General features: G+C 69.4%; 50 protein-coding genes (1 of these 50 cut by a window edge). 27 read left to right on the top strand and 23 right to left on the bottom strand.

The annotated features are described in order from the left end of the window. Window positions 1-40: 40 nt before the first annotated feature. Together WBA97_RS02445 and WBA97_RS02440 are read right to left on the bottom strand one after the other, a co-directional pair. The gene (locus tag WBA97_RS02445; protein WP_424228984.1) at window positions 41-820 is read right to left on the bottom strand and encodes an ABC transporter permease; all 780 of its coding nucleotides are present in this window, start codon (window positions 818-820) and stop codon (window positions 41-43) included. Then, window positions 813-1781, bottom strand: coding sequence for an ATP-binding cassette domain-containing protein (locus tag WBA97_RS02440; protein WP_424228983.1), 969 nt, complete (start codon window positions 1779-1781; stop codon window positions 813-815). Before WBA97_RS02440 ends, WBA97_RS02445 begins: the two co-directional genes overlap by 8 nt. A gap of 110 nt (window positions 1782-1891) precedes the next feature. On the opposite strand from WBA97_RS02440, the gene WBA97_RS02435 reads away from it, so the two are divergent. The 11 genes from WBA97_RS02435 to WBA97_RS02385 all read left to right on the top strand — a co-directional run bounded on the left by WBA97_RS02435 (window position 1892) and on the right by WBA97_RS02385 (window position 9436). Further along, the gene (locus WBA97_RS02435) at window positions 1892-2650 is read left to right on the top strand and encodes a TetR/AcrR family transcriptional regulator (protein ID WP_424228982.1); all 759 of its coding nucleotides are present in this window, start codon (window positions 1892-1894) and stop codon (window positions 2648-2650) included. 220 nt (window positions 2651-2870) lie between these two features. Further along, complete coding sequence (locus WBA97_RS02430) at window positions 2871-3524, top strand: DUF998 domain-containing protein (protein WP_424228981.1); 654 nt, start codon at window positions 2871-2873, stop codon at window positions 3522-3524. Between the two features lie 10 nt (window positions 3525-3534). Further along, window positions 3535-4176, top strand: a complete 642-nt coding sequence (locus tag WBA97_RS02425; protein WP_424228980.1) for a LysE family translocator — start codon at window positions 3535-3537, stop codon at window positions 4174-4176. 98 nt (window positions 4177-4274) lie between these two features. Further along, window positions 4275-4676 (top strand): DUF6319 family protein, encoded by a 402-nt coding sequence (locus WBA97_RS02420; protein WP_424228979.1) that lies wholly within the window; start codon window positions 4275-4277, stop codon window positions 4674-4676. A 139-nt stretch (window positions 4677-4815) separates the two neighbouring features. Next, the gene (locus WBA97_RS02415) at window positions 4816-5232 is read left to right on the top strand and encodes a hypothetical protein (protein WP_424228978.1); all 417 of its coding nucleotides are present in this window, start codon (window positions 4816-4818) and stop codon (window positions 5230-5232) included. A 3-nt stretch (window positions 5233-5235) separates the two neighbouring features. Then, complete coding sequence (locus WBA97_RS02410) at window positions 5236-5883, top strand: DUF3558 domain-containing protein (protein ID WP_424228977.1); 648 nt, start codon at window positions 5236-5238, stop codon at window positions 5881-5883. A gap of 102 nt (window positions 5884-5985) precedes the next feature. After that, window positions 5986-6408 carry a hypothetical protein gene (locus WBA97_RS02405; protein ID WP_424228976.1) on the top strand — a complete coding sequence of 141 codons (423 nt, stop codon included), beginning with the start codon at window positions 5986-5988 and terminating at the stop codon, window positions 6406-6408. A gap of 53 nt (window positions 6409-6461) precedes the next feature. Beyond that, window positions 6462-7067 carry a DUF3558 domain-containing protein gene (locus tag WBA97_RS02400; protein WP_424228989.1) on the top strand — a complete coding sequence of 202 codons (606 nt, stop codon included), beginning with the start codon at window positions 6462-6464 and terminating at the stop codon, window positions 7065-7067. Between the two features lie 100 nt (window positions 7068-7167). Then, on the top strand, window positions 7168-7584 hold the full coding sequence (locus tag WBA97_RS02395; RefSeq protein ID WP_424228975.1) for a hypothetical protein: 417 nt from the start codon (window positions 7168-7170) through the stop codon (window positions 7582-7584). Window positions 7585-7586: 2 nt separating this feature from the next. Further along, a complete protein-coding gene (locus WBA97_RS02390) occupies window positions 7587-8231 on the top strand; it encodes a DUF3558 domain-containing protein (protein ID WP_424228974.1) in 645 nt (214 codons plus the stop codon). Continuing rightward, on the top strand, window positions 8228-9436 hold the full coding sequence (locus WBA97_RS02385; protein ID WP_424228973.1) for a hypothetical protein: 1209 nt from the start codon (window positions 8228-8230) through the stop codon (window positions 9434-9436). Before WBA97_RS02390 ends, WBA97_RS02385 begins: the two co-directional genes overlap by 4 nt. Here the strand turns inward: WBA97_RS02385 and WBA97_RS02380 are convergent. After that, window positions 9433-10011: a DUF1361 domain-containing protein gene (locus tag WBA97_RS02380; RefSeq protein WP_424228972.1), complete on the bottom strand. Its 579-nt coding sequence runs from the start codon at window positions 10009-10011 to the stop codon at window positions 9433-9435. The two genes, WBA97_RS02385 and WBA97_RS02380, sit on opposite strands and share 4 nt — an antisense overlap. 41 nt (window positions 10012-10052) lie before the next feature. Between WBA97_RS02380 and mgrA the strand changes: the two genes are divergently transcribed. Then, window positions 10053-11096, top strand: coding sequence for an L-glyceraldehyde 3-phosphate reductase (mgrA, locus tag WBA97_RS02375; RefSeq protein WP_424228971.1), 1044 nt, complete (start codon window positions 10053-10055; stop codon window positions 11094-11096). A 1-nt stretch (window position 11097) separates the two neighbouring features. Here mgrA and WBA97_RS02370 read toward each other — a convergent pair whose 3' ends face one another. The 12 genes from WBA97_RS02370 to WBA97_RS02315 all read right to left on the bottom strand — a co-directional run bounded on the left by WBA97_RS02370 (window position 11098) and on the right by WBA97_RS02315 (window position 23443). Continuing rightward, entirely contained in the window at window positions 11098-12078 is a 981-nt protein-coding gene (locus WBA97_RS02370; protein WP_424228970.1) for an o-succinylbenzoate synthase, read from the bottom strand. A 12-nt stretch (window positions 12079-12090) separates the two neighbouring features. Continuing rightward, window positions 12091-12570, bottom strand: coding sequence for a gluconokinase (locus tag WBA97_RS02365; protein ID WP_424228969.1), 480 nt, complete (start codon window positions 12568-12570; stop codon window positions 12091-12093). A 12-nt stretch (window positions 12571-12582) separates the two neighbouring features. Continuing rightward, window positions 12583-13347 carry a hypothetical protein gene (locus tag WBA97_RS02360; RefSeq protein WP_424228968.1) on the bottom strand — a complete coding sequence of 255 codons (765 nt, stop codon included), beginning with the start codon at window positions 13345-13347 and terminating at the stop codon, window positions 12583-12585. A 40-nt stretch (window positions 13348-13387) separates the two neighbouring features. Continuing rightward, window positions 13388-14344, bottom strand: a complete 957-nt coding sequence (locus tag WBA97_RS02355) for a hypothetical protein (protein ID WP_424228967.1) — start codon at window positions 14342-14344, stop codon at window positions 13388-13390. Next, complete coding sequence (locus WBA97_RS02350) at window positions 14337-14654, bottom strand: hypothetical protein (RefSeq protein ID WP_424228966.1); 318 nt, start codon at window positions 14652-14654, stop codon at window positions 14337-14339. The genes WBA97_RS02355 and WBA97_RS02350 overlap by 8 nt, the downstream gene beginning before the upstream one ends. Window positions 14655-14666: 12 nt before the next feature. Then, window positions 14667-15143 carry a YbaB/EbfC family nucleoid-associated protein gene (locus tag WBA97_RS02345; RefSeq protein WP_424228965.1) on the bottom strand — a complete coding sequence of 159 codons (477 nt, stop codon included), beginning with the start codon at window positions 15141-15143 and terminating at the stop codon, window positions 14667-14669. Between the two features lie 151 nt (window positions 15144-15294). Beyond that, window positions 15295-17769 (bottom strand): LamG-like jellyroll fold domain-containing protein, encoded by a 2475-nt coding sequence (locus WBA97_RS02340; protein ID WP_424228964.1) that lies wholly within the window; start codon window positions 17767-17769, stop codon window positions 15295-15297. 11 nt (window positions 17770-17780) lie between these two features. Then, window positions 17781-18776: an ABC transporter permease gene (locus WBA97_RS02335; protein WP_424228988.1), complete on the bottom strand. Its 996-nt coding sequence runs from the start codon at window positions 18774-18776 to the stop codon at window positions 17781-17783. Continuing rightward, window positions 18776-19744 (bottom strand): ABC transporter permease, encoded by a 969-nt coding sequence (locus tag WBA97_RS02330; protein ID WP_424228963.1) that lies wholly within the window; start codon window positions 19742-19744, stop codon window positions 18776-18778. The genes WBA97_RS02335 and WBA97_RS02330 overlap by 1 nt, the downstream gene beginning before the upstream one ends. Beyond that, window positions 19737-21257, bottom strand: coding sequence for a sugar ABC transporter ATP-binding protein (locus WBA97_RS02325; protein ID WP_424228962.1), 1521 nt, complete (start codon window positions 21255-21257; stop codon window positions 19737-19739). The genes WBA97_RS02330 and WBA97_RS02325 overlap by 8 nt, the downstream gene beginning before the upstream one ends. Next, entirely contained in the window at window positions 21257-22336 is a 1080-nt protein-coding gene (locus WBA97_RS02320; RefSeq protein WP_424228961.1) for an ABC transporter substrate-binding protein, read from the bottom strand. The genes WBA97_RS02325 and WBA97_RS02320 overlap by 1 nt, the downstream gene beginning before the upstream one ends. 324 nt (window positions 22337-22660) lie before the next feature. After that, window positions 22661-23443, bottom strand: a complete 783-nt coding sequence (locus tag WBA97_RS02315) for a DeoR/GlpR family DNA-binding transcription regulator (protein ID WP_424228960.1) — start codon at window positions 23441-23443, stop codon at window positions 22661-22663. A gap of 187 nt (window positions 23444-23630) precedes the next feature. Here WBA97_RS02315 and WBA97_RS02310 point away from each other — a divergent pair, with 187 nt between their 5' ends. Then, on the top strand, window positions 23631-25700 hold the full coding sequence (locus WBA97_RS02310) for a PQQ-dependent sugar dehydrogenase (protein WP_424228959.1): 2070 nt from the start codon (window positions 23631-23633) through the stop codon (window positions 25698-25700). 5 nt (window positions 25701-25705) lie between these two features. Next, window positions 25706-26629 carry a LamG-like jellyroll fold domain-containing protein gene (locus tag WBA97_RS02305; protein WP_424228958.1) on the top strand — a complete coding sequence of 308 codons (924 nt, stop codon included), beginning with the start codon at window positions 25706-25708 and terminating at the stop codon, window positions 26627-26629. Window positions 26630-26842: 213 nt separating this feature from the next. Here the strand turns inward: WBA97_RS02305 and WBA97_RS02300 are convergent, their stop codons facing one another. Together WBA97_RS02300 and WBA97_RS02295 are read right to left on the bottom strand one after the other, a co-directional pair. Beyond that, entirely contained in the window at window positions 26843-27127 is a 285-nt protein-coding gene (locus tag WBA97_RS02300) for a hypothetical protein (protein WP_424228957.1), read from the bottom strand. A 328-nt stretch (window positions 27128-27455) separates the two neighbouring features. Continuing rightward, window positions 27456-28151 (bottom strand): histidine phosphatase family protein, encoded by a 696-nt coding sequence (locus tag WBA97_RS02295; protein ID WP_424228956.1) that lies wholly within the window; start codon window positions 28149-28151, stop codon window positions 27456-27458. A gap of 52 nt (window positions 28152-28203) precedes the next feature. Between WBA97_RS02295 and WBA97_RS02290 the strand changes: the two genes are divergently transcribed. The 4 genes from WBA97_RS02290 (at window position 28204) to WBA97_RS02275 (ending at window position 31896) form a co-directional block, all read left to right on the top strand. Next, window positions 28204-28878: a PadR family transcriptional regulator gene (locus WBA97_RS02290; RefSeq protein WP_424228955.1), complete on the top strand. Its 675-nt coding sequence runs from the start codon at window positions 28204-28206 to the stop codon at window positions 28876-28878. 217 nt (window positions 28879-29095) lie between these two features. Then, entirely contained in the window at window positions 29096-30073 is a 978-nt protein-coding gene (locus tag WBA97_RS02285; RefSeq protein WP_424228954.1) for an ABC transporter ATP-binding protein, read from the top strand. Next, window positions 30070-30846, top strand: coding sequence for an ABC transporter permease (locus WBA97_RS02280; protein WP_424228953.1), 777 nt, complete (start codon window positions 30070-30072; stop codon window positions 30844-30846). The genes WBA97_RS02285 and WBA97_RS02280 overlap by 4 nt, the downstream gene beginning before the upstream one ends. Before the next feature lie 78 nt (window positions 30847-30924). Further along, window positions 30925-31896 carry a YeiH family protein gene (locus WBA97_RS02275; protein ID WP_424228952.1) on the top strand — a complete coding sequence of 324 codons (972 nt, stop codon included), beginning with the start codon at window positions 30925-30927 and terminating at the stop codon, window positions 31894-31896. On the opposite strand, the gene WBA97_RS02270 is transcribed toward WBA97_RS02275, so the two are convergent. After that, a complete protein-coding gene (locus WBA97_RS02270; protein WP_424228951.1) occupies window positions 31893-32777 on the bottom strand; it encodes a LysR family transcriptional regulator in 885 nt (294 codons plus the stop codon). The two genes, WBA97_RS02275 and WBA97_RS02270, sit on opposite strands and share 4 nt — an antisense overlap. A gap of 62 nt (window positions 32778-32839) precedes the next feature. On the opposite strand from WBA97_RS02270, the gene fxlM reads away from it, so the two are divergent. From fxlM to WBA97_RS02255, 3 genes are read left to right on the top strand one after another with little or no spacing between them, the layout of a single operon-like run. Next, window positions 32840-34042, top strand: a complete 1203-nt coding sequence (gene fxlM / locus WBA97_RS02265) for a methyltransferase, FxLD system (RefSeq protein WP_424228950.1) — start codon at window positions 32840-32842, stop codon at window positions 34040-34042. 47 nt (window positions 34043-34089) lie between these two features. After that, window positions 34090-35415, top strand: coding sequence for an MFS transporter (locus WBA97_RS02260; protein WP_424228949.1), 1326 nt, complete (start codon window positions 34090-34092; stop codon window positions 35413-35415). 11 nt (window positions 35416-35426) lie between these two features. Then, window positions 35427-36878: a pyridoxal phosphate-dependent decarboxylase family protein gene (locus tag WBA97_RS02255; protein WP_424228987.1), complete on the top strand. Its 1452-nt coding sequence runs from the start codon at window positions 35427-35429 to the stop codon at window positions 36876-36878. A gap of 11 nt (window positions 36879-36889) precedes the next feature. Here the strand turns inward: WBA97_RS02255 and WBA97_RS02250 are convergent, their stop codons facing one another. Further along, the gene (locus WBA97_RS02250; RefSeq protein WP_424228948.1) at window positions 36890-37855 is read right to left on the bottom strand and encodes a hypothetical protein; all 966 of its coding nucleotides are present in this window, start codon (window positions 37853-37855) and stop codon (window positions 36890-36892) included. Further along, a complete protein-coding gene (locus tag WBA97_RS02245; RefSeq protein WP_424228947.1) occupies window positions 37852-38514 on the bottom strand; it encodes a YqeB family protein in 663 nt (220 codons plus the stop codon). The genes WBA97_RS02250 and WBA97_RS02245 overlap by 4 nt, the downstream gene beginning before the upstream one ends. Before the next feature lie 136 nt (window positions 38515-38650). Between WBA97_RS02245 and WBA97_RS02240 the strand changes: the two genes are divergently transcribed. The 3 genes from WBA97_RS02240 to WBA97_RS02230 all read left to right on the top strand — a co-directional run bounded on the left by WBA97_RS02240 (window position 38651) and on the right by WBA97_RS02230 (window position 40363). Then, window positions 38651-39310 (top strand): IclR family transcriptional regulator, encoded by a 660-nt coding sequence (locus WBA97_RS02240; RefSeq protein ID WP_424228946.1) that lies wholly within the window; start codon window positions 38651-38653, stop codon window positions 39308-39310. Then, on the top strand, window positions 39307-39447 hold the full coding sequence (locus WBA97_RS02235) for a hypothetical protein (RefSeq protein WP_424228945.1): 141 nt from the start codon (window positions 39307-39309) through the stop codon (window positions 39445-39447). The genes WBA97_RS02240 and WBA97_RS02235 overlap by 4 nt, the downstream gene beginning before the upstream one ends. A 520-nt stretch (window positions 39448-39967) precedes the next feature. Then, window positions 39968-40363, top strand: a complete 396-nt coding sequence (locus WBA97_RS02230; RefSeq protein ID WP_424228944.1) for a hypothetical protein — start codon at window positions 39968-39970, stop codon at window positions 40361-40363. A gap of 6 nt (window positions 40364-40369) precedes the next feature. Here WBA97_RS02230 and WBA97_RS02225 read toward each other — a convergent pair whose 3' ends face one another. Beyond that, window positions 40370-40705 (bottom strand): DoxX family protein, encoded by a 336-nt coding sequence (locus WBA97_RS02225; RefSeq protein WP_424228943.1) that lies wholly within the window; start codon window positions 40703-40705, stop codon window positions 40370-40372. A 208-nt stretch (window positions 40706-40913) separates the two neighbouring features. Then, window positions 40914-42086, bottom strand: coding sequence for an alginate lyase family protein (locus tag WBA97_RS02220; protein ID WP_424228942.1), 1173 nt, complete (start codon window positions 42084-42086; stop codon window positions 40914-40916). Between the two features lie 145 nt (window positions 42087-42231). Between WBA97_RS02220 and WBA97_RS02215 the strand changes: the two genes are divergently transcribed. Further along, the gene (locus tag WBA97_RS02215) at window positions 42232-42726 is read left to right on the top strand and encodes a hypothetical protein (RefSeq protein WP_424228941.1); all 495 of its coding nucleotides are present in this window, start codon (window positions 42232-42234) and stop codon (window positions 42724-42726) included. A gap of 99 nt (window positions 42727-42825) precedes the next feature. Here WBA97_RS02215 and WBA97_RS02210 read toward each other — a convergent pair whose 3' ends face one another. Continuing rightward, window positions 42826-43338: an RNA 2'-phosphotransferase gene (locus WBA97_RS02210; protein ID WP_424228940.1), complete on the bottom strand. Its 513-nt coding sequence runs from the start codon at window positions 43336-43338 to the stop codon at window positions 42826-42828. 31 nt (window positions 43339-43369) lie between these two features. Between WBA97_RS02210 and WBA97_RS02205 the strand changes: the two genes are divergently transcribed. Together WBA97_RS02205 and WBA97_RS02200 are read left to right on the top strand one after the other, a co-directional pair. Beyond that, a complete protein-coding gene (locus WBA97_RS02205; protein WP_424228939.1) occupies window positions 43370-44215 on the top strand; it encodes a class I SAM-dependent methyltransferase in 846 nt (281 codons plus the stop codon). A gap of 2 nt (window positions 44216-44217) precedes the next feature. Beyond that, window positions 44218-44604 carry the 5' portion of a dienelactone hydrolase family protein gene (locus tag WBA97_RS02200; protein WP_424228938.1) on the top strand. 339 nt of this gene lie beyond the right edge of the window, so only the first 387 of its 726 coding nucleotides appear in the window; its start codon is at window positions 44218-44220; its stop codon lies off the right edge, out of view.

Genomic DNA, 44604 nt, shown 5'->3' with positions numbered 1-44604 from the left:
AGGTAGCCCCCTGGCCTACCTCGAGCGGCCGCGTTCCCCGTCAGGCGGTCCGGCGCTTGAACAGCCGGCCCGACGACGCGACCGACACCGCGAGGATGCCCGCGCACCAGGCGAGCGCGATCCACGGGCTGTTGCCGACCGGGGTGCCGAGCAGGAACCCGCGCAGCGACTCGATCAGCGGCGTGAACGGCTGGTTCTCCGCGAAGCCGTGGATCCACGTCGGCATGGTCTCCACCGGCACGAACGCGCTGCTCGGGTACGGCAGGAACATCACGAAGAACGTGAACCCGCTCGCCGCCTCCGGGGTCTTCACCAGCAGGCCGATCGCGGCGGACGCCCACGACAGCGCCAGGATCGCGGCCACCAGCAGGCCAACCGCCGCCAGCCAGTCCACAAAGGACGCGGACGGCCGGAAGCCGATCAGGAACGCGACGGCGAGCACCAGCACGGTCGAGGTGAGGTTGCGTGCGGTGCTCGCGGCGACGTGCCCGCCGAGCACGGAGGCGCCGCGCACGTCCATCGACCGGAATCGGTCGATGATCCCGCCGGTCATGTCGTTCGTGACCGCCACCGCGGTGAGCGAGGCCCCGAACGACGCGCACAGCATGATCACGCCGGGCACCACGTAGGTCACGTACTCGGTGCCGGTGTCGATCGCGCCGCCGAACAGGTAGACGAACAGCAGCATCAGCATGATCGGCAGGGCGAGTGAGGTCAGCAACGCGTCGCCGTTGCGGATCGTCAGCGTGGTCGCGCGGCGGACCATCACGCCGAGGTCGCCGAGCGGCGAGGCGGGACGGGCGGTGAGGGTGTCAGACACCGACGGGCTCCTTGTCGTGCGTTGTGGTCGTCGCGTGCCCGGTCAGCGCCAGGAACACGTCGTCGAGGGACGCGGAGTGCACGGAGAAGCGCGCCACCGCGGTGCGGTCAGGGTCGAGTTCGTCGAGCAGCGCGCGGACGTGCCCCGCGCTGCCGTCGGTCGCGACCGACAGCGTGTGCCGTTCGCGGTCGGGCAGCAGCGCCCGGTCGCGGAGGTGGGCGGCGAGCGCGTCGAACGCGTCGGCGCCGGTGAGCGTCAGGTCGAGCCGGTGACCGGACACCTGCTGCTTGAGCTGTGTCGCGGTGCCCTCCGCGACGATCCGGCCGCCGTCGACCAGCGCGATGCGGTCGGCCAGCCGGTCGGCCTCCTCCAGGTACTGCGTGGTGAGGAGGATCGTCACGCCGGAGCGGGTGAGCTCGGTGATCACCGTCCACATCGCCGCGCGGCTGCGCGGGTCCAGGCCCGTGGTCGGTTCGTCGAGGAAGAGCACGGTTGGCGGCACGATCAGGCTGGCGGCCAGGTCCAGGCGCCTGCGCATGCCACCCGAGTAGGTTGCGATGCGGCGCGAGCCCGCCTCGACGAGGTCGAACTGTTCGAGCAGCTCACCCGCGCGTGCCGTGGCGGCGCGGGAGGACAGGCGGCACAGCCTGGCCATCATCCGCAGGTTCTCCATGCCGGTCTGCAGTTCGTCGAGCGCGGTGTCCTGGCCGGTGAGGCTGATGTTGCGGCGCACGAGCGCCCGGTCGCGCACGACGTCGTGCCCCGCGACCCGCGCCGACCCGGCGTCGGGGCTGGTCAGCGTGGTCAGGATGCGCACGGTGGTGGTCTTGCCCGCCCCGTTCGGGCCGAGCAGCGAGAACACGCTGCCGCTCGGCACGTGCAGGTCGATGCCGGTGAGCACCCGCACCGAGCCGTAGGACTTCGTGAGGCCGGTAGCCTCGATCGCTGGTTCGCCGGGCATGGTTCCCCCTGGGAGTTCGTGGACGGCGGATTTACTGCGTACGAGATAAACTGTATTGCGTAGGTCGTAAACAGTGAATCAGGGACATCCCTGAGTCAGGTCAGGGTGGGATGAGCGACGAGGAAACGGAGACCGGGCTCCCGGCCAGCTTCGAGATGGTGTGGGGCGTGCGGGACCGGCCGGCCAAGGGGCCGAGGCGCGGGCTGTCGCTGGAGCAGATCGTCGAGGCGGGCGTCCACGTCGCGAACACCGAGGGCATCGGCGGGGTGTCGATGGGCAGGGTCGCGAAGGAGCTCGGCGCATCGGCCATGTCGCTCTACCGCTATGTCGCCTCGAAGGACGAGCTGCTCGCGCTCATGATCGACGGCGCGTTCGGCCAGGTCGACGTCGCGGAGCCCGAGGAAGGCACGTGGCGTGTGCGGCTCAAGCGCTGGGCCGAGATGGAGCTCGCCGCGTACCGCCAGTTCCCGTGGGTCCTGCGCATCCCGGTCTCCGGCGCGCCGATCATGCCCAACCAGCTGCGGTTCATGGAGTGGGGGTTGCGGACGCTCGGCGGCACGGGGCTCACGGAGCAGGACAAGCTGTCGGTCGTGCTGCTCGTCACGAGCTTCACCCGCAGCTTCGCCATGCTGAGCAGTGACATCACCGCGGCGTACGAGTCCGGCGACCCGACGGCGGCCCAGCTCATGCCCCAGTACGGCGCGCTGATCAAGCGGCTGACCACGCCGGAGGAGTACCCCGCACTGCACGCGGTCGTCGACGCAGGCACGTTCGACGACGACGGCGCGGAGTTCGACGGCCTCGACTACGACTTCCGCTTCGGGCTCGAACGCGTGCTCGACGGCATCGAGACCCTCATCAACCGCTAGTGCCCCGTCAAGGCGAAGAGGGCACGTTTCTCCGCGGCCCAGGCGGCCGCTGGCGGCGTTGCGGGAAAGCCCAAGTACAACCCGGTACGAGCGGCTTTCCCGCGCCTTGCCAGCGACCACCTGGATCCGCGGACAAACGACCCACTTCACCTTGACGAGGCACTATTGCCCGATTTGTCGTCTTACGGTTCTCTCACTTTCGGCGGTTAGTCTCGGGTTCATGCCCTCCAGAAGCGCGCTGGCGAGCGTTCTCACGCTCCTGTTCGGCTCCGTGCTGATGCTGTCGCTGCACGTGCTCCCGCCGACGAACGAGATCAACCCGGAGCGGCGCACGATCAGCGAGTACGCGCTGGGACCCAGCAAGTGGCTGTTCGACCTCGCGGTGCTGCTGGTCGCCCTCGGTTCGGCGCTGGGTTTCGCCGCGGTGGTGCGGCACCGGCAGGTGCGGCCGTACTCCGGGCCGGTGGCGCTCGGCGCGCTGTGGATCGCCAGCCTGCTCACGGTCGTGGTGTTCACGAAGACCGACTGGACGGTCGGCCCCAGCATCGGCGGCACGATCCACCGGTACGCGAGCGTGGTCGGGTTCGTGTCGCTGCCGCTGGCCGTACTCCTGGTGGCGCACAGGGTGTTCCCGGACCGGTCGGCGTGGCGGTGGGCCGCGCGCGGGTTTGCCGCGGTGGCGCTCGGATGGTTCGGGTTGATCGTCGTCGGGGTGATCCGCATGGGCATGGGCTACGGACCATGGTGGCGGTTCGTGCCGCTCGGACTGGTCGAACGGGCCATGGCGCTGGCCGCCGTCGCGGCGATACTGACGCTCGCGCTGGGGCTGGTGCGAGGGCGAAAACCGCGCGACGTGGCGCTGATGCCTGTTTAGTGTCGGCGGCGTGATGTCGCTGAGCCAGGTACTCGCGTTCGCCCTGCTGTCGGTGGTGGTCGTCGCCGTGCCGGGGCCGAGCGTGCTGTTCACCATCGGCCGCGCGCTGACCGTCGGCCGCCGCGAGGCGCTGATGACCGTCGCCGGCAACGCGATCGGCGTGTACCTGCAGGTCGTGGCCGTCGCGATCGGTGTCGGCGTGATCGTGGAGCGATCGGCCGCGGTGTTCACCGTGATCAAGCTCGTCGGCGCCGCGTACCTCGTCTACCTCGGCGTGCAGGCGATCCGGCACCGCAGCAAGGTCACCGAGGCGCTCGCGGAGGGCGTGCCCTCGGTCGTCCCGTCCAGGCGCGCACTGCGCGACGGGATCGTCGTCGGCGTGGCCAACCCGAAGTCGATCGTGTTCTTCGTGGTGGCGCTGCCGCAGTTCACCAACCCGGCCGCCGGTCACGTGCCGGTACAGATGCTGGCGCTCGGTGCGCTCTTCCCGGTGATCGCGCTCGTGCTCGACAGCGTGTGGGCACTCCTCGCCGCGACCGCGCGGGCGTGGTTCTCCCGGTCGCCCCGCAGGCTGGAGCTGGTCGGCGGCACGGGCGGCCTGATGATGATCGGCCTGGGCGCGACCATCGCGGTGACCGGCCGCAGGGACTGACCGAGCAAAGGCACCCGAACCCGCCGAGGATGCGGGAGGCGAACGCGTGTTCTAATATCCCCTCCCGCGGTGTGTCCCGTGACGAAGGAGCGTGAAGGTTGTCCCCAACGAGCGAGGCCCCGGCCGAGGAGCAGCAGGCCGAGACCGTGCAGCCGCAGCCAGAGAAGGCGGAGGCGGCCCCCGAGCAGCCCGCCAAGCGCGGCCGAAAGCCGAGCACGGCACGCAAGACCCGCACGGTCGAGCTGACGCTGACGGTCACCGGCACCATGGACGGCGAGTGGCAGGCGGAGCTGTCGCACGCGGGCAGCCGAGTCGTACAGGGCCTGCAGGTCCCGGCCGCGGCGGTGTCCCGAGCGGCCGCCGAACTGCACGAGGACATCTCGAAGGCGATCGAGTCCGTGCTCGATGTCGCCCGCGAGCAGCAGCAGGCCCGCCTCGCCGAACTGGAGGCCGAACTGTCCAAGGTGAAGCAGAAACTGGCCGACCTGCAGGACGGCTGATACTCCTTTCCTTCCGAAGGCGCGTTCGCGACACCGCGAACGCGCCTTTCGGCTGTATCGGCCCCTCAGCGGGTCGCCCTGTCGTACGCTCGGCTACCAGAGACGTACGGCAGATCACTGTCCGCAGCAGGGGGAAGGGATGAACAGCGAACCACGCTACGCGGGTGCCCCAGCGCCAGCGGGGGTCATCAGTGGCAGCACCACTGGCTCCATCACCACCGGCGGCTTCTCCTACGATCAGCCCACGCTCGAAGGACTTGTCAAGGATTGGGTCGCCCTGGCCGACGACTACGACCGCTCCTTCCGCCGGGCTCAGGACATCACCGTGGTGGAGGGGCCTGGGCTGGATTTCGCCAGCGAGTCAGTGGCCGGAGCTGCAGTATCCTACGGTCGTGCGTACCTCGCGTATCTCGAGCACAACCGCGATTACTGCTTCAACGAGGCGCAGCGATGTCAGGACGCATTGAGCGACTATCTCGGCGTTGAGCGACGGAATGTCACCGGCATCGAACAGGTCGGGCAATCCGAGGACGACGATTCAGAGCAGGGGATCTAACCGATGGTCAAGCGGTCATTGGCATTGTCGGCCATTGTGGCTTGTTTGCTCGTCGCGGCGGGATGTACGAGCACGAGTGAAGGCACCCCTCGTTCGGTGCCAGACGAAGTGCCGACCGAGTCCAGTGAAGTGCCGCCCTCCACCACTGGATCGGGTGAGGTTGAGTTGCCGTACGCCGGGGCTCCCGAGGTTGTGGACCCGTTGGACACCACTCGCTTCCAGGAAGATCCCTGCCAGTCGCTCACTGCGACGCAAGCCGACAATCTCAATGTGCGGTTCCCAGGGGAGCTACACGACGGCGGTTTGGGCAATGCGTGTGAGTTCAAGGGCTTGTCGGATGCCAGAGCGCTCGTCGATGTCCGCTTCCTGGACAAGTATCCCCGCGGTCTCAGCGCGATATATCAGGCAGAGAAGGATGGCAAGTGGGAGTTCTTCTACGCGTTGGACCCGGTTGATAGTTTTCCGGCGGTCGCGTTCGGGGTGGGACAGCGAGCCACCGGAGGTTGTTCCGTGGCGGTCGGCACGTCCAACGAGATCATTGTCGAGATCGTGTTGCGCCTGTCGGCCGACAAGGTCGGGAAGAAAGAGCCTTGTGAGACGGCTGCGTTGGTGGCTGGGATGGTTGTGGAGACCATGAAGGCGGCGCAATGACATTCTGGATGACGCCTGAGCAGCGTCATCGAGGGTGGGTGCAGAGCGTTGCTGCCCACCCGACACGCATGATTGGTCACTGTCCGCAGGCAGGGGGGAAGGATGAACGGCGAACCACGCTACGCGGGTGACCCAGCGCCAGCGGGGGTCATCAGCGGCAGCACCACGGGCTCCATCACCACCGGCGGCTTCTCCTACGATCAGCCCACGCTCGAAGGACTTGTCAAGGATTGGGTCGCCCTAGCCGACGACTACGACCGCTCCCTCCGCGACTCAGAACCTGTCGTGAAGGTGGTTGGGCCTGGGCGAGACTTCGCGAGCGAGTCGCTCGCGTCAGCTGCGACCGCCTATGGTCGCGCGTATCTGACTTACCTCAGGGACAACCGAGAGTACTGCTACAACCAGGCGCAATCGTGTCAGAACGCGTTGGACGACTATCTCGGAGTGGAGCACCGTAACGTCACCGAGATCCAACAGTCGGGGCAGCAGTCGGTGGACGACAACGGTTCAGAGAAGGCGATCTAGTCGTGCGTGTTCGAAGCTCGTGGTTGTTGGTCAGCTTGGCGAGTGCGGTGGCCATGGCGGGGTGCACGACGTCGAGTGCGGGGACTCCCACGTCGGCGCCGGGCGAGACGACAGTGACGTCCGGGGGATCAACGCAGCCGCCGCCGTCGAGTGGCGGGAACACCGTCGAGCTGCCCTATGCCGGGGCTCCTGAGGTCGAGGATCCGCTGGACACCGGCCGCTTCGAGCAGGATCCGTGCCTGGCACTCACGTCGGACCAGGCTGCGGAACTCGAGGTCGGATGGCCGGGCGAGTCACGTGAAGCACCACTCGGCAAGGCCTGCACCTGGCGCAGCGAAAATGATTCCCGCGCTCTCGTCGAGGTCGCCTCTCAAAGCAACTACCCCCACGGTTTGAGTGCCGTCTACAAACGTGAAGAAGACGGCAAATGGGCGTTCTTCACGGTGCTGAAGCCCGTCGACGGGTATCCGGTGGTCGGCTACGGACAGGTCGACCAGCGGGACACCGGCGGATGCCGGGTGGAGGTCGGCATGTCCGACGAGATCGCTTTCGACGTGGTCCTGCAGTTGTCAGCGGGCAATGTCGGGAAGAAGGAGCCGTGTGAGACGGCTGCTGTGGTGGCTGGGATGGTTGTGGAGACCATGAAGGCGGCGCAATGACCTTCTGGATCACGCCTGAGCAGATTCATCGAGGGTGGGTGCAGAGCGGTGCGGCCCACCCGACACGCATGATCGGTCACTGTCCGCAGCAGGGGGAAGAATGAACGGCGAACCGCGCTATGCGGGTGCCCCAGCGTCAGCGGGGGTCACCAGTGGCAGCACCACTGGCTCCATCACCACCGGCGGCTTTTCCTACGATCAGTCCACCCTGGATGGACTGATCAAGGAGTGGCTCGCCCTGGCCGACGACTACGCCCGCTCCCACCGCGACTCGCGGCGGTTGGTTACGGTGAGGGGACCAGGATTGGACTTCGCGAGTGACGGGGTGGCCCGGGCGGCGACTTCCTACGGTAGGGCGTACCTGGAGTATCTCCGAAGCAACCGGGACTACTGTTTCGGCCAGGCCCAGTTGTGCCAGAACGCGTTGGATGACTATCTCGGTGTCGAACGGCGGAATGTCACTGAGATCAACAACTCGGGGCAGTCAGTCGATGATGGCTCGGACCAGGGGATCTGATTGTGCGCATTTGTTCGCTGACGTTGTTGGCTGCTTTGGCGGCGATAGTGGCCGTGGCGGGATGCACGAGCACGAGTGAGGGAAGTCCCAGGGCGGTTCCGGGGCATACCGCGGACGATTCCGGTGCCTCGACGCCACCTCCAACGGAGACCGCCGATCTGCCCTATGCCGGAGCGCCAGCAGTGAAGAGTCCCATGGATTCCGAGAGGTTCCAGCAGGATCCGTGTCAAGCGCTCACGGCCGACCAAGCCGATGTCCTGAACGTAGAGACTCCGGGAAAGCTGCGTGATGGTGGTTTGGGTAACGCTTGCGAGTTTCGGGGGCTATCGGACCGCCGCGCCCTTGTTGAAATCGCATCGCTGGACAAGAATCCCTACGGTGTGAGCGCTCTGTACCAGGCTGAGCAGGATGGCAAGTTGGCATTCCTCACTCCTCTGGAGCCCATCGAGGGATACCCGGCGGTCGCATACGGGGCGCCGGACGAGCGGGAGACCGGTGGTTGTTCGGTGGTGATCGGTGCGTCTGACGAGATCGCGTTCGAGATCGTGCTTCAGTTGTCGACCGACAAGGTCGGGAAGAAGGAGCCGTGTGAGACGGCTGCGATGGTGGCTGGGATGGTTGTGGAGACCATGAAGGCGGCGCAATGACCTTCTGGATGACGCCCGAGCAGATTTATGACGAGCTGACCAATGGGCCTGGTTCCGAGACGCTTGAAATGGCGCAGAAGATCTCCTACGACGAGTCGGCTGCCGAGCGGGATCGGGCGGATCGGATTCGGCAGCTCATGGCGAAGATCGAGGGTGGCTGGCAGGGCAGCGCCGCCGACGGTGCGCACGGGGCGGCGCGGCCGTTGGCCGACAACGCGGCTGAGGGTGCCGAGTACCTGTACATGGCCCAGGACCTGCTCGACCGGCAGACCGGGTCGTTCCATCGGGCGGCTGACAGCGTCGAGCCGATGCCAGCCTCCGACCCGCAGGCCGAGATGATCGACCAGATGGTGCCGTTCGACCTCGACACCGACGCGCAGGTTACCGAGTACCAGCAGAAGGCCCAGCACAACATCCGGGTGTTCGAGGGCTACGACAACGCCAGCAACCACAACGAGACCTACCTGCCCCAGCAGTTCGCCAGCACGAACCACAGCGGCGGCGCCATCTCGGTCACACCGGGCGACTCCATCCAGGTCGACGACTCGCCACGCGGCGGCGGCGAACCAGGCCCCGGTGGCGGGCCCGGCCCTGGTGGCGGGCCCGGCCCTGGTGGCGGGCCCGGCCCTGGTTCGGGACCTGGGTCCGACGCGGGACCCGGCGCTGGGCCGGGATCCGGCGCGCCGGGTGGCAGCCGACCCCAGGGTGCGCCGTCCGGTTCACAGACCGCGCCCAGCGACTTCCGGCCAGGCGGCGATCCGTCCGGCGCGTACCCGCTTCCGCCCGCCGCGCAACAGCAGCCGGGGGCCGCGCCCCCTGGCGGCGTGCCCGGTCTGCCTGGCAGCGGAACTCCTGGGTTCGGCGAACCCGGCGCACGTGGGTCTGGAACACGTGAGCCCGGCGTGGCCGGGCCACGTGGATCCGGCGCATCCGGCCCAGGCCCGGGCGCCCGCCTCCCCGGAGCCGGGGTCGGCGCGGGTGCGCTCGCCGCCGAGGAGGCGGCCGTTCGTCGTGGTGTGGCCGCGGCCGGTGGCCGGGGTGGGATGTCCCCGATGGCGCCCCCGATGGGTGGCGGTCGCGGCAAGAACGAGGACGACGAGGAGCACATCCGCAAGGTGCTCATCGAGGCGGATCCGGAGAGCACGTTCGGCAGTGAGGAGCTGACCGCGCCGCAGGTCATCGGGGACGACGAGTACGAGGATTAGCCCAGGCGGACGGCGCGATCCATGATCGCGGGCAGGGCGCGGGCGATGGCCGCGCCGCCCGCGAGGGTCGTGAACAGCACGAACAGGACCAGCACGGTCCTCGGCTGGGGGACACGGACCAGGTCGAGCAGGCCGCCTGGGTTGGTCACCAGGTCCCACGAGTTGAAGCGGAACACCCGGCCGAGGACGATGCCCACCGCGCACAGGGCGTGCAGCGACAGGTCCGTGACCAGCACGGCACGCGGTGACACACCGTGGTCGGCCAGCCAGCGTTCCAGCCGGACCAGTGACAGCACGTACGCGGCGAACCCGATGGCGAACAGGCACAGATACTGCGCGAGCAGGCCTGCCGCCACCCAGCCGTGTGTCGCGGCCAGGTCCCTCGGCAGGTGCAGGACGTCCGTCAGCACGTAGGGCGCGTTGGGCAGGAACGCCACGAACACGGCACCGCCGGTGACGAGCAGCCAGCGGGGGCGCACGCGGTGACCGAACAGCACCCGTGCGAGCACGAGCGGTACCAGGGCGAGGAACGCGTTCCACCCCATCCATGCGGCGTTGGCCACCAGCGCGGACATACCATCACGGTACCCGCGCCGGCATCCGAGGAGACCGAAACATGAGCATTCCGCCCGCCTACCAGGCAGCGGAGGACCGCTACGCCGCGTCGATGTCGTACCGCAAGACGGGCGACAGCGGTCTGCACCTGCCCGCGATCTCGCTCGGGCTGTGGCAGAACTTCGGCACCGAGGTGCCGCTCGACCAGTGCCGCGCGATCCTGCGCCGCGCGTTCGACCGCGGCGTCACCCATTTCGACCTGGCCAACAACTACGGCCCGCCCTATGGCTCCGCCGAGGCCAACTTCGGCACGCTCATGGCCCAGGACTTCCTCCCGTACCGCGACGAGCTGGTCATCTCCACGAAGGCCGGCTACGACATGTGGCCCGGCCCGTACGGCCAGGGCGGCGGCTCCCGCAAGTACGTGCTCGCGAGCCTCGACCAGAGCCTGTCCCGCATGGGCCTGGACTACGTCGACATCTTCTACTCGCACCGCTTCGACCCCGACACCCCGCTCGAGGAGACCATGGGGGCGCTCGCGTCCGCGGTCCAGCAGGGCAAGGCGCTCTACGTCGGCATCTCCTCGTACTCGCCCGCCAAGACCCGCGAGGCGCACGCGTTGCTCGCGGGCATGGGCGTCCGGCTGCTGATCCACCAGCCGTCGTACTCGATGCTGAACCGCTGGATCGAGCCCGATCTGCTGGACGCGCTTGGTGAGCTGGGTGTCGGGTGCATCGGGTTCTCGCCGCTCGCGCAGGGCATGCTGACCAGCCGCTACCTGGACGGCATCCCGGAGGACTCGCGTGCCGCGCGGGACGGCTCACTGGACAAGGCGATGCTGTCGGACGAGAACCTCGGCAGGATTCGGGCGCTCAACGACATCGCCCAGTCGCGTGGGCAGTCGCTGGCGCAGCTCGCCCTTGCCTGGACGCTGCGGGACAGCCGCATGACGTCCACGCTGATCGGCGCCTCCAGCGTGCGGCAGCTCGACGACAACCTCGGCGCGCTGGCCGGTCTCGAGCTCACCGACTCGGAGCTGGCCGAGATCGACAAGTACGCGGTGGAGAGCGGCATCAACCTGTGGGCCCGCTCCAGCGCGGAGTGACCTACGCGATCACCCGTCCCTGTTCGACCAGCCGCGCCAGCCTGTCCCGCCACCACTGGACCCGTGCGGGATCCCGCAGCTCGTAGCGGTCGAGCAGGGCCGGGTCGGGGGTCGGGGTGACCGGCGCGACCGGCAGGTACCCGTCGACCGGGGCCAGCGCGCGTGCCGGGCCGACCACGTCCCCGTCGAGCAGGGACAACGTGCCCAGCCCGCACGCGAAGTCCAGCTCGGGCAGCGCCCCGGCCAGCGCGAGCCCGGCACTGAGCCCGACCGAGGTCTCCAGTGCCGAGGACACCACGCACGGCAGCCCACACGCCTCGGCGACCCGCAGCGCCCGCCGCACCCCGCCCAGCGGCGTGCACTTGATCACGGCGATGTCGGCGGCCCCGGCGACGGCGACCTTCATCGGGTCCTCCGCGCGCCGGATCGACTCATCGGCGGCGATCCGTACCGACACCTTCCGCCGGACCTGGGCCAGTTCGTCGATCGTGGCGCACGGCTGCTCCACGTACTCCAGCCCGCCCGCGGCCCGGTCGAGCAGGGGAATGGCGGCGACGGCGGCGTCGGTGTCCCACGCCCCGTTCGCGTCGACACGGATCCGGCCGCCTGGCACCGCGTCCCGCACCGCCTCGAGCCGGGCGATGTCCTCGCCGATCGGACCGTCGGCGACCTTGACCTTCACCGTGCCGCAGCCGGACGCCGTCACCAGCTCGTGTGCGCGTTCCGGCGACACCACGGGCACGGTGGCGTTGACGGGGATCCGTCCGCGCATGGGGTCCGGCCAGCCGACGGTGCACGCCTCGATGGCGGTCGTCAGCCAGGACGCGGCCTCGCGGTCGTCGTACTCGGGGAAGGCACAGAAGTCGCCCCACCCGGCAGGGCCCTCGATGAGCATGCCCTCGCGCACGTCGATGCCGCGGAACCGCGTCACCATCGGGATCGCGTAGACCCTGGCCTGGTCGAAATCGATCATGGTCTTCATCAGGCCTCGAAGCTACTCCAGGAACCGCCCGACGATCACCTCGACCGGCAACGCGAGGTCGACCACCACGCCGCGTTCGTCCGGCCCCAGCGGCTCGAGATCGGCGAACTGCGAGTCGACCAGCGACTCGGGCATGAAGTGCCCCGGCCGCGACCCGACGCGCTCGCGCACGGTGGCCTTGTCGCCGTGCAGGTGGAGGAAGGTCACGGCGGGCGCGGCCTCGCGGAGCGTGTCCCGGTAGACCAGCTTGAGCGCGGAACACGTGACGACGGCACCCCTGGCCGCGTGCTCGGCGAGCCATTTCCCGATGGACAGCAGCCAGGGCCGCCGGTCCTCATCGGTCAACGGCACCCCGGACCGCATCTTCGCCACGTTCTCCGGACTGTGGAAGTCATCCGCGTCCGCGAACGGCACCCCCATCCGCTCCGCGAGCGCCGTCCCGACCGTGGACTTCCCGGACCCGGTGACGCCCATCACCACTACGAGTGCCATGTCTCCATGCTGTCAGCTGTCGGTGACAGCGGCTCGTTGCCGAGCCAGGGCGACCCGGGCATCGACGAACCGTTTCGCGTTCGCGGGGTCCGCGACGGCGAGGACCAGCCTGCCGTCGGGCACGTCGATCCCGATCAGTTCACCGGCAGGCAGGGACAACGTGCCCCCGCCGGGGACTTCCCACTCGGTGCTTTCCGGCTGGTGCCAGGTCGTCACCGTGGTGACGTCGGTCAGTGGCACCGAGACGCGGACCCGGTCGTCGCGCTTGCTGTCCTCGTAGGCGGAGATCTCGGTCGGGTCGACCGACAGGCTGACCGACCTGTCACCGCGTGACGTGAAGGTCAGCTCCAGATCGCTCTCGACGATCTCCGGCGACGGGTTGGTCAGGACCATCCGCCGTGCACGCGACGCCGGGAGCACGGTCACAGCGGCGATGGCGACAATGGTGGCGATGGTGCTGGCCCAGTAGATCGCCTGGTCGTCGTGATAGGACGACGACTGGTAGGCCTGGAAGACCAGCCCCACCACGAGGAAAGCGCCGACATAGTATCCGGGGTACAGCCACATGTGCGGCCGCTTCCTGGTGGTCAGAACCATGACCAGGCCCAGCAACCAGAGGAGAATGGTGAACCCGCCGAGTTGGGTCATGTCGGCGGTGCCGAACTCGTTTTCGCGGACCCGTGACCAGACGCCGTAGACGTCGATCACGACCGGCGGTGCGAACGCGCTGAGCGCGACCAGAAGCCTTGCCCTGCGGATGGTGGAGTTCCCGGTCATCAGTACAGCGTTCCTCTTCTCGTCCACCAGTCCTCGGTTGTCATTCGTCCAATGTGCCACTGGTGGTCCACCGCGCGTTGGACGGTGGCCCGTACACGGGTTTTTCCTGTGGTGGCAATGGCGGCATCGCGGCGCTCGCGGCGGAGCCTGGCCGGTCCTGCTGGACGAACTTGTCCATGGTCTTGCCGGTCTCAGCCATTGCGTTGTTGATCACGGCCTGCCTCAGCGGCGACTTGAGCACCCTGGTGAGTATGGCGCTCAGCTCATTGAGCTTGCCCGCGACGTGCTTGAGCTGCGCCACGAGAAGCAGGAGCCGCCGGTAGATCTCGCCAAGGGCCGTCGCCTGCGCGACCAGACTGTCGGCCAGGAGCCACGCCGCGGCGCCGCCGAACGTCAGTGGTCCCGCCGCCGACGCGACCGCGATTTTCTCCAGCCGTTTCCACGCGAACTCGGCGAGCAGGTCGCGGATGACTCCCCGGGTGGTCGCGACGAACAAGCCGGACGCCGTGATGAGGGTCGCGATGCCGGAGCACGCCACGCTCGCCGTCCGCAGGTCCTCGAAACGCGTGGTCATGGCGCCGTGGAAGGCACGTGCCGACCGAGAGACGTCGTCGGTGCCGGTCGCGGTGCCGAAGTAGGTCTGCAGGTCGCATGACAGGGACCCCGCGTGGCTCCTCGCCAGCGCGTCGAGCTGCGTGGCCGCGGCAACGAACCCCTTTGCCGCGTCCTCGACCGCGGCCGGATCTCCGGTCGTCGCGTCCAGGGCGAGGTTCAGGGGCCCCAAGTGCTCCAGCACCCAGCCGAACACCGAGGTGGCGAGCGTCTGCAGCGGGTTGTCAATGAACCCGAGTACCTGCAGCCCGAGGGTGAGGGTCTGCGCGCCCACCGCCATCGGGCCACCGTTGACCGCGGCGTCCACGATGCCGGTGATGGTCTCCGCTGGGCCGCCGCCAGACGTCAGCTCGACACCGCCCATGCCGACGAACAGTTCAGTCACCGGTGCTCATCCCCCTGAAGTTGGAGGTCGTGGCGTCCTCCTGGCTCTGGAAGTCGCGGGCCGACGCGTCGAGCGTCGTCGCGTCACCGTCGAGGTTGTCCGCCAGCGTGCGCAGGTTCGCCATGATCTCGTCCGCGTCGCTGCGGACGGCCTGTCCGAACCACTGGTTGAGCGTGCCGTACGGCGCGAACCCCAGGTTGATGTCGGCCGCCGAGTCCGCGGCCTCGCGCACGGCTTCGGCGCGGTCTCGCAGCTTGCCGGCGTAGCTGTGCAGTTCGCCAGGGTCGACGTTCGTGCCGTCGTTGGTCATCGGGGTCTCCTCTCAGCGCAGCAGGGAGCCGCCGGCGGTGTCGGGATCGGTTCGGGGGCGCCCGCCCTGGCGTTTGCGCAGCACCGACCCTTCCTCGACACCCTCGCCGGTGTCGCGCCTGGGGGCGGCGGGTGGCTTCGGCATGAGCTGGGTGATGAAATCCATCGTCTCGGAGTCGCCGAACTGCTGGGCAAGGGACGCGGTGACCCGGTCGGAGACCTCGCGTTGCGCGGCCTGCGCGGTCTTCATCACCAGCGGGCCCAGCAGGTCTGGCGCGACCTTCGACACCGGGCCCGCGAACGTGATGTCCTGCAGCGCGCCCGTGGGGGACAGCGTCACCGTCACCGCGCCGTCAGGGGACGTGGCCGTCGCACTCGCGGAGGCCAGGTCGGTGCGCAGCTGGGTCGCCTTGTTCTCGAGATCGTCCGCCTGCTTGCGCAGCTCCCGCAGGACAGCGTCCGGGTCAAGGCCATCGAACGGATTCGCCATACCCGCAGACTAACGCACGAGGTCACAGTGGGTGGCGGGACTGTTACGCCTCACCTGTGCGGCCTCACCGGTGAGACCGGTGAGGCCGTCCACAGTGATCGTGCAGAGTGAGGTGGGCGAGGAACGACGTCCCCGGCCCGGTCGGTGCTGCCTACCTCCCTGACGAGTACAGCTCGGTGACCTCGGCGTCGGTCAGTGCCCGGTCGTAGACGTGCACCTGGTCGATGCCGCCACGCCAGAAGTCGACCTGGTTGCCGCCGTACTTCGCGCGGCCGATCACGGTGTTGCCGGTCGCGGCCGAGCCGACGCACGCCGACGCGGTGCCGGTGAGCTGACCGTCCACGTACAGCTTCAGCGAACCCGTGGTGACGTCCCGCACACCCACCAGGTGGTACCACTGCCCGGTGTTCGGCGGTGCGGGCGATAGTGCCCTGGCCCCGACGAAGCTGAACGCGAACCGGTTGTCCTGCCCCGAGTACTGCAGGAAGAAGGCGCTGTTGCTGTCACCGTCCTGGCTGACCGCGGTGGCGAACCCGCCGAGGCTGTCCAGCTTGACCCACGCGGCCACCGAGTAGTTGGCGATCTCGGTGTTCACCAGCGGCGCGCCGGTGTCTGCGTAGGCGTTCCCGCCGAACCGCAGCCCGTTGCCGTTCTTGCCTTCCGTCCACGTGGCACCGTTCACCAGCGTGGCGTCCCGGTCGCCGACCTCGTCGGCGGTGGTGGTGCCGGTGCCCTCACTGAACGGGTAGTACGCGATCCCGTCCGGGCCCGGCGTGCCCGGCGGCGGCGGCCCGGTGCCATCACCCGACCCGTCCGCCTCTCGGATGATCTTCTCGTTGATCGCCTTGACCTGCGCGAAGTCCATCTTCTTCACCTGCCGGTCGTAGGTGAAGAAGCCGTTGACCTCGTGCTCCACGTCGGTGATCTGCGTGTAGATCGCACCGGAGATGCCGCACCGCTGCGCCGAGGTGATCACGTCCTCCTGGTTCTCGACGTACCGCCTGGTCAGCGTCGCGGAGTCCGGGGTCATCTCGTACGCGTGGCCCTCGCCGAACCACATGTGGTTCTCGACCTCGAGGCCGAAGCCGCCGTGCTCGCCGTCCGATGAGACCCGTCTGCCGTCCGGCGACGGGGTCGCGGGCCCGACATACGCGTGGTGGTCGATCATGTCGCCGCGGCCGGAGTCACCCTTGGATGCACAGCAGTTCACGCCGCTGTGCGCGTTGACGAGCCTGGTCGGGTCCTGCGCCTTCACGTCGTCGGCGATGCGGCCGGTCTCGACCCGGTCCCACTCGCCCCAGCCCTCGTTGAACGGCACCCACACCACGAGCGAGGTCCAGCTCCTGTGCTGGTCGACCATGGTGTGCAGCTCGCGTTCGAACTGGGTCCGCGCGGCGGGCGGCGGCAGCTCGTTCGACGTCTTCATGGCGGGCATGTCCTGCCACACCAGCAGACCGAGCTTGTCGGCGTGGTAGTACCAGCGGTCCGGCTCCACCTTGATGTGCTTGCGGACCGTGTTGAACCCGAGCACCTTGTGCTGTTCGAGGTCGAACCGCAGTGCTGCGTCGGTGGGTGCGGTGTGGATGCCGTCGGGCCAGAACCCCTGGTCCAGTGTGGACATATGGAACAGGATCTTGCCGTTCAGGGTCATCCGCGGCTTGCCGTCGGCGCCGGGCCTTGTGCCGATCTCCCGCATGCCGAAGTACGAGCCGACCTGGTCGACCTTCTTGCGCCCGTCGTGGAGCGAAACCCTGAGGTCGTAGAGGAACGGCGAGTCCGGCGACCACAGCTTCGCCTTCGGTACCGGGATCCTCAGCTCCTGGTTCGCCGGGCCCCGGACCTTGCCGACGATCCGGCCCCTGTCGTAGGCGACCGCCTCGACGGTGCCCTCGATCGACGAGCGGGCGGTCAGCCGCAGCGTGCTGTCCGCGAGCTTCGGCGTCATGTCGAGCCGGTCGATGTGCCGTGCCTGCACGGGTTCCAGCCACACCGTCTGCCAGATGCCCGAGCTGCCGGTGTAGAAGATGCCGCGGTCGGGCACCTGCCGCTGCTTGCCGACCGGCTGCCACGTCGCGTCCGTCAGGTCCTCGACCCCGACGACGATCTCCTGCGGCCCGTGCTTCCTGAGCGCGGCGGTGATGTCGACGGAGAACGCGTCGTAGCCGCCGCGGTGCGTGGTCACCTGGTTGCCGTTGACCCACACGCGTGTGTCGTAGTCGACCGCGCCGAAGTTGAGGATCAGCCGGTCACCGCGCCAGTTCGACGGCACGTCGAACGTGCGGCGGTACCACATGCGTTCCTCGGTGCGCTGGATGCCGGACAGCGCCGACTCCACCGGGTAGGGCACGAGGATGCGTTCGCCGAGCGACTCGCCGATCGGCGGCTCTTCGCCCTCTGCGGCGCCCGCGAACTCCCAGACACCGTTGAGGTTCTTCCAGTCCGGGCGGGTCAGCTGGGGACGGGGGTACTCGGGCAACGCGTTGTCCGGACCGACGAGGTGGGTCCAGGGGGTCGTGAGCGGCGGGGTTCCCGGCTGCCAGACGGGGTCCGCGACCGCGGGCAGCGCTGGTGCCAGCGCAGCCGCGACCAGGGTTGCCGCCACGACGGCGAGCGCTCTTCGAGACACGGATGACCTCCTTATCTTGACGCGCGGGACAGATATGCCTGTACGGCGACGACAACGGCGAGAAACGCGCCGCTCACCACCGACTGGTAGTGCGAGGAGAGCGTGCCGATCTGGTTGATCACGTTCTGGATGACGCGCAGCAGGAGGACCCCGGCGAGCGTGCCCGCGACCGTGCCAGCGCCGCCGGTGAGCAGCGTCCCGCCGATGACGACCGCGGCGATCGCGTCGAGTTCGAGGCCCTCTCCGACGATCGTCACGCCGGACGCCGAGTACGCGGCGGCCAGCGCGCCCGCGAGACCGGCACACACCCCGCTACCGAGATATAGCACCATGGTGTTGCGTGCGACGGGAAGTCCCATCAGCGTCGCGGCCTCGCGGCTGCCGCCGATCGCGAGCGTCGCGTGGCCGAACCTGGTGCGCTGCAACACGAGGATGCCAACGGCGAACAGCACGATCGTGATCCACACCGGGAGGCCGAGGCCGAGGAACGTGCCCTGCCCGAGCTTCGTCAGCCAGTCCTCGCGCGGCATCAGGCGGGTCTGCGAGCCCTCGTCGGTGATCAGCAGCAGCAGGCCGCGGGCGCCGAGCAGCGTGGCGAGGGTGACGATGAACGGCGCGAGCCTGCCGTACGCCACGAGCCATCCGTTGAGCAGCCCGATCGCGCCGCACACCACCAGCGGCAGCAGCAGGCCGACGAGGCTGCCCCACTGGATGCCGTACGCGGCGAGGACCCCGCCGAGCGCGTACACCGAGCCGACGGACAGGTCGATGCCGCCGGAGATGATGACGAACGTCATGCCCAGAGCGACGATCGCGAGAAACGAACTCTGGATCGCGATGTTCTGCGCGTTGCCGACGGTCGCGAACGAGTCGAACGAGAACGACGCGACCAGCACCACGAGCGCCAGCACGACGATCGACCCGCGCCGCTGCACGAGGTCCGCGAACCGCTCCTTGCCGGTGCGGCGCCCGCTCGCGACGGACTGCTCGCTCACCGCTGTCTCCATCATGCGGTGCCTCCCCGCGCCCGCGAGCGCTGCAGGTAGACCGCGACGACGATGATCACGGCCTGCACGATCTGCGCCGTCGAGTCCGGCAGGTCGTGTTTGATGAGCGTCGCGGCGATCAGCTGCATCAGCACCGCGCCCGCGACGGTGCCGAGGATCCGCACCCGCCCGCCGGACAGCGGCGTGCCGCCGACGACGACCGCGGTGATCGCGGACAGCTCGAACAGGTTGCCGATCGCGGACGGGTCGGACGCCGTGAGCCGCGCGGTCGCCAGCACACCCGCGATCGCCGCGAGCACCCCGCAGATGATGTAGGTCAGCATCAGCACCCGGCGCACCGGCAGGCCCGCGAGCGCGCTCGCGGACCGGTTGCCGCCGATCGCGACGAGCTGCCGCCCGAACGTGGTGTACCGGACGAGCAGCCACACCAGCACGGACAACAGCGCGGCGATCAGCACGATGTAGGGGATGCCGAGTGCCTTGCCTGCACCCAGCTCCAGCATCTCGGGGTTGCGGATGTCCTTCAGCTGCCCGTCGGCGAACACCAGCGCGAGGCCCCGGCCGCCGACCAGCAGCGCGAGCGTCGCGACGATCGGCTGGATGCCGACGACCGCGACGAGTGTCCCGTTCGCGAGACCGCACGCCGCGCCAGCCACCAGCGCGAGCGCGATGGCAGGGAAGAGGCCGTAGCCCAGGTACAGCGGCAGGATCGCGGCCGCGACCGCCATCACCGAGCCGACCGACAGGTCCACGCCCTCGGTGCCGATCACAAGCGCCATGCCCAGCGCGACGATCAGCACCGGCGCGACCTGCACGAGCTGCGTGTTCAGGTTCGCCAGCGTCGCGAAGTTCTTGGTGAACACCAGGTTGTAGACCACGAGCACGGCGATCGCTACGTAGACGCCGTTGTCCCGCAACCAGATCCGGGTGTCCGTGCCCTTCTTCACCGGTGCCTGCGTTTCAGTCATCGGCCCGCTCCTCCGCGAGCGCGGACAGCAGCGCGGCCTCGTTGACGTCCGCGCCGTGCAGTTCGGTGACCACGCGACCCTCCCGCAACACGACGATCGAGTCGGAGCCCTCGATCACCTCGTCGAACTCCGACGAGATCAGCACCACGCCGAGGCCCTCCTCGGCCAGCTCGTCGACCAGTCCCTGCACCTCGGCCTTCGCTCCGACGTCGATGCCGCGGGTGGGCTCGTCGAGCAGCAGGACCTTCGGCTGCGTGCACAACAGCCGCGCCAGCAGCACCTTCTGCTGGTTGCCGCCGGACAGGTCGCCGACGCGCTGGTCCGGGCTGGACGCCTTGATGCGCAGGCGTTTCATGAACGTGGCCACGATCGCGTCCTGCCGCTTGCGCGACACCACACCGGTGCGCGACAGGCGGGGGAGCGCGGCGAGCACGATGTTCTCCCGCACCGACAGGTCCGGCAGGATGCCGTCGGCCTTGCGGTCCTCCGGCAGCATCACCACCCCGGCCCGCATGGCCGCGGCGACCGACCCGGTCCGCAAACGTTTGCCGGCCACCACGACCTGGCCGCCGTCGAGCGGGAGCGCACCGGCGATCGCCATCGCGGTCTCGCTGCGGCCGGCGCCGAGCAGTCCGCCGAGCCCGACGATCTCACCGGGCCGGACCGTCACGTCCACGTGGTCGAGCCGGTGCTTGCTGGTGAGGCCGGTCGCGGCGAGCACCGGTTCGGTGCCTGCCGCGGTGTGCTCGCCATCGAACTTGGTCGCGCCCTCGCGCCGGACCTCATCGAGGTCGCGGCCGAGCATCGCCGCGACCAGCCGCAGGCGGGGGAGATCGGCCATTGGCCCGGAGTGCACGACCCGGCCGTCGCGGAGCACCGTGACGCGGTCGCAGATCCGGTACAGCTCGTCGAGCCGGTGGCTCACGTACAGCACCGCGACCCCGTCGTCCCGCAGGCGCTCGACGATGCCGAACAGCGTGTCGACCTCGCGGGGTTCCAGCGACGACGTCGGCTCGTCGAGGATCACGACGCGCGCCGCCGTCGCCGCCGCCCGCGCGACCGCGACCATCTGCTGCACGCCCATGCCGAGGGTCCGCAGCGGACGTGTCACGTCGACGTCGATGCCGTAGGCGGCGAGGAGCGTGCGTGCCTGGTCCCGCATGGCACGGAAGTCGACGAGCCCGAAGGAGTTCCTCGGCTCACGGCCGAGGAACAGGTTGCTCGCCACCGACTGCGGCGGCACCAGGTTGACCTCCTGGTACACGGTCGCGATGCCGGCCTGCTGGGCCTCCATGGGCGAGTCGAACGAGACCGGCTCGCCCCGGTGGATCAGCGTGCCGCTGTCCGGGGCGTACACCCCGGTCAGCACCTTGATCAGCGTCGACTTCCCGGCGCCGTTCTCGCCGACCAGGGCGTGCACCTCACCCGGCGCCAGCTCGAGGTCGACCTCGGACAGCGCGACGACGCCGGGGAACCGCTTGCCGACACCCGTCGCGGACAGTACGGGCGTCATCAGTACGCGTTCGAGACCTCGGCCTGCGCGTTGTCCTTGCCGTACAGCTTGTCGCTGATCACGACGTTCTGGGACACCGGCTCGCCGTTCAGGAACTTCCGCAGCGTCTCGAAGGCCAGCGGCCCGAACCGCGGGTTGGACTCGACGACCGAGTACATCTCGCCGTCGACGATCTTCTGCACGGCGTTGCGGGTGCCGTCGATCGAGACGACGTGCACGTCGGTGCCGGGCGTCTTGCCCGCGCTCTTGAGTGCCACGAGCGCGCCGAGCGCCATCTCGTCATTCTCCGCGTAGACGCCGGTGAGGTCCGGCTGCGACTGGATGAGCTGCTCCATGACCTGCTGGCCCTTGTCGCGTGCGAACTCACCGGTCTGCTGCGCGGCGATCTCGATGTCCGGCGCGATGGCGGCCATCTCGTCGACGAAACCCTTGGTGCGGTCGGTGGTCACGTTGTTGCCGGAGCTGCCCAGCAGGATCGCGACCTTGCCCTTGTTGCCCATGGCCTTCGCCATCTCCCGCGCGGCCCGCTTGCCCTGCTCGACGAAGTCGGAGCCGAGGAAGGCCACGTAGTCCTTGCATGGCTCGGAGTTCACCTTGCGGTCCACGGTCAGCACGGGGATGTTCTTGTCCCGCGCGGCCTGCAGCGCCGGTTCGAGCCCGTCGGAGTTCAGCGGCGCGACGATCAACGCCTGCGCACCGTTGTTGATCATGTCCTGGATGTCGGAGATCTGCTTCGACAGCTGGGAGTTCGCGTTGGTGGTCAGCAACTCCTTGACGCCGACCGCCTCGGCCTCGTCCTTGATCGACTGCGTCTCCGCGATCCGGAACGGGTTGGCTTCCTTCTCCGACTGGGAGAACCCGACGACCGCGTTCTTGAGGTCGATCTTCTCGCCGCCGTACTGCTCCAGTGTGCAGGTGGGACCGCTCGAGTCCTCCTCGGCGACCTGCTCGCCGCCCGTACCGGGCGTATCGGTCGCGCCGGAGTCCTCGGACTTGGTGCAGCCGGCAAGCGTGAGCGCCGCGACCACCACCGCGATGCCGGCGAAACGAACAGGGCGAAGCGAACGGGATGCCGCCATTGGCACTCTCCTGGCCGATCAGAGGTCGCGCCCTCGCTGGCGACCTAGCCGATCAAATTCAGTCACATCCGAAACTTATCTGTCAAGAGATCGCAAAGCCGCGCACGAGTTGTCCACAGGCAAAGGAGTTGTCCACAACCAAGATCGACATCCCCACCACTGTCAGCACCCCCCGGTAGACTGGCAAGGCGGGACGCCCCCGGGAACGGGTGGGGGTTGGCATCCGGCCGTTTTCGGCGACGTTGTTCATGTGCTGGTCGGGAGCCTGTTTCGCAGGTGCGCACCCGCGGGGTGCATCGAATCGCCCCGCCGACGACGTGCCGACTATGACGCGTTGGCTGCCGTCGTGGCTACGTGGATCGTGATTCCCAGTTCCCGCAACGCATCCAGCTCTGCCGGGTCGGACGCGTCGTCCGTCACCACGTGCTGGATGTCCTCCGGCGCCACGGTCTGCAGCAGCGCCTCGGTGCCGATCTTCGTGTGGTCGGCCAGCACGACCACCTCGTCCGCGGCCGCCGCCAGCGCGCGGTCGACACCGGCGACCGTCAGGTTCGGCGTCGACAGTCCTCGGGCCGCGGTCAGGCCGTTCCCGGAGATGAACGCGCGCGTGCCCTGCACCGTCGCGAGCGCCTGCTCCGTGGTGCCCCCGACCAGCGCGTGGATCGAGCCGCGCAGGGTGCCGCCGGTGACCACCACGTCCACGCCCCGCGCGCCTGCCAGGCCCGTCGCCACCAGCAGGGAGTTCGTCACGACCGTCAGCTCGGTGTGCCGCGTCAGGCGCGCCGCGAACGCCTGGGTGGTGGTCCCCGCGCCGACGACGATCGCGTCGCCGTCGGCCACCAGAGCCGCGGCCAGCGCCGCGATCGCGGCCTTCGCGTCGGCGGCGACCAGCGCCTTCTCCGAGTACGTCGGCTCGTGCGACAGCCCGCCCGGCAGCGCGGCGCCGCCGTGGTGGCGGTCCAGCAGACCCTGCGCGGCGAGGGCCCGCAGGTCGCGGCGCACCGTGACCTCGGACGTCTCGACCTGGCGCGCGAGTTCGCGCAGGGAGATGGCCCCGCTGGACCGGACGAGATCGAGGATGCGCTGGCGACGTTCGGCGGCGAACACGGGACGACCCTAACCCGAACATGCGCCATGCATGATCGAACGTGCCCGAGTTTGATCGGTTGAGTGCAGCATCCGATCGGCCGGTTCGGAGTATTGCGTCCAGGTGGAGGCCGTCGGTAGGGTCAGGAAAGCGCTTGCCGGAAAGCGCTTTCCTGACCACATCGAACCCACACGGAAGTGGGCGGACATGTCGAAACCCAGACGATGGCTGGTAGCGATCGCCGGTGCGGTGGTCGCGGCAGGCCTCGCGGTGCCCCCGAGCGCGGTGGCACAAGCCGACGAACCGATCCAGGACCCGTTGCCGGACCCGATCCCGTCGAGCCTCGGGCTCACGGTCGCGGAGTTCGCGCAGTTCCCCAAGACCGAGCTGACCCCGCCGCCGCCCGACCCACCGCCGGACCTCCGGCTGATCAGGCACGCGCGGATCAACCACCTCGGCGAGGTGCCAGACGGCTCCGGCCGCCTGTACGTGCCGGACCTCAACGGCCGCGTCTACCTGGTCAACCGCGACACCCCGGGCACGCAGCACATCTACGTGGACTTCAAGGCGCTGTTCCCCGACTTCTTCTCCGGTCGCGGCCTCGGCAGCGGCTCCGGGTTCATCACGTTCCACCCGGACTTCAAGCGCAACGGCAAGTTCTACACGGTGCACACCGAGAACGGCCCCGCGCTGACCAAGCCGACGACCTGGCCGTCGCACACCGCGAGCCCGTTCCTGCACTCGATCATCAACGAGTGGACGGCGACCGATCCGACGGCCAACACGTTCAGCGGCACCCGCCGCGAGATCGTGCGGATCGCCGAGGCCCGCCAGGTCCACGCAATCCAGCAGATCGACTTCAACCCGTACGCCCGGCCGGGCAGTCGCGACTACGCTGTCCTCTACGTCGCCTCCGGTGACGGCGGCGCGGGTGCGACGACGACCGAGCCGCAGCAGCTCACCAACCCGTACGGCAAGATCCTGCGCATCAACCCGTTGGGCAGCAACGGGACCGGCGGCCAGTTCGGCATCCCCGCGGACAACCCGTTCGTCGGCACGCCGGGCGCGCTCGGCGAGATCTACGCGATCGGCATGCGCGACCCGCACCGGTTCAGCTGGGACCGGTCGACCGGCCGCCTGTACCTGGGGCACATCGGCGAGCACCGCATCGAGATGGTGCATGACGTCCGGCCCGGCGACAACTACGGCTGGAGCGAGCGCGAAGGCCCGTTCGTCTACAAGCGGGGCGACCCCGAGTGCGGCGTGTACCCGCTGCCCGCGGACGACGCGCAGTACGGCTACGACTACCCGGTCGCCGCGTTCGACCACAACCCGCCGCCGGGGCACCCGCTGTGCTCCGACTCCGGGCACGCCATCAGCGGCGGCTTCGTCTACCGCGGCGCCATTGCCGAGTTGCGCGGCAAGTACCTGTTCACCGACCTCGTCGACGGCCGGATCTTCTACACCGAGGCGAGCGAGATGCGCCGCGGCGGCCCGATGGCGCAGATACACCAGCTCCAGGTGTACGCCAACGGCCAGCGGACCGACTTCAAGCAGCTCGTCGGCGACGCGCGGGTGGACCTGCGGTTCGGTCAGGACGCGCGGGGCGAGCCGTTCCTGATCGCCAAGGCCAACGGCAAGATCTACAAGGTGACCGGTACCAAGCGGTTCGCGAGCTGCAAGGTCGGCCACACCCGGGTCTCCGGGTCGGGCGGCGCGGACTCGTGGTCGCCGGTGACGCCGGCCAAATGGCAGTTCCGCGGCGACAGCGTGATCCTCGCCGAGGCGGGCGCGGAACGTCCCGGCCCGCGCAGGCCGTTCGAGTACGCGGTCCTGAACAAGGGGCCCGAGCTTTCGAACGTCCGCGTCGACACGAAGGTCCGGCTCGACACCCCGGTCGAGGTGACCAACCGCGACGTGATCGTGGTGTTCGGGTACAAGTCCGACACGGAGTTCTACTACGCGCACGTGTCGACCGACAACACGATCTACCCGCACAACGGGATCTTCGCGGTGAACAACGCCGACCGGTTGCGGATCGACGACCAGTGGAGCGAGGTGATGTCACGCGGCGCGCCGCCCGGGATCACCGACACTGCGTGGCACGACGTGAGCGTCACCCACTGCGCGGACTCCGGCGAGATCTCGGTCCGCGTGGACGGGAAGCTGCTCATGACGGCCGTGGACCACACGTTCGGTGTGGGCCGGACCGGGTTCGGCTCGTTCGACAACATCGGACGGGCGCGGGACTTCCGCGTCACCGGCACGGCGGCGTGATCGTCATGCGCCGACTGGTGATCGCGCTTGCGTGCGTGTCGCTCGCGACGCTGTCCGGCGCGGTGCCCGTGTCCGCCGTTCCCACGGCGGACGCGGGGCACCGGCCGGGCGTGGTCCCGTCGCTGGCCAGGGACCTCGTGGCCTACTACGACTTCGAGCACCCGGCGTCGGGTGGCGCGGTCGAGCGGGACCGGGGCCGGTCGGGCACCGACCTGCAGCTGGTCAACGGTGCGCCGAGGGTGCGGGACGGGATCCGGCACGCACTGCAGACCGGGCAGAACTCGGCCGTCGCGAGCAACGACGACTGGAAGGCCGGCGTGTACTCGGAAACCGGCGTGCCGTCGCTGCGGGCGTTCAACGCGGCCCGCGAGATCACCGTGATGGGCTGGTTCAAGACGACCGGCGTCAATCCCAGTCTGAACACGGTGACCGAGGATCCTGCCGACTACTACAACGCGATCGGGCTGGCCGGTGTGCTCACCGGTGACTCCGAGGGGCACGCGGTGCGTGCACTGCTCGAGGTCATCAACGTGAACGGCGAGCTGAAGGTGGTCGCGCTGGGCAGGCGGGTCGACGGCGGGGCGTCGCAGACGTTCGCGGCGTCGGCGCCGTGGCAGGAGGTCCTGCCGCAGGGGCAGTGGGTGCACCTGGCGGCGACGTACGACTTCGACACGGGTGAGATGGCGTTGTACCGCAACGGTCGCGCGCTCGACGGCTTCTACACGATCACCGGTGACCCGTGGCTCCTGGCAGGCGAACCGGAGCCGGACGTGACGACGGCGACGGACCCGCGCGGCATCAAGATCGGCGGCAGCTTCCCCCAGAACAACGTCGAACGAAACCCGTGCAACTGCCGCATGGACGAACTGATCTTCCTGGACCGAGCAGCAACCCCAAGGGAAATCCGAGCCCAGTACAACCACAACTAACCCCGCGAGCCCACGGCCCAAAACCCGCGAGTCCACGGTTGAGGACCCGCGAGTCCACGGTTGAGGACCCCTGAGTTGGCGTTTCGCGTCTGACAGCGTCAGTGCCCGAAACCCCAACTCACCGGTCCCGAACCGTGGACTCGCGGGTTCCGAACCGTGGACTCGCGGGTTTTGGTACGGGGGGTGTGTGGTGTATGTGCTAACTGGAATGTGTCATTCGGGTTGTAGTTCCAGGAGTTCTCGGACAATGTCGTCGGCGCGTCCGAAACTGTGCCACGTCGGTGTTTCACAGTTGCGGGTTTTGCGCAGCCGCGAGGCTACCGCCCATTTCTCCCACACCTGTACGTTGTCCTCGAGGTCGCCGTGGGTGTGCAGGCCGAAAAGCGCGTCGACGGTGCCGCCTTCGGTCGGTGCGGCGAGGCTGGTGGGCACGAAGACCCAGCCTGCCGCTCGGAGCGGTGCGACCACCGCCAAGAGACGGTCGTGCTCAGCACTCACATGCTCCCCAAGGGTTTTCGGGGGCGGACGGTACGCCGGAGCGCACGGGGGAACCGCTCTACGACGCACCGTCCGCCGAGGTGCCCGGTCCGCGGGAGTGCGGGTGTGGAGACCGGGCTGGTGTGTCAACAGACTGCCGGGATTAGCTTGGCGTGCGCAACTTACAACGCGGTTTGTCGGCAATGAGTACCTGATCAGGGGAGCGGTGCAACTTCCGGAAAAATCGGTGTGTATCCGCGCAGGAAAATGCCCTCGCACCAGGGAATCCCGGTGCGAGGGCAATGTCTTTTCGACAGCTCCAGCTTGTCGGAGCGTCGAGCTGCCTGTCCTAGTTCAGCGGCTCCGTCCGCACGGTGAAACGCGGGTCCAGGTGCGCGGTGTCGTTGAACCGGCGGATCACCCAGCGCTCGTCCCACACGACGAGCTGTGTGATCGATGCGTTGTCGGCCTCGATGAACGCGAACGGCCGCGACCCCGTGGCCATCGAGACCACCTGGCCGATCGTGCCGCCGTGCGTGAACACCGCGACCCGCCGGTCCGGGTGCGCCGCGGCGATGCGGGTCAACGCGTCGCGGATGCGGGCGGTGAAGTCCTCCGTCGACTCGGCGCCGGGGATCACGTCCCAGCGTTCCTGTTCGTACATCCGCTGTGCGACCGGATGGCGCTGCGCGACGCGGATACGGAACAGGCCGCCCTCCCACTCGCCGAGGTTGACCTCCCGCATGCCCGGCTCCACGGCGGGGATGAGGCCGAGGCGCTTGGCCAGCGGCTCCGCGGTCTGGTGGGTGCGGCGCAGGGTCGTCACGTAGATGCCGTCGAGATCCTCGTGTTCGAGGCGCTTCGCGACCAGTTCGGCCTGTTCCTCGCCGACTGCCGCGAGCGGCGGATCGCCCTGCCCGTCGACCTTCCGGAACGGCCGGTCCTCGCGGGCCGGCTGGGACTCACCATGCCTGACCAGCAGGATCTCGGTCGCGCCAGGCGGCAGGGTGAAGCGGAACTGGCGGTACTCCTCTGAGTTGGTCACGACCCCATTCAAGCGAATACTCGAACCAGAGTATTTGGGCTAAGGTCACCGCATGGGCAAGCGGAAGGTCTCGAACCCGCTCGCGCTCGCGGTGCTCGCCCTTCTCGCGGAGAAGCCGATGCACCCGTACGAGATGTCGAGCACGCTGCGGGAACGGGCCAAGGAGCAGAGCATCAAGCTCAACTACGGCTCGCTGTACTCGGTCGTCGAGTCGCTGGTGCGGCACAAGCTGATCGACGTGCAGGAGACCGTCCGCGACGGCAGGCGCCCGGAGCGCACCGTCTACGCGATCACCGACCCGGGCCGGATCGAGCTGGTCGACTGGATGTCGGAGCTGCTTGCCGTGCCGGTCAAGGAGTACCTGCAGTTCGAGGCCGCGTTGTCGCTGATGGCGGTCCTCTCCCCGGACGTGGTGGTGCGGCTGCTTGAGGTCCGCCGCATGCGGCTGGACGCGGAGATCGCCGCCACCGAGGGTGTCCTGGCGACCATGACCGAGCGCGGCATGCCGTACCTGTGGACCATCGAGGTCGACTACACGCAGGCGCTCCGGCGTGCCGAGCGGGAGTTCGTGCACGCCACGATCGAGCGGCTGGTGAAGGCGGAGATGCCCGAGATCCGGGCGTGGCGGCGTGCGCACGAGTTCGCCGACGGCGTGCCGAGTGAGGCCGACTGGGGCCGTGCGGTGCGCGAACTGCCGGAGTCTGACATCAACTGGCGACTGGAGTGACACCACTATTGACGTCACGGTGACGTCGCCACCATACTCGACTTCGGATATACGAAGGGGGAGAACCCGAACACAGCACTGGCCGGGTGCGGCAACACCCGGCCAGTGACCAGAAACCCAGGCTCGTCCCCGCAAAGGCACGGCACCAGGCTGCATCCCAAGAATAGCCGTGCGCGTGGACCTGTCTGGTTTGCACCGAACCAGGAGGACAGCGTCCATGACGCGTGCACAGGAGGCGGCGGCCATCGAGGCCGTCGACCTCGTCAAGAAGTACGGAGAGGTCACGGCCCTCGACGGGCTCAGCTTCTCCGTCCCGCCCGGCACCGTGTTCGGCCTGCTCGGCCCGAACGGCGCTGGCAAGTCGACCACCATCAAGATCCTGACCACCCTGTCCACGCCGACCAGCGGTGCCGCGACCGTCGCGGGGATCGACGTGCTGGCCCGGCCCGGCGACGTGCGGCGCGAGATCGGCGTCGTCACGCAGGGCGCGGGCACCGACCGGCAGGCGACCGGCCGGGAGAACCTGCTGCTCGCGGCGCACCTTCACGGCATGCGCGGGCGCGCCGCCAAGGAGCGGGTCGACGAACTGCTCGACCTGTTCGACCTCACCGGCGCCGCGAAACGCCTGGTCAGGGCGTACTCCGGCGGCATGCAGCGCAAGCTCGACGTCGCCATGGGCCTCGTACACCGGCCATCCGTGCTGTTCCTCGACGAGCCGACCACCGGCCTCGACCCGCAGGCTCGCACCGAGATGTGGGCGGAGATCGCGCGGCTCGCCACCCACGAACGGCTGACGATCCTGCTCACCACGCACTACCTGGAGGAGGCCGACCACCTGGCCGATCACCTCGTCATCGTCGACCGGGGCAGGCTCGTCGCGCAGGGCAGCCCGGAGGAGCTGAAGAGCGAGCTGCGCGGCGACGCGGTGGTGATCGACCTGGCGCCGGACGCGTCGGTGGACCACGCCAGGACGGCCATCGAGGCGATGGCCAGGGAGGTCACCGTGTCCGGCCGGACCATCCGTGCCCGCGTCGACGACGGCGCCTCGGCGGTGCCGTCGGTGCTCGCGGAACTCGAACGAGCGGCGGTGACGGTGGCGGCGGTGACCGTCGCCCGTCCCGCGCTCGACGACGTCTACCTGCGCCACACCGGCCGCACGTTCGCGGCGGCTTCGGCGGAGGTGGCGGTCGCATGACCACGCTCGCGCCACACACCGGCTACCTCACCGGCAGGCTGCTGAGGTCCACGCTGCGTCAGCCGGCGTTCGTGGTGATCATGCTGATCCAGCCGATGATCTGGCTCCTGTTGTTCGGTCAGCTGTTCAAGCGGATCGTGGAGCTGCCCGGCTTCGCGGCCGGGTCCTACATCGACTTCCTTACCCCCGGCGTCGTCGTCATGACCGTCCTGTTCACCAGCGGCTGGGCAGGCATGGCGTTCATCGAGGACATGGACCGCGGCGTCATGGACCGCATGCTGGCCTCCCCGGTCAGTCGTGGCGCGATGATGCTCGGGTCGGTGATCAACCAGGCGGTCACGATCGTCGTGCAGGGGATCATCGTGGTGCTCGTCGGGCTCGCGCTCGGCGCCGAGTTCTCCGGCGGTATCCCCGGCATCCTCGTGATGTTCCTCGCTTCGTGCCTGCTGGCGGCGGCGTTCGCGTGCCTGTCCAACGGGATGGCGCTGATCGTGCGGACGTCCGAGTCGCTGATCGGGTTCTCCACGATGCTCACGCTGCCGCTGTCGTTCCTGTCCTCGGCGATGATGGCGCGCGAGGCGGCGCCCGAGTGGATCCAGACCGTGTCGTCGTACAACCCGGTCGACTGGGCGGTCGTCGCGTCCCGCGAGGCGCTGTCGGCCGACCAGGACTGGGGTGCGGTGTTCCCGCGCCTGGCCGGGTTGTTCGTGGTCGCGGTGGTGACCGGCTTCATCGCGACTCGCACCTTCCGCCGTTATCAACGTTCGCTATGACAGGACATAGCCAACAGCTATGACGTGGTGTCCAATTGGTGGCTAGCCACCAATGGGACACCGGCCCATCCTGCTGATGTGCTCCCCGGACTTGTGCTCGTCGCGATCGCGACCGTGGTCGGCCGGGTGGCCGGTTCGCTCGTGCCTGCCGCGAGCGCGTTGATCGTCGGCATCCTGCTCGGGGTGGCCTGGCGTGCGTTCGCGGGTGCGCGGCCCGAGTTCGCGCCGGGGTTGCGCTTCACGCAGACGTGGCTGTTGCGGACGGGTGTGATGCTGCTGGGGCTGCAGCTCGCGGTTGCGCACGTCGTCCACTTCGGACCGAAGGTGCTCGCGGTGGTACTGCTGTCGGTCGCCGTCACGTTCGCGGTCACCTGGCGGCTCGGTCGCCACCTCGGGCAGGCGCGGTCGTTGCTGCTGGCGACCGGAGTGTCGATCTGTGGGGCGTCGGCGGTCGCGGCGGTGAACACGGTGGCCGATGGCGACGAGGAGGACGTCGCCACGGCCATCACCGCCGTGACCGTCCTCGGGACCGCCGCGATCGGGGCCGTGCCGTTGGTCGCGTGGCTGTTCGGGCTGTCCGACCAGGACTTCGGGGTGGTCGCCGGTGCGAGCGTGCACGAGGTCGGTCAGGTCGTCGCGATCGGCGGTGCCGCGGGCGGGCTGGTGCTGCAGGTGGCCGTCGTGGTCAAGCTGACGCGGGTGGTGTTGCTGGCGCCACTGGTGATCGGCCTCGGCGTCCACCGCCGCAGGCTCGTCCTGGCGCACGGGCCGAGCCCGGATGGCACGCGGGCCCGGCCGCCGCTCGTGCCGTGGTTCGTCAGCGGGTTCGTCGTCCTCGTGGTGGTGCGGGCGCTCGGCGTCCTGCCTGCATCGGTCATCGAACTGTCCTCTGTGGTCACGAACCTGCTCCTGTGCGCCGGCATGTTCGCCCTCGGTGCCGCGGTCGACCTGCGCGCGGTCGTCAGGACCGGTGGCCCGTCGCTCGCCGTGGCGGGCGCGGGCAGCGCGCTCCTGCTGGCACTCACCACCACCGCCGTCCTGCTGGTCTAGATCACCTGCAGGAGCGCGGCCGCGGGGCCGGTCAGCCTGCGGCCCTTCGGCCACACCGCGCGCAGGCGCCGGTCCAGCCTCAGGTCCGCCACCCCGATCGGCACGAGCGTGCCGGTGCTCAGCTCCGCCTCCACCGCGTGCCTGCTCAGCACCGCGGGGGCGATCCCCGCGACCGCCGCGCCCTTCACCGCCGCGTTCGAGCCCAGCGCCAGCTGTGGCGTGACGGGATCGTGGCGTGCCAGCACCCGGTCCAGCGTTTCCCGCGTCCCCGACCCGGCCTCCCGCACCACGAGCGGTGTCGCGGCCAGCTCGGGCGCGGTCAGCGGACGGCGGCGCCGGGCCCACGGGTGGGCGGGGGTGACCACCACGATCAGCTCGTCCGTGCCCACCACCCGGCTCGCCAGGCCATCCAGCACGCCGGGGCCCTCCACGAAGCCAAGGTCGACGTCCGAGGCCTTCAGCGCGAGCCGGGCAACCTCCGAGGAGTTCGTCACCGTCAGTCCGACATGGACCGTCGGTTCCTGCCCGCGCAGGTCGGACAGCCACCGGGGCAGCAGTGCCTCGGCGATCGTCATGCTCGCCGCGATCCGCAGCGTCGCGGCCCGGTCGGTTCGCAGGGCGGACAGGCTCGTCCCGAACTCCTCTGCCGCGGCGAGAAGCTTCGCCGCCCACGCCACCACGAGCTTGCCGTCGTCGGTCAGCACCGACCCCTGCGGGCTCCGCACCAGCAGTGGGAGCCGGGCCCGCCGCTCCAGCGCGGCGAGCCGCTTGGTCGCCGACGGCTGTGCGATCCCGACGGCCCTTGCCGCCTTCCCCACGCTGCCCAGCTCCGCCACCTGCACCAACAGGCGCAGGGACTCGAGATCCGGTTCGTCGCTCACACCGACCAATTATGGGGGTTGTGCGCGATGGCAGCATTCGTCATGACAACAGGAGGATCTCGTTGCCAGCAGAGCTGAACACCCTGCGCCGGGAACTGCTCGCGCACATCCGCGACCAGGGTGCCGCCACCGACCCGCTTGTCGCGGAGGCACTGCGGACCGTGCCGCGCCATCTGTTCCTGCCGGATCTGCCGCCGGACAAGGCGTACCTGGACGAGCCGATCGTGACCAAACGCGACGCGGATGGCCGCCCGATCAGCTCGTCGTCGCAGCCGACGATCATGGCGATCATGCTGGACCAGCTGGCGCTCAAGCGTGGCCACCGGGTGCTGGAGATCGGCGCGGGCACCGGCTTCAACGCCGCGCTGCTCGCCACGATCGTCGGTGACCGGGGCGCGGTGACGAGCGTGGACCTCGACGCGGACACCGTCGAGGTCGCGCGGGAGAACCTGGACGCCGCGGGCTGCCCTGGTGTGGTCGTGGTGACCGGCGACGGCGCACTCGGCCACCAGGACCGCTCGCCGTACCACCGGATCATCGCGACCGTCGGCGTGTGGGACCTCGCCCCGGCCTGGCTGGCGCAGCTGGCCCCCGACGGCAGGATCGTCGTGCCGCTCGACCTGAACGGGGTGCAGCGCTCGGTCGCGTTCGAACGCGACGGCGACCACTGGGTCAGCCGGGCGGTCTCCCTGTGCGGGTTCATGCGGATGCGCGGCACGTTCGCCGGACCGGAGCGGACCTACCTGCTCGACACCGCCACCGACCTCACCCTCAGCCTGCCGACCGCCCGCGAGATCGACGGCGACGCACTCACCGAGGTACTCGGCGAACCGCCGTCCGTCCACGCCGTCGGCGACGTCGGGCCCGCACCGACGCCGATGCAGCTGTTCGACGGGTTCACCCTGTGGCTCGCCGCCCACGAGCCCCGCTGGTGCGCACTGTCCGAACAGGCCGGCGCGAACCCGTCCCGGCTCGCGGCCGCACCCATGCGCGCGCAGGAGTCCGCCGCCACCGCGGGCATCCTCGCCGACGACGGGCTCGCGATGCTGGCCGTCGACGAGTCCGCCGACGGTGGGCTGGTCGTGCACGCGCACGGCAACACCGAGGTGGCAGACGACCTTGTCGCGCAGGTCCAGGCCTGGGTCGTGGCAGGCAGGCCCGGCACGGAGGGCATGCGGATCGACGCGTACCCCGCGGGGGTGCCTGCCGGGAGCGGTGACGTGGTGCTGGAGAAGGGACAGTGCAGGCTCACACTGTCGTGGTAGGGCCGGGCTGGACGCCGTCCGGTCCCGACCGTAGGCTCCCGCCTGCAATGGCGAATACGTCTCACATTCCCGCCGATGACCGGCTGACCGTCGGCACGCGGTTCGGCTACGCGCTCGGTTCGCTCTCGACCGGCGCGTTCGGCACCGTGCCGGGTCTGCTGCTGCTCCCGTACCTGACCGACACGCTCGGCGTCGGTGCGTCGGCGGCGGGGCTGCTCGTGTTGCTGCCCAAGGCGTGGGACGTCGTGTTCAACCCGATCGCGGGCCGGATCAGCGACCGGACGACCGGCAGGCTGGGTGCGCGCAGGCCGTACCTGCTCTACGGCGGCATCGCGCTCGCCATCACCTTCGCCGCGCTGTTCGCCGGGCCGGACACCGGTTCCGCGACGATCGACGCGCTGTACGTCGCGTTCGTGTTCCTGCTGTGCGCCACCGCGTTCGCGTTCTTCCAGGTGCCATACAACGCACTGCCCGCCGAGATGACCACCAGCCAGAAGGAACGGACGAGCATCACCGCGTGGCGGATCGCGGTGCTCGCCGTGTCGATCCTGATCTGCGGCGCCGGCGCGCCCGCGATCCGGGACGCGGTCGGTGGTCTCGCCGGCTACCGGTTCATGGGCATCGCGGTCGGCGTGCTGATCGTGGTCGGCGCGGTCGGGGTGTTCCTCGGGACCGCGGGCACCAGGGTCACGCCACCGCTGCCGTCGGTGGCGACCTGGCGGGACACGATCGCCGCGGTGCGGGACTGCCCACCGTTCCGCGTGTTGCTGACCGCGTTCGTGATCCAGGCGGTCGGCATCGGCACGCTGCTCGCCGGGGTGGACTACCTCGCCAGGATCGGGCTTGGCGACAAGGCGTGGCAGCCGCTGCTGTTCGCCGCGTTCGTCGGGCCCGCCCTGCTCGTGATGCCGCTGTGGCAACGAGTCGGGGCCAGGCGCGGCAAGCGGGCCAGCTACGTGGCCGCGACGGTCGTGTTCACCCTCGGGCTGCTCGGTGTCCTCGGCGCCCGGGTGTTCCCGCCGGGCGTGATCGTGGCGTTCGTGGCCGTGGCCGGTGTCGGGTACGCGGGCCTGCAGGTGTTCCCGCTGTCGATGCTCGCGGACGTGATCGGTCGTGAGGAGGACCGCACCGGTCAGGTCCGGGCCGGTGTGTTCGCCGGGGTGTGGACCGCGGGGGAGACGCTCGGTCTCGCGCTCGGACCCGCTTTGTACGGCGGAATTCTCGCGCTCGGCGGTTATGTGTCGTCGACGGGCGAGGCGGTGACGCAGCCGTCCGGTGCGATCACCGCGGTGATCATCGGTGTCGCGCTGCTCCCCGCGCTGTTCACCCTGGCCGCGCTGCCCCTGTTGCGGCGCAAGGAGTTGCTGTCGTGAGTTTGCCTGGCATGGGCCTGCCTGCTGAGCAGGTCCTGGACGAGCTGCGTGCCCTGCGGGCCGGCGACCTGCCCACCCACGGCGGCCACACCCTCGCCTACGTCTACGACAGTGGCCTCGCGGGCCTCGACGATCTGGCCGCGCGGGCACACGCGCTGGCCAGCTCCGCGAACGGGCTCGACCCGACCGCGTTCCCCAGCCTGCTGCGCATGGAGAACGACATCGTCGCCACCGCTGCCGCGTTACTCGGCGGCGGGCAGGCGACGGTCGGCAGCGTGACGTCCGGCGGCACCGAGAGTTGCATGCTCGCCGTGCATGCGGCGCGGTCCGCGCGACCCGAGATCGACCGGCCGAGGATCGTGCTCGCGTCGACCGCGCACGCCGCGTTCCACAAGGCGGCGCACTACTTCGGGGTCGAGGCGGTGACCGTGCCGGTCGACCCTGCGACGTTCCGGGCCGACCCGGCCGCCATGGCCGACGCCATCGACGACCGGACCGTGCTGGTGGTGGTGAGCGCACCGTCGTACGCGCACGGCGTGCTCGACCCGGTGCCGGAGATCGCCGCCGCTGCCGCCGAGCGTGGCGTGCGGTGCCATGTGGACGCCTGCATCGGCGGCTGGGTGCTGCCGTACTTCCGCGCGCTCGGCGAGCCGGTGCCGGACTTCGACCTTTCGGTCCCCGGCGTGACGAGCCTGTCGGTCGACCTGCACAAGTACGCGTACTGTCCCAAAGGGACATCCGTGCTGCTGCACGCGGACGCGGCCCTCAGGCGGACGCAGTTCTTCGCCAGCGCGGCGTGGCCCGGCTACACGATGCTGAACTCGACCATGCAGTCGACCCGGTCGGGCGGCCCGCTCGCCGCGGCGTGGGCGGTGCTGAACCACCTTGGCGACAACGGTTACCGGTCGCTCGCCGAACAGACCCTGTCCTCGGTGCGCACGCTGCGGTCGGGCATCGACGGGATCGAGGGCCTGCGGGTCCAGGGTGACCCTCGGTCGACGCTGCTTTCTGTCGTCGCGGACGACGACACCTTCGACGTGTTCACCGTGGCCGACGAGATGACCGAGCGCGGCTGGTACCTGCAGCCGCAGTTCGGGTTCGAGTCCTCGCCCGCGAACCTGCACCTGACCGTGACGGCCGCCAACCACGGCAGCGAGAGCGAACTGCTGACCGACCTCGCGGCCTCGGTGACCGCCGCGCGGCGCAACGGGCCGGTGTCGCTGTCGGAGGAGCTGGTCGCCGCGATCGCCGGGCTGGACCCGTCGCAGCTGACGCCGGAGCAGTTCGCTGGGTTGCTCGCGATGGCGGGCATGGCGGGCGCCGGCACCCCGAAGCGGATGGCGGAGATCAACGCCATGCTCGGTGCCGCGGCCCCCGGGCTGCGGGAACGGTTGCTGGTCGAGTTCCTCGGCGTGCTCTACACGCCAACGCCACCGCCAGGGGAAGATCGCTCAACGCACTGAAGGACGCCCCATCACGCGTCGGACAGCGCCAGCCGGACCAGCGCCGCTCCCGCTGCCTGCATCGGCAGGCCCTCGATGGCCTCGGCGGTGAACGGCCGGGCGGTCACCGCGCCCTCGTCGTTGACCGCGACCCGCGCGGCGAAGATCTCGTCGAACACCGGCGCGTCGATGACCACCCGCACCAGCAGGTCGGTCGCGAACGTCAGCGGGTCGACGCCGAGGCCGAGGACGCGGGCCTCGATGCCGGGGTTGCCGGTCATCGCGGCCGCGAACGGCCACGTCGCGTAGTCCGGCGCCTCGACCTCCGGCTCGCCGAGCACCTCCTCCGCGTACTCGCGCAACAGGAACCGCCACAGGTCGAAGTCGTCCGGGCCGGAGGACTGGAACACCCCGACCGGCACCACTTGGTACAGCCCGCCGGCGTGCCCGACCTTGGCCGGGTCGCGCCAGTGCAGCAGGAACTCGTCCCCGGCGGCGTCGCGGCGGATCGTCAGTGCGCTGATCGCCATGTTCGCGGGGCGTTTCGCCAGGTCACACGGGTTGCCGACGGCATCGCGCAGCGGGGCGTCACCGCGGGCCGCGTACTCGTGCGCGGCCGCCTCGCCGGTGTCGATGCTGTCGAAATACCTGCCGTCGCCGAACACGAGCCGAGGGGCGGGGCCCGCCAGGTCGGCGTCGACGAGCCGCCAGGTCGGGCGGTTCTCGAACACGGCAGGCGGGTCGAGCGCCGCCATGGCGGCCGCGTAACCAGGGAAGTCCGGGTGCCCGGACGCGGGCGGCAGGTCGACCGGCGGCGTGGTGCCCATCTCGATGTCCAAGGCGGACAACGGGATGGGTGCCGGCGGCACCCATGCGGGGTCGGTGAGCAGGGGAGTCCCGGCGATCCTGGGCACGTCCGGGAACTCCTCGGCCGCCCGCACCGCCAGCTCGTAGCGGTGCGTCCGCAGGTGCGCACGCACCCGCGCCCAGTCGGTCACTTCACCAGCCGCCAGTACTGCTTACCCTTCTTGTCCCGCACGATCACACCCAGCGCCACCAGCTCCCCGCGCAGCTCCTTGGCCTCGTCGGCGCCGGGTTTCTTCGCCCGCGCGGTCAGCAGCGCGTTCGCGCCGGCAGGCAGGCCGTCCATGCCGGGCACCCACCTGCGGTACTCGCCCGCGTGCGGATCGCCGTCGCGCCACGGGTAGTCGTACTTGGTGAACGCCGCCGCCAGCGCCGTCACGTCCAGTTCGGACGGTCGGCGGACCAGCTCGCCGGTGTCGTTGCCCAGCAGCACCAACTGGTTGCGGTCGACGAACACCGCGGCGACGTCCGCGCGGGCGAACGTCTCGGTGTACTCGTCGCCCACCAGCCGGACCTCGTCCGCCGACACCGTGACACCGAGCCGGTCGCCGTGCGCCATCAGCGCGAGCACCAGCCCGCCGACGAGCCCGACGCCCAGCGCGCCGAGGGTCGCCCACGGCTCCGGGACCGAGGCGATCATCTCCAGCGGGCCACGGAACGGCGTCCGTTCCAGCGTCACGGCCCAGTTGGCCAGCAGCTTCAGCAGCCAGACGGCCAGTGCGCCCGCCGCTGGCAGGCCTGCCCACCTGACCAGTCGCGTGCCCGCGCTTTCGGTGATCCGCTCGTCTCCCACACCCCCATTGTCCTGTTTGGTGGCGCCGTGAAACGACTGGGCCCATGTCACCTGTCGCGGGGTGGGTCTCTGACGTAGTGTCGGCAAGGTGGCACCTGCGAGATGTGCCACTGTGTCGTCATGGGGAGGTGCGTCGGTGACCGAACCGAGCGACACCAGCGGACTCATCGGCTCCGCGCAGCGTGCGCTGCGGATCCTGGACCTCGTGGGCTCGGCAGGCGACGGCATCACGGCGAAGGCCGTCGCGCGCCGGGCGGGCTACAACCTGTCGACGACCTACCACCTGCTGAACACGTTGGTACACGAGGGATATCTCATCCGGCTGGGCCACGGCCGCGGCTTCGGCCTCGGCTACAAGGTCGGCAGCCTGTACCAACGCCTGTGCGCAGAACTGGACGTCGGCCAGGAACTCCAGGACGAGTTGCACCACCTGCACCGCCGCGCGGAAGCTGCCGCGTACTACACGGTCTTCCGCGAGACGGACATCGTGGTCGCCGCGGTGGCCGACTCGCCACAGTGGCCCCGCGCGACCCCGCTCGACTTCGGCTTCCACGAGGCCGCGCACGCGACGGCGTTCGGCAAGGTCCTGCTGGCGTCCATGCCGAAGCGCAAGCGCCGTGACTACCTCGCAGGTGCGGGCATGCCACGGTTGACCGCACGCACCACGGTCAGGGCGCCGGATCTGGACGCGGAACTGGAACACGTGGACCACGCGGGGGTGGCGCTGGAGATCGAGGAGTTCCACCGGAAGTGGCGTGCCTGTCGGCGCCGGTGCTGGACGCGCAGAACCGCGTGACCGGCGCGGTTGCCTTCTCCGTGCCGTCGTCGGAGTTCCACGCCCGCCGCCGGCACCTCGAACGCGCCGCGAGAGCGGGAGCGGCCCGGTTCGCCCACCTGCTGGCCACCCGCCCGTCACTGGTTGGCGGCGCCTGACCTCACGAACCGCCTGCGTGTGGTGGATCGAACGGGACGGGCCTCTTCCCGAGTGACCGCGAAGTCCACGCCGTGCAGGACGTGCGCCGGCACCTCGGCGCCACGCGCCCGCGATCTCGATCTGCTCCGGCATCCAGTGCCCGGCGGGCCACACCGGATCCAGCCATTCGATGGCCGCCACCCTCGGCCGCTGCCGTCCGCGACCGCCTCCCGGCTGCCATGGCACGCACCGCGAGCCCGTGACGGAACGTAAGTGTGTTCGTAATCACTCGTCCACTCTTTCGAGGCAATGTGCGATTCACTCGATCGAGGGCGACCGGATGAATCTGCAGGTGAAGGCGCACTGTGCGTATGCATGTGCAGCTGCACTGGCAGCGCCCTCACTGACCAGGTGTAGCTGTCCGCTCAACGACTTACACGCACCGTTTACCGCCGACGGCCTGTGTCACGGTGGCATAACGAGATTGATACGCGAAGATGTGACGGGCGCTGAGTTCACAGCGGAGAACTCGATCGCACGATGACGAAGAGGAAAGCACGCACGGTGACCAGGACAAGGCCCGAAACCGCGATGACACCAGAAGAAGGAAGATCAGCGGAGCTGGAGCGGCCCGCTCGCAGGACGGTCCGGCTCGCGGCCGCTGTCGAGCGCGAGCCGTCGACGGCCCCGGCCTCGCGTCGCCCCGCGACGCACGCACTCCGCCCGGCCACGCGAGATCGGGTCTTGCGTGTCGCGGAGCGCGTCGTCGGAGACTGGGCTCCCACCCTGCGCGAGGCGCTGGTGCGGGTAGTGGTGTTCGCCGTGGTGCTGGTGGCCCTCGCGCTGACGCTCGGAGCCGAGGTGGCCGCGGCGGGTGCGGCGGTCGGGTTCGTGATGTTCCTGGTCGGCCGCCGCCGCGCCGGTTCCTCGGACTGACTCGTCTCACGCGCCTCTGACGAGCGCGCGGACCTTCGGAATGCGCAGGTACAGCCCTGCCCAGACGGCGATGCCGAGGTAGACGGGGAACAACGTCGTCGACATCAGCGGTGACTCGGCGCGGAAGTGCGCGCAGACGGCGCCGCCCAGGTAGCCGGTGAGTAACACCGCGCCAAGTACCGACGTGCGTGGAATCGCATAGAGGGCAAGGCAGGCGAGTTCGAGGATGCCGATCGGGAGCGCCTGCCAACCGGGGAAACCGAGATCTCCGAACGACTCGACGACCGGCTCGATCGCGAGCATGTGGAGGACCGCGTCGAACAGCAGGAACGCGGTCGCCACGAGGCTGATGACCTGGCCCGCGCGGGCGGCCGTGACGGTGACCTGACTGGGTGCGAGTGGCTGTGTTGTTCATGACGCAACACTCGCATCCGACAACTCTTCTTGTCAAGACAAAAATATTTGTCGGTGGTTGATGGGGCTCGTCGTGGCCGGTGCCGACCTCGGCGAGGCTGTCAGGAGAAAGGCCCCGGAGTCCGGGGCCCTTCGGTCAGTTCGGGTTCTGTGCGTGGGTGAGCGTCTGCCAGGAGACGAACAGACTGTTCGTCCCTTGTGGACGGTGTGACTCCGTGAACGTCTTCGTGTTCGGCATGGTTATGCCGAGCCTCGTGTTGAGGTGGTTGTACCCGACCTCGGTGACCGGCCCCAGCCCCCGGTGAACCGTGCCGCCGCACAGCCAGGACGGCGGTGCCTCCAGCTCGTATCGTGACTGGAAGCCCAGCGCGGTGCGCAGCCGGTCCGCGATCTCCGGGTACAGGCTCTGGCCCTGGATCCGCGTGGTCTCCGCGAAGTCGGCGATCGACGCGATGCCGTAGCCGGTGTGCGTGAAGTCCCGGCAGGTCTCCTGTGTCAGGCCCTCGGAGAACGTGCTCTGGTTCTGCCAGTACTGGACGATCTCGTCGCGGGTGTCGATGCTGCTGTTCGCCGGCGGGTGGGGCAGGGCGCCGTCGCTCGCGATGTACACGAAGGCAGGCACGCGGGTGCGGTACTTCGCCACCGCGCGGTCGTACGCGGACCGGTCCTCCAGGAACACCGAAATCCCGAGCGCGGCCTCCATCATCACCAACTCCCAGTTGCCGTTGGCGGTCGTGGCGCCGTTGATGACCCTCGGCAGGTACACGTTCCGCAGCATCGTGCCGAAGCGGCCCGAGTTGGGCCAGTTGCCGTACGCGTACTTGATCAGCTCCGCGGCCTGCGCCCACGAGACGCCGGACCACGCCGTCTGGAGCGGGGCGTTGCTGTTCGTGTGACCCGTGATGGTCGCCGACCAGGCGTCCATGATCTGGATGGACTTGGTGGCATAGCGGGTGTCCTGCGTGAAGTACCACATCAGCGCGAGCGTGTACGCGGCGATCGCGTCCTGGCGCTCGTCAGTGCAGCCGTAGTTGGGGTTCGAGTATGGGCCGCACTCGACCACCGGACGTGGCTTGGGGGTCCTGGACAGGGACGCGTAGGAACTTCCGGCCATCTGGTCGTACGCGGCCCGCCACGGCTGGGCGTTCGCGTTGACCTTGCCGCGCACGAAGTCGAGCATCGGGCGGCTGACGAGTACTCCGGGATGGGTGAAGGTGGGCGGTGCGGCGGTCGCTGGCACGACCTGACCGCTGAACACCAGCAGCAGGGCGAGGAAACCGACGATGAACCGCTTGCGGGGTGCGGACATGAACTCATGGTCATGGTCTAGACCATGGTGGGTCAATAGCTACGCGCAGTGCCGATTTCACATCACCCGGTAAGACGATGGTTGACGGCACCCCGTAGTGGGTACCTGTTTGTTCAACAGGGCCTTTCAAGGAGGTGCACGGAGCATGCTTATCCTCGGCTTGCTACTGGTGGTGCTGAGTGGCGCCGTTGGTGTGCTGCTGATCGCCTACAACAACGGTGGCGACGCACAAACGGTCACCATGTTCGGCCGCGATCTGGGTGACGTGACAATGGCGCAGGCGTTCGTCGCCGGGCTCGTGGTCGCGGCGCTCTTCCTGATCGGGCTGTCGATGATCATGTCTGCCGGGCGCAGGGCCCGGGAGAACCGCGCCCGCTACCGCGAGGCACGCAGGGAAGCCAAGGCCGCCGCTCGCGAGCGGGACGAGCTCGCCGAGCAGCTGCGCAAGGAAGAAGACGACCACCGGCACGAGCCCGTGGCCAGCAGCACCGACACGATGGTGACCCCGCCGGCTGGTACCCCGGCGCCCCACGACGCCCGCACGGGCGCACCCGCTGCCAGCATGGCGCCGCCGCGCCAGGCGACGCAGCAGCAGCCGGTGGTCACCAACATCAAGCCCGGTGACTCCCCCACCAGGTGACCGGGCAGCGATAGCGGTCGGCCGCGGCCTGACTCGACGCGGCATCGGTTTCCTGTCCCCCGGTGAACCGATGCCGCGGGTCGTGGCCGGCCGCTTCCCCTAACGCAGGAACTTGGCGGGCACATGGTCCGCCAGCCACACGATCTCGTTGCCACGCAGGAACTCCACGCCCGCGGCCCGCGCTGCGGGCGTGTCGACTGTCAGCACCCGTATCCGCTCGCCCTTGCGGCTGCCGACCGTCTCGGCCATCTCCCGCGTCACCGAGAGGTGGACGTACTGCCGCCGCATGGGCCGCAGCCCGTCCAGCAGGATGCTCTCCGCCGCCGACGTGGACGTGCCGTGGAACAGCTCGGCGGGCGGTGTGCCCGGTTCCCGCACGATCCGGCCCGGCACACTGTGCCCGTAGCGGGCGCGGACGCGGTCCTCCACCAGTTCGAACCGCTGCTTGGGGTTCTCGCGCACCACGTTCTCCAGCCGCGCACGGCTCACGCCCAGCGCCGCGAGCAGGTCCGCGACCGGCGTCCAGCCCGCTTCGTCCAGTTCCAGCTCGTACTGCCATGGCGCGTGCCGCAACGCGTGCGACATCTGTTTGCTGAGCTGAACGTCGTACATGCCCGGACTCTAATCGGGCAGACTCGCGGTCATGGACGGGCTCGGGTTGGTCTTCGACGAGATCGCGGCACAGTACGACCGGGTGCGGCCGGGATATCCGGCCGAGATGTTCGACGACATCGTCGCGCTGGCCGGGGTGCCTGCCGGTGCGCGGGTGCTCGAGGTCGGGCCCGGGCCGGGCACCGCGACCCGGGATCTGCTCGCGCGTGGCTTTCGGGTGCACGCCGTCGAACCCGGCGCCGCCCTCGCCGCGCGGGCGGGCGCGAACCTGGCCGGTCAGCCGTTCACCGTGGACATCGCCCGCTTCGACGACTGGGTGCCGGACGGCACCTACGACATGGTGTTCTCCGCCACCGCCTACCACTGGGTGGCGCCGGAGGTGCGGTGGCGGCTGGCGGCCAACGTGCTCGCGCCAGGTGGTGCACTGGCGCTCGTCACCAACCGCACGGTCGAGGGCGGGGTGTTCAACGACATCTACCAGGCATCGGCCGACCTGCACGCCCGCTACGCACCGGAGGTCGAGTTCGGGCTGTCGCCGTCCGCCGGGTCGCTACTCCGCGAGGTCAGTGCCGCGGCGGACGACATCGGCGCGGTGTGGGAGGTGGCCGAGCCGAAGTCGGGGCACAGCCGTGCGGGTGCGTTGTTCTCGCCACCCGTGATCCATTCCTACGAGTGGGAAGCCGCCTACGACGCCGACGACGCGGCGGCGCTGCTGTCGACCTATTCGATATATCTGCGGGTGCCGCCGGAGCGGCGCGCGCGGCTGCTTTCCGGCATCACCGACATCATTCGCGCGGACTTCGGCGGGGTCGCGACACGCCGTTACCTCGCCATACTGACCGTGGCGCACCGGAGAGAACCCGTGCAGGATCGGTAGGCGTGACGCAGATCGAGATACCGCCCCGCGCGGAGGGCTCCCAGCGGTTGCACGGCTACCTCGCGCGGCCGGCAGGCGACGGTCCGTGGCCGGGCGTGGTGCTGGTCCACGAGGTGTGGGGGCTGGACGGGGAGATGCGCAAGCACGCCGACCGGCTCGCGCGCTCCGGCTACCTCACCCTCGCGCCGGACCTGTACAGCCAGGGCGGGGCGCGCTGGTGCCTGGCGGCGACGCTGGCCGCGATGTCGTCGGGGAAGGGCAAGGCGTTCGCCGACATCGAGGCCGCGCGGACGTGGCTCGCGGCGTCGGACGACTGCACCGGGCGCGTCGGCGCCATCGGGTTCTGCATGGGTGGTGGGTTCGTGCTGCTGACCGTGCACACCATGGCC

Origin of the sequence: Actinophytocola sp., assembly GCF_049647105.1 — a bacterium.
GTDB lineage: Bacteria > Actinomycetota > Actinomycetes > Mycobacteriales > Pseudonocardiaceae > Actinophytocola.
The sequence above is the reverse complement of the archived record's forward strand: the minus strand, read 5'-3'. Positions and strand labels throughout refer to the sequence as shown.

What these genes read in the sequence shown, in the direction of transcription:
- WBA97_RS02255 (WP_424228987.1), top strand. Translation starts at nt 35,427, where the DNA reads ATGGGCCTGCCTGCTGAGCAGGTCCTGGACGAGCTGCGTGCCCTGCGG.
- WBA97_RS02310 (WP_424228959.1), top strand. Translation starts at nt 23,631, where the DNA reads ATGTCGAAACCCAGACGATGGCTGGTAGCGATCGCCGGTGCGGTGGTC.
- WBA97_RS02350 (WP_424228966.1), bottom strand. Translation starts at nt 14,654, where the DNA reads ATGACCAACGACGGCACGAACGTCGACCCTGGCGAACTGCACAGCTAC.
- WBA97_RS02325 (WP_424228962.1), bottom strand. Translation starts at nt 21,257, where the DNA reads ATGACGCCCGTACTGTCCGCGACGGGTGTCGGCAAGCGGTTCCCCGGC.
- WBA97_RS02260 (WP_424228949.1), top strand. Translation starts at nt 34,090, where the DNA reads ATGGCGAATACGTCTCACATTCCCGCCGATGACCGGCTGACCGTCGGC.
- WBA97_RS02210 (WP_424228940.1), bottom strand. Translation starts at nt 43,338, where the DNA reads ATGTACGACGTTCAGCTCAGCAAACAGATGTCGCACGCGTTGCGGCAC.
- WBA97_RS02330 (WP_424228963.1), bottom strand. Translation starts at nt 19,744, where the DNA reads ATGACTGAAACGCAGGCACCGGTGAAGAAGGGCACGGACACCCGGATC.
- WBA97_RS02305 (WP_424228958.1), top strand. Translation starts at nt 25,706, where the DNA reads ATGCGCCGACTGGTGATCGCGCTTGCGTGCGTGTCGCTCGCGACGCTG.
- WBA97_RS02385 (WP_424228973.1), top strand. Translation starts at nt 8,228, where the DNA reads ATGACCTTCTGGATGACGCCCGAGCAGATTTATGACGAGCTGACCAAT.
- WBA97_RS02435 (WP_424228982.1), top strand. Translation starts at nt 1,892, where the DNA reads ATGAGCGACGAGGAAACGGAGACCGGGCTCCCGGCCAGCTTCGAGATG.
- WBA97_RS02360 (WP_424228968.1), bottom strand. Translation starts at nt 13,347, where the DNA reads ATGACCGGGAACTCCACCATCCGCAGGGCAAGGCTTCTGGTCGCGCTC.
- WBA97_RS02440 (WP_424228983.1), bottom strand. Translation starts at nt 1,781, where the DNA reads ATGCCCGGCGAACCAGCGATCGAGGCTACCGGCCTCACGAAGTCCTAC.
- WBA97_RS02205 (WP_424228939.1), top strand. Translation starts at nt 43,370, where the DNA reads ATGGACGGGCTCGGGTTGGTCTTCGACGAGATCGCGGCACAGTACGAC.
- WBA97_RS02230 (WP_424228944.1), top strand. Translation starts at nt 39,968, where the DNA reads ATGACGAAGAGGAAAGCACGCACGGTGACCAGGACAAGGCCCGAAACC.
- WBA97_RS02345 (WP_424228965.1), bottom strand. Translation starts at nt 15,143, where the DNA reads ATGGCGAATCCGTTCGATGGCCTTGACCCGGACGCTGTCCTGCGGGAG.
- WBA97_RS02320 (WP_424228961.1), bottom strand. Translation starts at nt 22,336, where the DNA reads ATGGCGGCATCCCGTTCGCTTCGCCCTGTTCGTTTCGCCGGCATCGCG.
- WBA97_RS02380 (WP_424228972.1), bottom strand. Translation starts at nt 10,011, where the DNA reads ATGTCCGCGCTGGTGGCCAACGCCGCATGGATGGGGTGGAACGCGTTC.
- WBA97_RS02290 (WP_424228955.1), top strand. Translation starts at nt 28,204, where the DNA reads ATGGGCAAGCGGAAGGTCTCGAACCCGCTCGCGCTCGCGGTGCTCGCC.
- WBA97_RS02280 (WP_424228953.1), top strand. Translation starts at nt 30,070, where the DNA reads ATGACCACGCTCGCGCCACACACCGGCTACCTCACCGGCAGGCTGCTG.
- WBA97_RS02285 (WP_424228954.1), top strand. Translation starts at nt 29,096, where the DNA reads ATGACGCGTGCACAGGAGGCGGCGGCCATCGAGGCCGTCGACCTCGTC.
- WBA97_RS02335 (WP_424228988.1), bottom strand. Translation starts at nt 18,776, where the DNA reads ATGGAGACAGCGGTGAGCGAGCAGTCCGTCGCGAGCGGGCGCCGCACC.
- WBA97_RS02220 (WP_424228942.1), bottom strand. Translation starts at nt 42,086, where the DNA reads ATGTCCGCACCCCGCAAGCGGTTCATCGTCGGTTTCCTCGCCCTGCTG.
- WBA97_RS02215 (WP_424228941.1), top strand. Translation starts at nt 42,232, where the DNA reads ATGCTTATCCTCGGCTTGCTACTGGTGGTGCTGAGTGGCGCCGTTGGT.
- WBA97_RS02430 (WP_424228981.1), top strand. Translation starts at nt 2,871, where the DNA reads ATGCCCTCCAGAAGCGCGCTGGCGAGCGTTCTCACGCTCCTGTTCGGC.
- WBA97_RS02410 (WP_424228977.1), top strand. Translation starts at nt 5,236, where the DNA reads ATGGTCAAGCGGTCATTGGCATTGTCGGCCATTGTGGCTTGTTTGCTC.
- WBA97_RS02370 (WP_424228970.1), bottom strand. Translation starts at nt 12,078, where the DNA reads ATGAAGACCATGATCGATTTCGACCAGGCCAGGGTCTACGCGATCCCG.
- mgrA (WP_424228971.1), top strand. Translation starts at nt 10,053, where the DNA reads ATGAGCATTCCGCCCGCCTACCAGGCAGCGGAGGACCGCTACGCCGCG.
- WBA97_RS02405 (WP_424228976.1), top strand. Translation starts at nt 5,986, where the DNA reads ATGAACGGCGAACCACGCTACGCGGGTGACCCAGCGCCAGCGGGGGTC.
- WBA97_RS02365 (WP_424228969.1), bottom strand. Translation starts at nt 12,570, where the DNA reads ATGGCACTCGTAGTGGTGATGGGCGTCACCGGGTCCGGGAAGTCCACG.
- WBA97_RS02415 (WP_424228978.1), top strand. Translation starts at nt 4,816, where the DNA reads ATGAACAGCGAACCACGCTACGCGGGTGCCCCAGCGCCAGCGGGGGTC.
- WBA97_RS02395 (WP_424228975.1), top strand. Translation starts at nt 7,168, where the DNA reads ATGAACGGCGAACCGCGCTATGCGGGTGCCCCAGCGTCAGCGGGGGTC.
- WBA97_RS02400 (WP_424228989.1), top strand. Translation starts at nt 6,462, where the DNA reads ATGGCGGGGTGCACGACGTCGAGTGCGGGGACTCCCACGTCGGCGCCG.